General features: G+C 38.4%; 66 protein-coding genes, 2 tRNA genes, 1 pseudogene and 1 other annotated feature (1 of these 70 cut by a window edge). Of the genes and pseudogenes, 50 read left to right on the top strand and 19 right to left on the bottom strand.

Annotation, left to right across the window (positions count from 1 at the left end; translation table 11 throughout):
• Together J2S05_RS18225 and J2S05_RS18220 are read left to right on the top strand one after the other, a co-directional pair.
• On the top strand, positions 1-101 hold the 3' portion of the coding sequence (locus tag J2S05_RS18225; protein ID WP_306985346.1) for a hypothetical protein. It extends 259 nt beyond the left edge of the window; 101 of the gene's 360 nt are visible here — the last part of the coding sequence; its start codon lies off the left edge, out of view; its stop codon occupies positions 99-101.
• 75 nt (positions 102-176) lie between these two features.
• Positions 177-248, top strand: a tRNA-Arg gene (locus J2S05_RS18220).
• Positions 249-351: 103 nt separating this feature from the next.
• Here the strand turns inward: J2S05_RS18220 and J2S05_RS18215 are convergent.
• Positions 352-1,125 carry a Cof-type HAD-IIB family hydrolase gene (locus J2S05_RS18215; protein ID WP_306985344.1) on the bottom strand — a complete coding sequence of 258 codons (774 nt, stop codon included), beginning with the start codon at positions 1,123-1,125 and terminating at the stop codon, positions 352-354.
• A 177-nt stretch (positions 1,126-1,302) separates the two neighbouring features.
• On the opposite strand from J2S05_RS18215, the gene J2S05_RS18210 reads away from it, so the two are divergent.
• Positions 1,303-1,602, top strand: coding sequence for a metal-sensing transcriptional repressor (locus tag J2S05_RS18210; RefSeq protein WP_306985551.1), 300 nt, complete (start codon positions 1,303-1,305; stop codon positions 1,600-1,602).
• A gap of 47 nt (positions 1,603-1,649) precedes the next feature.
• Here J2S05_RS18210 and J2S05_RS18205 read toward each other — a convergent pair whose 3' ends face one another.
• On the bottom strand, positions 1,650-2,345 hold the full coding sequence (locus J2S05_RS18205; protein ID WP_306985342.1) for a hypothetical protein: 696 nt from the start codon (positions 2,343-2,345) through the stop codon (positions 1,650-1,652).
• A gap of 204 nt (positions 2,346-2,549) precedes the next feature.
• Complete coding sequence (moaC, locus tag J2S05_RS18200) at positions 2,550-3,032, bottom strand: cyclic pyranopterin monophosphate synthase MoaC (protein ID WP_306985341.1); 483 nt, start codon at positions 3,030-3,032, stop codon at positions 2,550-2,552.
• A gap of 90 nt (positions 3,033-3,122) precedes the next feature.
• Between moaC and J2S05_RS18195 the strand changes: the two genes are divergently transcribed.
• The 14 genes from J2S05_RS18195 to J2S05_RS18130 all read left to right on the top strand — a co-directional run bounded on the left by J2S05_RS18195 (position 3,123) and on the right by J2S05_RS18130 (position 16,767).
• Positions 3,123-4,391, top strand: a complete 1,269-nt coding sequence (locus J2S05_RS18195; protein WP_306985340.1) for a molybdopterin molybdotransferase MoeA — start codon at positions 3,123-3,125, stop codon at positions 4,389-4,391.
• The gene (mobB, locus tag J2S05_RS18190) at positions 4,382-4,900 is read left to right on the top strand and encodes a molybdopterin-guanine dinucleotide biosynthesis protein B (RefSeq protein ID WP_306985549.1); all 519 of its coding nucleotides are present in this window, start codon (positions 4,382-4,384) and stop codon (positions 4,898-4,900) included. Before J2S05_RS18195 ends, mobB begins: the two co-directional genes overlap by 10 nt.
• Positions 4,893-5,348, top strand: a complete 456-nt coding sequence (locus J2S05_RS18185) for a molybdenum cofactor biosynthesis protein MoaE (protein WP_306985339.1) — start codon at positions 4,893-4,895, stop codon at positions 5,346-5,348. The genes mobB and J2S05_RS18185 overlap by 8 nt, the downstream gene beginning before the upstream one ends.
• A complete protein-coding gene (locus J2S05_RS18180; RefSeq protein WP_306985336.1) occupies positions 5,349-5,579 on the top strand; it encodes a MoaD/ThiS family protein in 231 nt (76 codons plus the stop codon). It begins immediately after the preceding gene.
• 6 nt (positions 5,580-5,585) lie between these two features.
• Positions 5,586-6,188 carry a molybdenum cofactor guanylyltransferase gene (locus J2S05_RS18175; RefSeq protein ID WP_306985334.1) on the top strand — a complete coding sequence of 201 codons (603 nt, stop codon included), beginning with the start codon at positions 5,586-5,588 and terminating at the stop codon, positions 6,186-6,188.
• 26 nt (positions 6,189-6,214) lie between these two features.
• Positions 6,215-7,228, top strand: a complete 1,014-nt coding sequence (moaA, locus tag J2S05_RS18170) for a GTP 3',8-cyclase MoaA (RefSeq protein ID WP_306985332.1) — start codon at positions 6,215-6,217, stop codon at positions 7,226-7,228.
• Between the two features lie 17 nt (positions 7,229-7,245).
• A complete protein-coding gene (locus J2S05_RS18165; protein WP_306985547.1) occupies positions 7,246-7,746 on the top strand; it encodes a MogA/MoaB family molybdenum cofactor biosynthesis protein in 501 nt (166 codons plus the stop codon).
• A 126-nt stretch (positions 7,747-7,872) separates the two neighbouring features.
• The gene (gene fdhF / locus J2S05_RS18160) at positions 7,873-10,821 is read left to right on the top strand and encodes a formate dehydrogenase subunit alpha (RefSeq protein WP_306985330.1); all 2,949 of its coding nucleotides are present in this window, start codon (positions 7,873-7,875) and stop codon (positions 10,819-10,821) included.
• 1 nt (position 10,822) lies between these two features.
• A complete protein-coding gene (locus tag J2S05_RS18155) occupies positions 10,823-11,500 on the top strand; it encodes a helical membrane plugin domain-containing protein (RefSeq protein WP_306985328.1) in 678 nt (225 codons plus the stop codon).
• A 29-nt stretch (positions 11,501-11,529) separates the two neighbouring features.
• Positions 11,530-12,780: an L-lactate MFS transporter gene (locus J2S05_RS18150; protein WP_306985326.1), complete on the top strand. Its 1,251-nt coding sequence runs from the start codon at positions 11,530-11,532 to the stop codon at positions 12,778-12,780.
• A gap of 26 nt (positions 12,781-12,806) precedes the next feature.
• Positions 12,807-13,598 (top strand): formate dehydrogenase accessory sulfurtransferase FdhD, encoded by a 792-nt coding sequence (gene fdhD / locus J2S05_RS18145; protein WP_306985324.1) that lies wholly within the window; start codon positions 12,807-12,809, stop codon positions 13,596-13,598.
• 400 nt (positions 13,599-13,998) lie between these two features.
• Positions 13,999-14,988, top strand: coding sequence for an LCP family glycopolymer transferase (locus J2S05_RS18140; protein WP_306985322.1), 990 nt, complete (start codon positions 13,999-14,001; stop codon positions 14,986-14,988).
• Between the two features lie 223 nt (positions 14,989-15,211).
• The gene (locus tag J2S05_RS18135; RefSeq protein ID WP_306985320.1) at positions 15,212-16,357 is read left to right on the top strand and encodes a S8 family peptidase; all 1,146 of its coding nucleotides are present in this window, start codon (positions 15,212-15,214) and stop codon (positions 16,355-16,357) included.
• A 107-nt stretch (positions 16,358-16,464) separates the two neighbouring features.
• Positions 16,465-16,767 carry a YrhK family protein gene (locus J2S05_RS18130; RefSeq protein ID WP_306985318.1) on the top strand — a complete coding sequence of 101 codons (303 nt, stop codon included), beginning with the start codon at positions 16,465-16,467 and terminating at the stop codon, positions 16,765-16,767.
• A 21-nt stretch (positions 16,768-16,788) separates the two neighbouring features.
• Here the strand turns inward: J2S05_RS18130 and J2S05_RS18125 are convergent, their stop codons facing one another.
• Entirely contained in the window at positions 16,789-16,977 is a 189-nt protein-coding gene (locus J2S05_RS18125; RefSeq protein WP_306985316.1) for a hypothetical protein, read from the bottom strand.
• Between the two features lie 228 nt (positions 16,978-17,205).
• On the opposite strand from J2S05_RS18125, the gene J2S05_RS18120 reads away from it, so the two are divergent.
• Positions 17,206-17,278: transfer RNA gene (locus J2S05_RS18120), tRNA-Val, on the top strand.
• A gap of 105 nt (positions 17,279-17,383) precedes the next feature.
• On the opposite strand, the gene J2S05_RS18115 is transcribed toward J2S05_RS18120, so the two are convergent.
• Complete coding sequence (locus tag J2S05_RS18115) at positions 17,384-18,511, bottom strand: site-specific integrase (protein WP_306985313.1); 1,128 nt, start codon at positions 18,509-18,511, stop codon at positions 17,384-17,386.
• Between the two features lie 485 nt (positions 18,512-18,996).
• Here J2S05_RS18115 and J2S05_RS18110 point away from each other — a divergent pair, with 485 nt between their 5' ends.
• The 19 genes and pseudogenes from J2S05_RS18110 (at position 18,997) to J2S05_RS18020 (ending at position 30,287) form a co-directional block, all read left to right on the top strand.
• Complete coding sequence (locus J2S05_RS18110; RefSeq protein ID WP_306985311.1) at positions 18,997-19,194, top strand: hypothetical protein; 198 nt, start codon at positions 18,997-18,999, stop codon at positions 19,192-19,194.
• Between the two features lie 75 nt (positions 19,195-19,269).
• Positions 19,270-19,635 (top strand): hypothetical protein, encoded by a 366-nt coding sequence (locus J2S05_RS18105; protein WP_306985309.1) that lies wholly within the window; start codon positions 19,270-19,272, stop codon positions 19,633-19,635.
• A 73-nt stretch (positions 19,636-19,708) separates the two neighbouring features.
• On the top strand, positions 19,709-20,068 hold the full coding sequence (locus tag J2S05_RS18100; protein ID WP_306985308.1) for a DUF2513 domain-containing protein: 360 nt from the start codon (positions 19,709-19,711) through the stop codon (positions 20,066-20,068).
• A 208-nt stretch (positions 20,069-20,276) separates the two neighbouring features.
• Entirely contained in the window at positions 20,277-20,918 is a 642-nt protein-coding gene (locus J2S05_RS18095) for a hypothetical protein (RefSeq protein WP_306985306.1), read from the top strand.
• 284 nt (positions 20,919-21,202) lie between these two features.
• Positions 21,203-21,409: a hypothetical protein gene (locus tag J2S05_RS18090; protein WP_306985304.1), complete on the top strand. Its 207-nt coding sequence runs from the start codon at positions 21,203-21,205 to the stop codon at positions 21,407-21,409.
• Positions 21,410-21,443: 34 nt separating this feature from the next.
• Positions 21,444-21,638, top strand: coding sequence for a hypothetical protein (locus J2S05_RS18085; protein WP_306985302.1), 195 nt, complete (start codon positions 21,444-21,446; stop codon positions 21,636-21,638).
• Complete coding sequence (locus tag J2S05_RS18080) at positions 21,638-22,282, top strand: phage holin family protein (protein ID WP_306985300.1); 645 nt, start codon at positions 21,638-21,640, stop codon at positions 22,280-22,282. The genes J2S05_RS18085 and J2S05_RS18080 overlap by 1 nt, the downstream gene beginning before the upstream one ends.
• Positions 22,283-22,762: 480 nt before the next feature.
• Positions 22,763-23,095, top strand: coding sequence for a DUF2513 domain-containing protein (locus J2S05_RS18075; RefSeq protein WP_306985298.1), 333 nt, complete (start codon positions 22,763-22,765; stop codon positions 23,093-23,095).
• A 5-nt stretch (positions 23,096-23,100) separates the two neighbouring features.
• Positions 23,101-23,397 (top strand): hypothetical protein, encoded by a 297-nt coding sequence (locus J2S05_RS18070; protein ID WP_306985296.1) that lies wholly within the window; start codon positions 23,101-23,103, stop codon positions 23,395-23,397.
• The gene (locus J2S05_RS18065; RefSeq protein ID WP_306985294.1) at positions 23,390-24,058 is read left to right on the top strand and encodes a terminase large subunit domain-containing protein; all 669 of its coding nucleotides are present in this window, start codon (positions 23,390-23,392) and stop codon (positions 24,056-24,058) included. The genes J2S05_RS18070 and J2S05_RS18065 overlap by 8 nt, the downstream gene beginning before the upstream one ends.
• Before the next feature lie 519 nt (positions 24,059-24,577).
• Positions 24,578-24,814 carry a hypothetical protein gene (locus tag J2S05_RS18060; protein ID WP_306985293.1) on the top strand — a complete coding sequence of 79 codons (237 nt, stop codon included), beginning with the start codon at positions 24,578-24,580 and terminating at the stop codon, positions 24,812-24,814.
• 24 nt (positions 24,815-24,838) lie between these two features.
• Positions 24,839-25,828, top strand: a complete 990-nt coding sequence (locus tag J2S05_RS18055; RefSeq protein WP_306985292.1) for a phage tail protein — start codon at positions 24,839-24,841, stop codon at positions 25,826-25,828.
• 202 nt (positions 25,829-26,030) lie between these two features.
• Entirely contained in the window at positions 26,031-26,228 is a 198-nt protein-coding gene (locus tag J2S05_RS18050; protein WP_306985290.1) for a hypothetical protein, read from the top strand.
• A 252-nt stretch (positions 26,229-26,480) separates the two neighbouring features.
• Positions 26,481-27,095: pseudogene (locus J2S05_RS18045) on the top strand (DUF4393 domain-containing protein).
• A gap of 601 nt (positions 27,096-27,696) precedes the next feature.
• Complete coding sequence (locus J2S05_RS18040) at positions 27,697-27,915, top strand: hypothetical protein (RefSeq protein ID WP_306985288.1); 219 nt, start codon at positions 27,697-27,699, stop codon at positions 27,913-27,915.
• A 165-nt stretch (positions 27,916-28,080) separates the two neighbouring features.
• Positions 28,081-28,413: a hypothetical protein gene (locus tag J2S05_RS18035; RefSeq protein ID WP_306985286.1), complete on the top strand. Its 333-nt coding sequence runs from the start codon at positions 28,081-28,083 to the stop codon at positions 28,411-28,413.
• Positions 28,414-28,475: 62 nt separating this feature from the next.
• Positions 28,476-28,910 (top strand): phage holin family protein, encoded by a 435-nt coding sequence (locus J2S05_RS18030; protein ID WP_306985284.1) that lies wholly within the window; start codon positions 28,476-28,478, stop codon positions 28,908-28,910.
• Entirely contained in the window at positions 28,907-29,926 is a 1,020-nt protein-coding gene (locus J2S05_RS18025; protein ID WP_306985283.1) for a peptidoglycan recognition protein family protein, read from the top strand. Before J2S05_RS18030 ends, J2S05_RS18025 begins: the two co-directional genes overlap by 4 nt.
• A 124-nt stretch (positions 29,927-30,050) precedes the next feature.
• Entirely contained in the window at positions 30,051-30,287 is a 237-nt protein-coding gene (locus J2S05_RS18020; RefSeq protein ID WP_306985281.1) for a hypothetical protein, read from the top strand.
• A gap of 273 nt (positions 30,288-30,560) precedes the next feature.
• On the opposite strand, the gene J2S05_RS18015 is transcribed toward J2S05_RS18020, so the two are convergent.
• Together J2S05_RS18015 and J2S05_RS18010 are read right to left on the bottom strand one after the other, a co-directional pair.
• Positions 30,561-30,701 carry a hypothetical protein gene (locus tag J2S05_RS18015; RefSeq protein ID WP_306985279.1) on the bottom strand — a complete coding sequence of 47 codons (141 nt, stop codon included), beginning with the start codon at positions 30,699-30,701 and terminating at the stop codon, positions 30,561-30,563.
• A 144-nt stretch (positions 30,702-30,845) separates the two neighbouring features.
• Positions 30,846-31,667 carry a hypothetical protein gene (locus J2S05_RS18010; RefSeq protein WP_306985278.1) on the bottom strand — a complete coding sequence of 274 codons (822 nt, stop codon included), beginning with the start codon at positions 31,665-31,667 and terminating at the stop codon, positions 30,846-30,848.
• 275 nt (positions 31,668-31,942) lie between these two features.
• Between J2S05_RS18010 and J2S05_RS18005 the strand changes: the two genes are divergently transcribed.
• Positions 31,943-32,098: a hypothetical protein gene (locus J2S05_RS18005; RefSeq protein ID WP_306985276.1), complete on the top strand. Its 156-nt coding sequence runs from the start codon at positions 31,943-31,945 to the stop codon at positions 32,096-32,098.
• Between the two features lie 477 nt (positions 32,099-32,575).
• Positions 32,576-32,812, top strand: a complete 237-nt coding sequence (locus tag J2S05_RS18000; RefSeq protein ID WP_306985274.1) for a hypothetical protein — start codon at positions 32,576-32,578, stop codon at positions 32,810-32,812.
• A 57-nt stretch (positions 32,813-32,869) separates the two neighbouring features.
• On the opposite strand, the gene nadE is transcribed toward J2S05_RS18000, so the two are convergent.
• The 5 genes from nadE to J2S05_RS17975 form a co-directional block, all read right to left on the bottom strand.
• Positions 32,870-33,682 (bottom strand): ammonia-dependent NAD(+) synthetase, encoded by an 813-nt coding sequence (nadE, locus tag J2S05_RS17995; protein WP_306985273.1) that lies wholly within the window; start codon positions 33,680-33,682, stop codon positions 32,870-32,872.
• 22 nt (positions 33,683-33,704) lie between these two features.
• A complete protein-coding gene (gene nadD, locus J2S05_RS17990) occupies positions 33,705-34,358 on the bottom strand; it encodes a nicotinate (nicotinamide) nucleotide adenylyltransferase (RefSeq protein ID WP_306985271.1) in 654 nt (217 codons plus the stop codon).
• Between the two features lie 61 nt (positions 34,359-34,419).
• Positions 34,420-35,880 (bottom strand): nicotinate phosphoribosyltransferase, encoded by a 1,461-nt coding sequence (locus tag J2S05_RS17985; RefSeq protein WP_306985269.1) that lies wholly within the window; start codon positions 35,878-35,880, stop codon positions 34,420-34,422.
• 28 nt (positions 35,881-35,908) lie between these two features.
• Positions 35,909-36,457, bottom strand: a complete 549-nt coding sequence (locus J2S05_RS17980; RefSeq protein WP_306985267.1) for a cysteine hydrolase family protein — start codon at positions 36,455-36,457, stop codon at positions 35,909-35,911.
• A gap of 57 nt (positions 36,458-36,514) precedes the next feature.
• Entirely contained in the window at positions 36,515-37,309 is a 795-nt protein-coding gene (locus J2S05_RS17975; protein ID WP_306985265.1) for an NUDIX hydrolase, read from the bottom strand.
• 292 nt (positions 37,310-37,601) lie between these two features.
• On the opposite strand from J2S05_RS17975, the gene J2S05_RS17970 reads away from it, so the two are divergent.
• Positions 37,602-39,752, top strand: coding sequence for a DUF4832 domain-containing protein (locus J2S05_RS17970; protein ID WP_306985263.1), 2,151 nt, complete (start codon positions 37,602-37,604; stop codon positions 39,750-39,752).
• Positions 39,753-39,853: 101 nt separating this feature from the next.
• Here J2S05_RS17970 and J2S05_RS17965 read toward each other — a convergent pair whose 3' ends face one another.
• Complete coding sequence (locus J2S05_RS17965; RefSeq protein ID WP_306985262.1) at positions 39,854-40,918, bottom strand: acyltransferase family protein; 1,065 nt, start codon at positions 40,916-40,918, stop codon at positions 39,854-39,856.
• Between the two features lie 198 nt (positions 40,919-41,116).
• Between J2S05_RS17965 and J2S05_RS17960 the strand changes: the two genes are divergently transcribed.
• The 5 genes from J2S05_RS17960 to J2S05_RS17940 all read left to right on the top strand — a co-directional run bounded on the left by J2S05_RS17960 (position 41,117) and on the right by J2S05_RS17940 (position 43,445).
• Positions 41,117-41,647: a hypothetical protein gene (locus J2S05_RS17960; protein ID WP_306985261.1), complete on the top strand. Its 531-nt coding sequence runs from the start codon at positions 41,117-41,119 to the stop codon at positions 41,645-41,647.
• 13 nt (positions 41,648-41,660) lie between these two features.
• Positions 41,661-42,101, top strand: a complete 441-nt coding sequence (locus J2S05_RS17955) for a YajG family lipoprotein (protein ID WP_306985260.1) — start codon at positions 41,661-41,663, stop codon at positions 42,099-42,101.
• A 263-nt stretch (positions 42,102-42,364) separates the two neighbouring features.
• Entirely contained in the window at positions 42,365-42,559 is a 195-nt protein-coding gene (locus tag J2S05_RS17950) for a helix-turn-helix transcriptional regulator (RefSeq protein ID WP_306985258.1), read from the top strand.
• A 10-nt stretch (positions 42,560-42,569) separates the two neighbouring features.
• The gene (locus tag J2S05_RS17945) at positions 42,570-42,953 is read left to right on the top strand and encodes a permease (RefSeq protein ID WP_306985256.1); all 384 of its coding nucleotides are present in this window, start codon (positions 42,570-42,572) and stop codon (positions 42,951-42,953) included.
• Positions 42,954-42,980: 27 nt separating this feature from the next.
• Positions 42,981-43,445 (top strand): DinB family protein, encoded by a 465-nt coding sequence (locus J2S05_RS17940; RefSeq protein ID WP_306985254.1) that lies wholly within the window; start codon positions 42,981-42,983, stop codon positions 43,443-43,445.
• Positions 43,446-43,473: 28 nt separating this feature from the next.
• Here the strand turns inward: J2S05_RS17940 and J2S05_RS17935 are convergent, their stop codons facing one another.
• The 4 genes from J2S05_RS17935 to argS all read right to left on the bottom strand — a co-directional run bounded on the left by J2S05_RS17935 (position 43,474) and on the right by argS (position 48,336).
• Positions 43,474-44,406, bottom strand: coding sequence for an alpha/beta fold hydrolase (locus J2S05_RS17935; protein ID WP_306985252.1), 933 nt, complete (start codon positions 44,404-44,406; stop codon positions 43,474-43,476).
• Positions 44,407-44,564: 158 nt separating this feature from the next.
• Positions 44,565-45,923: a sensor histidine kinase gene (locus tag J2S05_RS17930; RefSeq protein ID WP_306985250.1), complete on the bottom strand. Its 1,359-nt coding sequence runs from the start codon at positions 45,921-45,923 to the stop codon at positions 44,565-44,567.
• Positions 45,920-46,594, bottom strand: a complete 675-nt coding sequence (locus J2S05_RS17925; RefSeq protein WP_306985247.1) for a response regulator transcription factor — start codon at positions 46,592-46,594, stop codon at positions 45,920-45,922. Before J2S05_RS17925 ends, J2S05_RS17930 begins: the two co-directional genes overlap by 4 nt.
• Before the next feature lie 65 nt (positions 46,595-46,659).
• The gene (argS, locus tag J2S05_RS17920) at positions 46,660-48,336 is read right to left on the bottom strand and encodes an arginine--tRNA ligase (protein ID WP_306985245.1); all 1,677 of its coding nucleotides are present in this window, start codon (positions 48,334-48,336) and stop codon (positions 46,660-46,662) included.
• 46 nt (positions 48,337-48,382) lie between these two features.
• Positions 48,383-48,602 (bottom strand) — a binding site (T-box leader).
• Positions 48,603-48,811: 209 nt separating this feature from the next.
• Here argS and J2S05_RS17915 point away from each other — a divergent pair.
• From J2S05_RS17915 to J2S05_RS17900, 4 genes are all read left to right on the top strand, one after another.
• Complete coding sequence (locus J2S05_RS17915; RefSeq protein WP_306985243.1) at positions 48,812-50,260, top strand: SulP family inorganic anion transporter; 1,449 nt, start codon at positions 48,812-48,814, stop codon at positions 50,258-50,260.
• 84 nt (positions 50,261-50,344) lie between these two features.
• Positions 50,345-51,232, top strand: a complete 888-nt coding sequence (locus J2S05_RS17910) for a serine/threonine-protein kinase (RefSeq protein ID WP_306985241.1) — start codon at positions 50,345-50,347, stop codon at positions 51,230-51,232.
• Positions 51,229-51,648, top strand: a complete 420-nt coding sequence (locus J2S05_RS17905; RefSeq protein ID WP_306985239.1) for an NUDIX hydrolase — start codon at positions 51,229-51,231, stop codon at positions 51,646-51,648. The genes J2S05_RS17910 and J2S05_RS17905 overlap by 4 nt, the downstream gene beginning before the upstream one ends.
• Positions 51,649-51,807: 159 nt before the next feature.
• Positions 51,808-53,064 (top strand): MFS transporter, encoded by a 1,257-nt coding sequence (locus J2S05_RS17900; protein WP_306985237.1) that lies wholly within the window; start codon positions 51,808-51,810, stop codon positions 53,062-53,064.
• A gap of 39 nt (positions 53,065-53,103) precedes the next feature.
• Here the strand turns inward: J2S05_RS17900 and J2S05_RS17895 are convergent, their stop codons facing one another.
• Complete coding sequence (locus J2S05_RS17895; protein WP_251605035.1) at positions 53,104-53,292, bottom strand: hypothetical protein; 189 nt, start codon at positions 53,290-53,292, stop codon at positions 53,104-53,106.
• Positions 53,293-54,067: 775 nt separating this feature from the next.
• On the opposite strand from J2S05_RS17895, the gene J2S05_RS17890 reads away from it, so the two are divergent.
• Positions 54,068-55,681, top strand: a complete 1,614-nt coding sequence (locus J2S05_RS17890) for a DNA-binding protein (RefSeq protein WP_306985235.1) — start codon at positions 54,068-54,070, stop codon at positions 55,679-55,681.
• Between the two features lie 183 nt (positions 55,682-55,864).
• Here the strand turns inward: J2S05_RS17890 and J2S05_RS17885 are convergent, their stop codons facing one another.
• On the bottom strand, positions 55,865-56,329 hold the full coding sequence (locus tag J2S05_RS17885; RefSeq protein WP_306985233.1) for a GNAT family N-acetyltransferase: 465 nt from the start codon (positions 56,327-56,329) through the stop codon (positions 55,865-55,867).
• Between the last annotated feature and the right edge of the window lie 177 nt (positions 56,330-56,506).

The following is a 56,506-nucleotide window of genomic DNA, read 5'->3' as shown; positions in this document are numbered from 1 at the left end:
AGAACTTTGGCGCTCGTTTAGGAACAGCTGGTTATACAGAAGATGACATTAACGAACGATTCAGTGAGATGTTTGCTGAAGGCGAAAAGCTGCATTCTTAAAAGGCTAGGGAGGGGAAATAGATTGACATGAACCTCCCTTTTAAGATATAGTTATTTTTGTCGCTAACGCAACATGCGCCTATGGTGAAAGGGATATCATTCAAGATTCCGATTCTTGCGTTGTAGGTTCGAGTCCTACTAGGCGCGTTTTCATACGAGAAAAATCTGCCCTTATAGTAGGGCAGATTTTTTTATAACGTAAAAAGAAAGACTCTCTGGCATGATTCGCAGAGAGTCTTTTTATTGATCTTTAGAGTAATCCGACCATTTCCAAACCATGCTTAATGCCATCATCGTCTACAGCTTTTGTAACATAATTGGCTGCGTCTTTCACAACTTGTGGGGCATTACCCATTGCAACGCCGTGACCAACTTGGCTCAGCATCTCTAGGTCATTTCGTTCGTCGCCAAATGCATACACTTGATCTATTGTGAAGCCTAGTCTTTTGATTAATTCTTTAATCCCAACGGCTTTTGAACCATTAGTTGGGATAACATCAACGGAAGATGGGTGCCAACGAACAAAACGAATCGCATCAAAGGTCTCTACGTATTCTTTTTCTTCGCCTACTGTACAGAAAAGTAAGGTTTGAAAAAGGTCACGTTCCTTGTGGAAGTGGGGATCGTTTTCAGGAGGACGAACTTTTAAGCTATTTAAGCTTTCTTCAATAGCTGGGTGATCAGAAATATTTGAACGCATCGTTTCATGGTTCATATAGACCAATGGATGATTACGTTTTGCTGCAAATTCAGTTAGTTGTTCAATGGAAGCTGAGTGTAATGGATTCGTAAATATAGCTTCACCTTTGTATACCACATATTGCCCGTTAAAGCTGACATAGGAATCAATGTTCAACTCTTTGCGAAGATCCTCAAAGAAAAAAGGAGGACGTCCTGTTGCAATCGCTACCTCGTGGCCAGCTTGTTGTAATGCTTGGATAGAGCTTTTGGTTGATGCCGGAAGTTCTTTGTTGTGGTCTAATAATGTACCATCAATATCAAAAAAAATCATCGCTTTTTCCATTGTATCACTCTCTTTATCTAATGTTATATGGTATGGCTTCTATGTAACTGTATTATAGCTTAGCAAGGGTGTCAATTCACATCCAGTGGAGTTGAACAAGCTGACGAATGAGAGGGTAGCATGGTATACTACTCATACCTAAAAGGCGTATTGAATGTAGAAGAGGTGAGTGAATCAATGGAAGATCATCATAAAACCGTTCATCATCGGACAGCGATGAGCAAGGATCAATTGACTAATCGCTTAAAGAGAATTGAAGGGCAGGTAAGAGGTATTCAAAAAATGGTGGAAGATGACAGATACTGTGTGGACATCCTCACACAAATCTCAGCCATTAATGCTGCCATGAAAAAAGTAAGTTTGCAGTTACTTGAGGATCACTCCAAACACTGTGTAGCCGATGCGATCAAAGATGGAGATGGAGATCAGGCGATAGAAGAATTGATGAGTGTAGTTGAACGATTTACAAAAGCATAACAAAGCGCAAGCAGGATGATCCGCTTGCGCTTTGTTTGTGTATGAAGTTAAGGGAAATGTAAGCTTTCATCTTCCGTGTGGTACGTAGCTAATTCGGATTGATCTTCATAAACAAACGTAATCGTACCATTTGGAGCGTGTGTTTTTAGATCGAGAGAGTTGATCATTGATTCTGCCATTTGAGTCACATGAAATTCGCGTTCTTCATCTGATGGTAGTTTTAAACCGTCAGTTACTACCGCATAAACATGATCCCAATCTTCGTTTTCTAACTGAATAGAAAGGAGTTGATTGGAAAATTCATGTTGTAAAGAAGAGATTGCTTCCTGAAACTGTTCGCTTTCAACTTCTGAATAAGGAGGATCAGCAATCTCATCTTCCCCAAGCTCCGTTGAAGTAGTGTCAGTGTCTTCACTTGTTTCGTTCCCAGCGTCTTCATTTGTTTCATCAGATGCCGTGTCTCCACCAGCTGAAACGACGGCTTCCTCTGCTTCGCTTGTTTCAATTGTTTCCTCTGTAGAATCAGAATCCTCATGATCTTGAGTAGGTTCATCCGTTTCAGCATCTGCGACGTCTTCCGTCTCCGTCTCTGCCTCATCCTCTACTTCGGTTTGTTCAGGTGCTTCTGTTATGTTTGATTCTTCATTTACATCAGTGTCCGTTTGATCTGTGTCATTGGCGGTTTGACCACATGCAGCTAAGGCCATGATTGAAACAGATAGAAGTATTAGTACTTTCTTCATAGTCACTACCTCCTTAATTATCCTATACTTTTATCATACATCAAAAGTCATAGTAAAAATAGCAGAATTCGACTTGTCTCACTCGAAATCTGTGAGTTGAACTCAAAGTAGAGATGTTTTGAACCAACCAGTTCACTTTTCACTTTTCTTCTTACACTACTTTGTGCGAAACTAATAGGAAGTAATCGAAAAGTTATGAATTATTTACGTTCGGGAAAAGTCACCATTCTTGCCGCCAGATTTGTGGCTAAGATAGGTTTGACCGATGACCATCCCTTTATCTAGTGCTTTGCACATATCGTAGACAGTTAACGCACAAACACTTGCGGCGGATAGCGCCTCCATTTCAACGCCTGTGCTTCCTTTTGTTTTGACAGTCACGTCGATTTGTAGCTGATGGTCTTCTTTCAGTTGAAGCCACTCAAATTGAATATCTACGCCACTAATGGGGATTGGATGACACATAGGTATTAGCGTGGACGTTTGCTTTGCTGCCATAATGCCTGCAACTTGAGCAACAGCAAGCACATCTCCTTTTTTCATTTGGTTGGATGTAATGCCCTGATAAATAGATTTATTTACAGTAATACTGGAGTGAGCTGTGGCTGATCGATGACTTTCTTGTTTATCGGTTATATCGACCATTTTGGCACGACCTTGATTATTAAAATGTGTAAATTCAGACATTGGTATAGGACACCTCTTTTTTTCTACATTTGAACGTATTGTACCATGTCGACAATTGTATAAATAGATAGAATGGATGGAGTGAAACGAGTGGTAGAGAAGCGAACCCCAATATCGGTTAGCGAAGCAGTTAAAAAAGTAATCAAAATACGCCTGGGACAAGAGACTGAACTCGTTCATCTGCATGGTGCGTATCGTAGAACATTAGCTGAAGATCTTATTGCCAAGCATTCAGTTCCACCATTTGATCGTTCGCCCTATGACGGGTTTGCCATTCGTTCAGAGGATTCATCTGAGGCAAGTAGAGATCACCCTAAGACGTTTCGGGTCATTGAGACCATTGGCGCAGGGTCCGTGTGCTCTCAACATGTTCAACCAGGTGAAGCCGTTCGAATTATGACTGGAGCAATGCTTCCAATTGAGTGTGATGCCATTGTGATGCTGGAATTAGCGGACGCTTTTTCTAAAGATGAAATCGACTATATGACGATTAAACGTGCGTTCCCATCTGGTCATAACATCTCATATAAAGGAGAAGATGTAGGGGAAGGGACCGTTTTAATCCAAAAAGGTACGGTCATAAATCCAGGAACAAGTGCGCTTTTAGCAACTTTTGGATACGAGTATGTGAAGGTCGCCAAAAAACCAACAATAGGGGTTTATGCAACGGGCTCAGAGTTATTAGATCTGGGAGATTCGCTTGAACCGGGTAAAATTCGCAACAGTAATACGCACATGCTGTTAGCTCAAATCGAACGTGCTGGAGCCATCCCAAGGTATTTAGGCAGCTTACCAGATGAGTTTGATCGTTGTTACACCAAGATTAAAGAAACAGCAGAGCAGGTGGATATGTTAATCACAACGGGTGGTGTATCCGTAGGGGATTTTGATCTGCTTCCTGAGGTCTATGCTAAACTTGAAGCAGACGTTTTATTTAACAAAATCGCGATGCGACCAGGAAGTGTAACAACCGTTGCTGTCTGGCAAGATACGTTACTGTTTGGTTTATCAGGAAATCCTTCAGCCTGTTATGTAGGATTCGAGGTTTTTGTTCGGCCTGTGATTGGAATGAGTTTATTCCAGGAAAAACCTCACCTTAAAAAAGTAAAGGCTACACTCATTGAATCTTTCCCAAAAGCGAATCCGTTTACGCGTTTTGTTCCTAGTCACGTCACTTATTCAAACGATCGGATACAGGTTTCGCCTAGTGGATTTAATAAATCGAGTGCGGTTAGCTCACTAGCTAAAACAGAGGCATTTATGATGTTGCCAGGTGGAACAAGAGGATACGAATCAGGTGATGTTGTGGATGTCCTTCTACTTGAAACAGCGGAAGGTAGCGAGTGGCCATGGGATTAAACCCTGTCATCCTTCAGGTAGTTGGTTACCAAAATAGCGGGAAAACTACGTTGGTTTGCCGGTTAATTGAGGAAGCCTCTAAACAAAAATTACGAGTTGGAACAATCAAACATCATGGACATGGAGGAGCACCTATTTCCAAACCTATTAAAGATAGTGACAAACATTATGCAGCTGGTGCGGCCATTAGCGCGGTTGAAGGAGACGGCGTTATGCACCTAACAGCCCAGCTAGATGAAACGGATCCTGAGTTTATGCTCAGTTTTCTAACACGACTGCCGTTAGATGTAATTTTGATTGAAGGGTATAAAGCTTGGCATTATCCAAAGGTTGTTTTGTTGAGAGATGAAAAAGATGAGGAGCTTTTAGATCAAGTCAATCAAACCATTGCCGTGATCAGTCAGCAACAACCAACCTATTCAATGGACTTTCCTTTTTTTAATAGACAAGACGAGCAGAGCTACCTTTCCTGGCTACTTGAGTATATAAGGGGGCAAAAACATGAATGAGTCATTCTATTCTGTTACCAAGGACCAGCTAAATATAGAGACGATTACACAGAAAGTCATACGTAGAGAAGCTGGAGCTGTTGTCACATTTACAGGCACTGTAAGGGAATTTACTCAAGGGAGAAAGACTCTTTCCTTACGATATGATGCCTACCAATCGATGGCCGTTAAACAACTACAGCGAATTGGGGAAGAGATTAACGAACGATGGCCAGATGCGTTATCGGCTATTTGGCACCGAACTGGTCATCTACAAATATCCGACATAGCTGTTGTGATAGCCGTGTCAACGCCACATCGAAAAGATGCATACGCGGCAAACGAATATGCAATTGAGCGGATCAAGCAAATCGTGCCAATTTGGAAAAAAGAGCAATGGGAAGATGGTAGTGAATGGATTGGGAATCAGCTTGAGACAGTTTCAGGGGTTCCAGAGGAGGAAAAATAGATGATCACTGTTAAATGTTTTGCTCATCTAGAAGAGCAAATAGGCTCACACACTCTTGAGTTTTCGTATAAAGAGAAAACGGTTGAGGCATTATTAGATGAATTGCAAATAACATACTCTATTAACTTAGACTCGATTATGGTTGCAGTGAATGAAGAATATGCTGACCAAAAGACAATCATACAGGATGGGGATATTTTGGCGCTTATTCCTCCGGTAAGTGGAGGGTAATCCTTTATGTCTGCCAAAGCCAAACGAGTAGGGATTGTTTTAGCTGGAGGAGAGTCATCTAGATTTGACGGTGAGAAGGCTTTTGCTGTCTATCAAAATCGTCGTTTCTATAAAAGAATCGTAGATGCGCTATCTGCTCATGTTGATCAAACGATTCTAGTTAGTCGATCTGATCTTACATCATACTTTTCTACAGAAGAAAATCTGGTCATCATCGAAGACGTGGATGTTTTTGCTGGAAAAGGACCTTTGGCAGGCATATACAGTGCGATGATGAAATTTCCTGCCGAGTGGTACGTCGTAATGGCTGTTGATATGCCCCTTTTGGATTCTAAAGCAATCGAATCACTGATTCAATTCCAAGATAACACCATACAAGCAGTTGTTCCAATTGTGAACGATCGCATTCAACCACTAGCTGCCTTATATCAACATGATTGTTTTCCTTCTGTATATTCGCAGCTTCAAGCCGGTCAGTATCGAATGATGAATTTTCTGAGTAGCGTCACAACGCGTTATGTGGACGCACTCGAGTTGGGGATTCCAATCGAAAAATTTAGTAACATCAATGATGATCCTACCTATCAAGCATTACGTAAGGAGGATTAAGCTAATTGCTGGAAAGGAGTGTAACGATGTCTTCAGTAACAGATACGTTAGGTCGACCGCTTCGTGATATTCGAATTTCTGTAACGGATCAATGTAACTTTAGATGTTCTTATTGCATGCCAGCAGAGATATTTGGCCCTGATTATGCCTTTTTACCTCCGGAAGACTATTTAACCTTTGCTGAAATTGAACGAGTGGTAAAAGCCGCAGCATCTCTTGGTGTGGAGAAGGTTCGTATAACAGGAGGAGAACCCCTGCTACGCAAGGACTTGCCTACATTAGTTAACAAACTTACCCGAATTGAGGGTATAAAGGATGTCGCGCTTACGACCAATGCTGTTTTTCTACCAAAGCATGCACGTGCTCTAAAGGAAGCAGGGCTTAAACGGGTGAATGTAAGCTTAGATGCCATAGATGATGAAGTTTTTAAGAAAATGAACGGACGAAATGTTGGCATCAAACCCGTATTAAAGGGGATTGAAGCGGCAAAAGAAGCTGGCTTAGACGTGAAGATTAATATGGTTGTACAAAAACATGTGAATGATCATCAGGTCATTCCGATGGCTGCGTTTTTTAAAGGGAAAAATGTGACATTACGTTTTATCGAATTTATGGATGTTGGCAGTACAAATGGATGGAAGTTAGATTCTGTTATAACCAAAAAAGAGATTATCTCATTGCTTCAAAGTCATTTTGGTGTCCGTTCACTAGAACCATCCTATTATGGGGAAGTGGCCAGCCGGTATGCATTTACAGATTCATCTGGTGAGATAGGGGTCATTTCTTCTGTATCTCAGTCCTTTTGTTCATCCTGTACTAGAGCAAGAGTTTCTGTTGAAGGCAAACTTTTTACTTGTTTATTCGCAACAAAAGGGCATGATCTTCGTGCGATCATGCGTGGAGATACAAATCAAGAGCACAGTATGGAGGATGAACTAAGAAGAATTTGGAAGAAGCGCAGCGATCGTTATTCCGATGAACGCACAGAGGAATCGTCAGCCAACCGTCCAAAAATTGAAATGTCTTATATCGGTGGTTAATGAAGACAAAAAGGAGAATAAGCATGACAGCTCATACATCTACCCGTTCAGTGGCCTGTAAAATCATCACAGTTAGTGATACAAGAACAAAGGAAACAGATAAAAGTGGGGCTGCGATTTCAACGCTACTTTTACAATCTGGCCATGTGGTTGTTAGTCATGATATTGTGAAAGACGACAAAACTTCTATTCAATCTGCTATTGAAGAAGGACTTACCTCTCCATCGGTTGAAGCCATTTTATTAAATGGCGGAACTGGGGTATCAAAACGTGATGTGACCTATGAGGTCGTTGAGAAACTGCTCGAAAAGCAGTTGCCTGGATTTGGTGAGTTGTTTCGTTATATCAGTTACCAGTATGATATTGGATCAGCAGCCATGCTTTCAAGAGCAATTGCAGGAACAGTTGAAGGGAAAGCGGTGTTTTCGATGCCAGGTTCAACAGGTGCTGTAACGTTAGCTATGGAGAAATTAATTCTTCTGCAGCTTAGTCATATCATTCAAGAATTAAATAAGTAAAATCGGGATGATTCCCGAGAAGAAAATTGTAAGCGTATACAAATAAGTTTAAGTGATTTAGTGTGAGGGTAAAATATAAAAAGACTGAATCTAGAGATTATTCAAAAAGAAAGGAGACGTGAGTTTGTGTCAAAACAAATCAATATTCAGATGAATGATAAAGAGGTTCAAATGACAGAAGGCCAGACCGCCCTACAACTTTTAAAGGAACAGGAGGTTGATATTCCAACAGTTTGCTATCATCCAAGTCTTGGACCAATTGAAACCTGTGATACGTGTATTATCGAAGTGAACGGCGAGTTTGTCCGTTCATGCTCAACAGAATTAAAAGAAGGTGATGTTCTTCAAACAGAGGACAAGCATATTAAAGAGGCCCAAACCATTGCAATGGATCGAATCCTCGTAAATCATGAGCTTTATTGTACCGTTTGTGATTACAACAACGGAGGCTGTGAGATACATAATACAGTAAAAGATATGAAGATTAATCATCAAAGTGTACCTTTTGCGCACAAACCTTATGAGGTGGATCACTCAAATCCATTTTACCGATATGACCCGGATCAGTGTATTTTATGTGGTCGTTGTGTAGAGGCATGTCAAGATGTACAAGTAACTGAAACCCTTTCTATTGATTGGGAGAGAGAAAAACCGCGTGTGATTTGGGATAAAGACACACCAATCAATGAATCCTCCTGTGTATCCTGTGGACATTGTTCAACCGTCTGCCCTTGTAATGCGATGATGGAGACCGGTATGGAGGGAGAGGCTGGATTTTTGACTGCAATTGCCAAAAAGACACTTCGTCCAATGATTGAAACTACAAAAAATGTTGAAACGGGTTATGGTTCAATTCTCGCTATATCAGATATGGAAGCTGCCATGCGGGAAGAGCATATTGAGAAAACAAAAACTGTTTGTACATATTGCGGTGTAGGATGTGCCTTTGATATATGGACAAAAGACCGCAAAATTTTAAAAGTGGAGCCACAAATTGAAGCGCCTGCAAATGGAATTTCAACCTGTATTAAGGGGAAATTCGGCTGGGACTTTGTGAACAGCGAAGAACGCCTGACGAAACCCCTAATCCGAGATGGAAATGAGTTCCGCGAGGCGGAGTGGGAAGAAGCTCTTTCTCTTATTGAAAGTAAATTTAAAGAGACTAGAGAGACGTATGGACCTGACTCCATGGCTTTTATTAGTTCATCAAAATGTACGAACGAGGAATCCTATTTGATGCAAAAACTATCTAGAGCTGTAGTAGGCACAAATAATATCGATAATTGTTCGAGATATTGTCAATCGCCTGCTACCATGGGATTATTTCGTACGGTTGGATACGGTGGAGATTCAGGGTCAATTACGGATATTGAACAGTCTGAACTCGTATTAGCGATTGGAACGAACACGGCAGAATCACACCCTGTTCTTGCTACTCGTGTAAAACGTTCTCATAAACTGAAAGGTCAAACCTTATTTGTTGCTGACTTACGCAAACATGAGATGGCAGAGCGGGCAGACCTGTTTATTCAGCCATCATCGGGTAGTGACCTAGTCTGGTTATCTGCTATTACTAAATATATCGTAGACCAAGGCTGGCAAGATCAGACATTCCTTGATCGTCGAGTGAATGATTTAGAAGAGTACATCGCAAGTCTAGCTCCATACACACTTGATTACGCCGAAGAGGTCACGGGAGTTTCTAAGGATACACTTATCTTTATGGCTGAGCGCATTGCTGAGGTGAATACAGTGTGTGTGTTGTGGGCGATGGGCGTAACCCAGCACCTTGGTGGTAGTGACACAAGTACAGCTATATCCAACCTTCTTTTGATTACGGGTAATTATGGTAAGCCTGGAGCAGGAAGCTATCCGTTACGTGGTCATAATAATGTACAGGGGGCCAGCGACTTTGGTAGCATGCCGGATCGATTCCCTAGTTATGAGAAAGTGACTGATGAAAAAGTCCGTAAAAAGTATGAACAAGGTTGGTCAGTATCTCTGCCAGAGGAACCAGGTTTAAATAACCACGAAATGATCGATGCGGTTCATGAAGGTCATTTAAAGCTGATGTATTTAAAGGGAGAAGATATGGGGCTTGTCGATTCGAATCTAAACTATGTACACGAAGCGTTTGAAAAGCTTGATTTTTTTGTGGTACAAGATATCTTTTTATCAAAAACTGCTCAATATGCTGATGTTGTTTTACCTGCTAGTCCAAGTCTTGAGAAGGAAGGGACCTTTACCAATACAGAACGACGTTTCCAACGTCTATATCAAGCACTTGAACCACTCGGAGATTCTAAGCCAGATTGGCAGATTATTATGGAAGTAGCAAACAGAATGGGTGCAGAGTGGTCGTACAGCCATCCAAGCGAAATTATGGATGAAGCCGCATCACTAGCCCCGTTATTTGCGGGAGTTTCCTACGAGAGGCTTGAAGGGTATAACAGTCTTCAATGGCCAGTTGCAGCTGATGGAACAGATCAACCGGTGTTATTTTTAGATGAGTTTCCGTTCCCGGATGGAAAAGCCAAACTATTCCCTGTTGAATGGACAAAACCATTGGAGTATGGAGAAGAATATGATTTACATGTAAACAACGGACGACTGTTAGAGCATTTCCATGAGGGAAATATGACCTACAAATCGAAAGGGATTACCTCAAAAACACCAACTGTTTTTCTTGAGGTGTCGCCTGAATTAGCTGAAGAACGAGGGCTCAATGACGGAACGTTAGTGAGACTAACGTCACCATATGGAAACGTGAAAGTGGAATGTCTTATTACTGATCGAGTAAAAGGTAAAGAAGTTTACTTGCCACTTAATGATGCTGGTGAAGGAGCCATAAATTATCTGACTAGCAGTTATGCAGATAAGGACACGGATACACCTGCCTACAAAGAAGTCAGCGCCAAGCTTGAGATATTGAGGGAAAAAGGTGAGTCACCTCTTCCACGTATTAACCACCGAAACGGAAATCCGCAACCTCAAATTGGTGTTGCGATTGAGAAAAAATGGCAGAGAGATGATTACACTTTCCCTGGAGATCTGGTGAAAAAGGAGTCGAAATAACATGGCCAAAGCAACGACTACTATTCGTCGAGCGACTTATAGTGAGCAGGAGATAAGAGAAAAAGAAGTTCTCGAACTTCAACAGCTGTTAGTGGAGCATAAGGATGCTGTTCAAGAAACGTTTGAAATCATTCAGCATATGCAGGACCGAAAAATTCTGCCTATGCTAACTGCTCTTTTTAGTGAGGGAGATCAGGTGATGGATATTCTGGCCAAAACAGTCGATAATCCGGAAACAGCTCGCTCGGTAAAGAACCTGTTACTAATGGCAGGTGTGCTAGGCACCTTAAATGTACAGCAACTTGAACCTATTGTTTTAAAGATCAATCAAGGAATTGCAAGGGTTGCAGAATTTGAAAAAGTCGAAAATCAATCAAGTTACCTCACACTTTTACGAGCCTTAAAGGATACCGAATTCCGCAATGCACTTAATCTCTCGGTAGCATTCTTAAAAGGTATGGGAGAAGATCAGGATGACAAGGAACGGACAACAAAACGACCGGAAGAGCAAGTAGATCAAGACCATCAGGTAGATACAAAGTACGAAGCAGAAGAGGAAGAGTCTAAAGCTTACCCACCAAAATTAAATACATGGAAATGGGCAGCGGCAGCCGCGGGTCTATCACTTTTAACTGTTACTATAGCTCTTGGAAAGAAAGCTTTAGCTGAAAATAACTAGAAGGAAGTGTACAGAAGGGAGCAGGTGTAATGGGGAAAACGAAAAACCGCTGGCTGATTGCATTGGCAGCTGTAGGTATTCACATCTCGATTGGTTCCGTCTACTCGTGGAGTGTATTCACAAATCCGTTAAGCGATCAGCATGATTGGAGCTTGAGTGAGGTTCAACTGACGTTTAGTATTGCTATACTTTTTCTAGGGTTATCTGCTGCCTTTATGGGCCATTTTGTTGAGAAATATGGACCACGAAAATCGGGTCTTTTGGCTACCGTATGTTTTGGGATTGGAATTCTTGGTTCAGGCTTTGCAAATGAAATTGGATCTCTTTATTTATTGTATTTCTTTTATGGGATGCTCGGGGGTATCGGGCTTGGTATTGGTTATATCACACCAGTGTCCTCTCTAGTAAAGTGGTTCCCTGATAGGCGAGGGCTCGCAACAGGTCTAGCCATTATGGGGTTTGGTTTTGCTTCCTTAATTGCTAGTCCAGTGTTTGAAGCATTAATCAATTGGGTTGGCATATCTTGGACCTTTTTTATAACAGGTGGTATTTACTTTGTTCTTATGTTAGCTTCCTCTTTATATTTGGCTCCACCACCTAAAGGGTGGGAACCAAAATCTATGAAAGAAGACAAACAAAAGGAAAAGAAAAAACAGAAGAAAGAAGCGCCTCGTGATCTAGCACAACTTACAGCGAATCAAGCTGTAAAAACGGTTCGTTTTTGGGCGTTGTGGGCTATGTTATTTATTAATGTTTCCTGTGGGATTGCCATTATTTCAGTGGCTTCACCTATGGCACAGGATTTGGCTGGACTATCAGCTGCTGCCGCAGCGACTATGGTTGGAATTATGGGATTGTTTAATGGATTTGGTCGCCTTGGCTGGGCGTCCATATCAGATTATATAGGAAGGCCAAATGTTTACACTGCTTTTTTTGCTATTCAGCTTGTGGCATTTGCTCTGTTACCAATCGTCTCAAATGAGTATGGCTTCCAAATTCTCATTTTTATTATTTTATCTTGTTATGGTGGAGGTTTTGCAGCAATTCCTGCGTTTATAGGAGATGTTTTTGGTACAAAACAGCTAGGGGCCATTCATGGTTACATTTTAACAGCTTGGGCAGCTGCGGGGCTTGTTGGACCATTAATCGTTGCGTATCTGCGTGAGACAACAGAAAGTTATTCATTAACGATGTATATTTTTGCCGGTGCTTTTGCTGTCGCATTAGTTATCTCTCTGATGATCCGGGTAAACATAAGGAAAATACGGAAACTAGCATAATTTGAAAGAGAGAAAGGTTGAATTTTATGGAAACAGCAAAAGTTACAACCCGCTCTATACGTAGGTATTCATCAGAAGGTATCTCAGAAGTGGAAGACACAGTAGCAGCAGAATATGCCCTTACTTTAAAGATTAACGGAAATGAAATAGTGACGATGGTTTGCACTCCGGATTATCTTGAAGATTTAGCTATAGGGTATTTGATCTCAGAGGGTATTATTAAAAAGTATTCAGATATAAAAAGCTTGAGAATAGACGAGAAAGGCGGATTCATACATGTTGAATCCATTCGGTTAAATCCTCTTTTTCATCAACTTCAACAAAAACGCTATTTGACCTCCTGCTGCGGTGGCAGCAGGCAGGGTTTTGTATTTGCACACGATGCGTTAATAGCGAAAAAAATGATAAAACAAACGGTTCAGCTTAAGGCAAAGGACTGTTTTTATTATATGAATCAACTCCAAGATGCTGCGTACACCTTTAAACAAACAGGTGGCGTGCATAATGCTGCATTATGTAACGAGCAAGGGATGATACTTAGTAGAATGGACATTGGCCGACATAATGCACTTGATAAGCTTTATGGATACTGTCTTAGACATGACCTATCTTTAGACGGTTCATTTTTGCTTTTTAGTGGACGTATTTCTTCTGAAATACTATTAAAAGCAGCAAAGATTGGTTGTGAACTTGTGCTCTCAAAATCAGCTCCAACAGAAAGGGCGTTAGATCTTGCCGAAGAGTTAGGTATAACAACGGTAGGTTTCATACGAAATCAATCATTTAATGTCTATACGTGCCCAGATCGAATAACGTAAGAAAATAATTTTTATGTGTTGTTTCGCAATATTTCTAACATTATAGGTATCTTGAATTCTTCATTTTTGATAAGATAGCAGTTAAGGCAAAAAAGACTTGCCTGTTTAGTGGGTTTGATTTCTACCCTTCTTGTAATTCTTGAAGTTATGCTTTGGTTTGTTTATGAAAATAAGTATAGTGATATAAATTTTCGAGTTTGATTTTACAGCTTTCTATAAAGGAAGTAGGATAGTTAGCCGATAGTAGAGTGTAAATAGAATGTTGTAGATTTATGTAGATTTATGGTATCATCTTTATGTTTAGTGCGTTCTAAGGTAATATTTATAAATGTATAATTATAACTACCCGATGTATATGTATATAGTACTTGTATGTAAAGCGAAAAAGTGAGGTTTAATTATGGAAAAGAATTCTCGAAAGCAAAGGCGAGGGAAGCGTAAATCAAAACGCGTACTCAAGGTTTTGCTTGCATTAGCATCTATATTCCTTTTAGTTGTCGTCAGTGGAGCAGGTTATCTCTACTTGAAAGCAAAAAGCGCAGAAAACGAATTTCATTCAACATTAGAACGTGGAGAGAAATCAGAGCTTCGTACTGAAGCAGTGGATGTTGGGAAGCATAACTTTTCAGTCCTATTGCTAGGTGACGATGCAAGACCTGGTGAAGATCATGCTCGTACGGATGCAATTCTGGTCGCAACATTTAACCGATCGGAACGTTCTATTATTCTGACAAGTATACCGCGAGATTCATATGTTGAAATCGCAGGACGAGGCACTCAGGATAAAATTAATCATGCGAATGCTTTTGGCGGGATTGATATGACGGTTGCAACCGTAGAAAATTTCTTAGATATCCCAATTGATTATTATGCAACAGTAAAATTCGATGGCTTTAAAGATATTGTTGATGCATTAGATGGCATTGATGTGGACGTAAAGTACACATTTGATTTCACAGAAGGCGGTCAGACTCTTAACTTTACAGAAGGTCCGACTGAGTTGGATGGTGAACATGCCTTAGCATACACACGTGAGCGTAAAAGCGCGAATAGTGGTGGAGATTTTGGGCGTGGACAGCGTCAAGCACAAGTAATGGCTGCGATTATTGACAAAGCTGCTTCTTTCCAAAGCATTGATAATTTCGGAAGAGTTTTTGACAGTTTGGGTAGCACATTAAGAACAGATCTATCCTTTGCGAATCTAGTTGCATTACATGGATATGCAGGATCTATTAGTGAAATTGAGCAATTTCAGCTTGAAGGTGAACCATTTAGAGGGACTGACGGGGTTAGTTATGTCAGAGTAGATGAAACGTCTTTAGCTAACACACAAAACATGCTTCAAGAACATCTAGGATTACAGCAATCATCACCAACTGTTGCTGATTAATCGTAAAGGGGAACCCTGCTCTCGGAGCGGGGTTCTTTTTTTGTTTGAAAAGTAGGAGGATGCCAATCAAGTCTTTAGATAGGATATCTATATACAGTTATTCAATGTAGAAATATCAAAAAAAACTGAATAAGTTGTCTATTTCCCAATAATCAAGGGAAATAAATCGTGCTACTCTTACATTATCCAGTTAAGACTGGTCAAAACTTGAGGAGGCGACCGAATGAAAAGAAGAATCGGAAAACTATTTGTAGGACTTGTTTGTGTAACTGCCATGGTTACTGTAGCTGACTCTGTATCGGCAGCAGAAGAAAAAGTGAAGTACTTGATTGGCTTTGAGGAAGAAGCGGAACTTGAAGCATTTACCGAAGAAGTAGAGCAAGTTGGTATTTTTTCTGTTGAAGAAGACCAGTCGAATGAAGAATCCATTGATGTAGATATTATTCACGATTATGATTATATACCCGTATTATCAGTTGAACTAGATCCAGAGGATGTTGATGCGCTAAACGAAGCAGAGGGCATTTCATACATTGAAGAGGATTTTGAAGTATCGATTCAGCAGTCGGTGCCTTGGGGAATTAATAGAGTACAAGCTCCAACAGCAAATAGCCGTGGATGGACAGGCTCTGGAGTAAGAGTAGCTGTGTTAGATACGGGTATTTCAGCACATAGTGACTTGAATATTGCTGGAGGAAGAAGTTTTGTTCCTGGTGAGCCAACGATTGCTGATGGAAATGGTCACGGAACTCATGTGGCTGGTACAATAGCGGCTCTGAATAACTCTATTGGAGTTGTTGGTGTTGCACCGAACGCGCAAATTTATGGAGTAAAGGTACTTGGAGCAAACGGACGAGGAAGTATCAGTAGTATCGCTCAAGGACTTGAGTGGGCAGGTGCAAATAATATGCACGTGGCAAATCTCAGCTTAGGTAGTGACGCTCCAAGTTTAACTCTTGAACAAGCAGTTAATTATGCAACAAGTCGTGGAGTACTTGTTATTGCTGCTACAGGAAATAATGGGTCAGGCTCTGTTGGATACCCGGCACGTTATGCAAATGCTATGGCTGTAGGGGCGACAGACCAAAATAATAACCGTGCGAACTTTTCACAATATGGAGCAGGCATTGATATTGTGGCACCAGGTGTAGGCGTGCAAAGCACATATCCTGGTAATCGTTATGTTAGCTTGAATGGAACCTCTATGGCGACTCCTCACGTAGCCGGAGCTGCAGCTCTTGTGAAACAAAGATATCCATCGTGGAATCATACACAAATCCGAAATCACCTGAAAAATACATCTACTAATCTAGGAAACTCAAATCTTTACGGTAGTGGGCTAGTGAACGCTAACGCCGCAACTCGATAAATCATAAAAAAGCACAAGCCGTTTGCGGCTTGTGCTTTTTTCTTTGAAATTTAGAGTTTAAAGAGCTAAACAAAGGGAAACTAAATAAATGAAAAAGGGGAGAGAACATGATTTCAAAAAAAGAAGAACAAGAGTACATAGACTTGCAAGCAGGTATCTTTAGATTTTTCTTTCGTAAAAGATACCGTTTGATTACAACGGTAAATGATTTATTAATTGGTTTCTTTTTTGTTGTAGGAAGTTGCTTGAATTTCTCATCACAACTGGAAACGTACGGAAACACTCTTTATTTATGTGGTAGCCTTCTATTGGCGAGTAGACCCGTTTTGAGAATGATGCACGATACGTCATTACGAAATGAAATGAAACATTCAAGAAACTACAATCCAACAAAATCTCAAGAAGACTAAAAAAACAACCAGTTAGAGGCACTAACTGGTTGTTTGCTCTTCATCATTTAAGGGCTGAACAGACCATAAATGATCAGGTAACGTATTTTTGTTTAACTTGCTCGCCATTAATTCGGCATCCATCAACGTTAAAAATTGCTTTATATTAGGACTGTTTGAATCGTTCAGCGCTTCTATTTTCCCATTGACCGTTCGAGTGATCTGGTACATTGAATCGCCTACTCACTACATTTAATTAGACTTTTAGTAAGTCTTATTTCTATTGTCTCACACAACGCACTACCCTGGATAGCTCTTGAATAACAATGAATCTTTAGACTGTTAATGATAGCAAGACTAAAGATTCAGATGATCCAAATGTTTGTAGTCTCTATTTTTGTTGACTTTCTCTCATAAAAAAGGTACATTAATAGATGTCTTCAACCTATACATAATTAGGATCCGTTAGCTCAGCTGGGAGAGCGCTACCTTGACAGGGTGGAGGTCATTGGTTCGAGCCCAATACGGGTCATACCCTAAACCCTTGATACATAAGGGTTTTTCTTTTTGCCTTCAAACCGAAATGAAGGTATATATTAAAATTGGTGCCATTTCGGTGCCCTTTAGTGTGTAAAAGTCATTCGGTGCCATTTGGTGCCGAAAAGAACTTATCCCCGAAAGCATCGGCAGTATCCTTCTGCATATGTGGTGATACATGACTGTATCTGTCTAGCATCTTTACACTGGACCAGCCTAAACGTTCAGCAATCCTCTTGCTGTTCTCTCTCATTTCTAAAAGAAACACAACATGCGTATGTCTTAGATCATGAAACCTTATTTTGGGTACTTCTGCTACAGTAATTAAATTATAAAAAGCCCTCAACATATTTCTTGGATTCACGAAATTTCCCAATTCAGTCGCAAACACCAAATCATTATCTTCATATATATCCCTATTCTTCATCTTTTCATTTAATGTTCGTTGTTTTAGTTTCTGTAATTCATTGGCTGTGTGGCTATCTATCCCGACAGTTCGCATACCTGATTTAGTCTTTGTAGAGGGTTGGAATTTCTTGCCCTGATGATCTAATGTTCCTCGAATTGAAATTGATTTTTCTTCAAAGTTTACATCATTCCAATGAAGGCCCAATATCTCACCTTGTCTCATGCCAGTAGTTATGCCAAGCAGAAAGATATAATAATATCTACTGTTTTTTGATGCATTTAAAAATGTAACTGATTCTTTGTGAGTCCAGTATTTCATCTCTTCAACTACTGCTGTGGGTCTCTCTACAACAGATGCAGGATTCTTAATTAACATATCCCAATCTACAGCTTTTTGAAGTGATCCCTTAATGATCGTATGGACCTTTTGAATGTTCTCCCCGCTTAAACTGTTTGAGTCCTTGAGGTGATTATACAAATTTTGAATATGTCTTGGTGTAATTTTAATTAATGGTAATTCTCCAAGAGATGGAAGGATGTGATTTCTAATTAAAGAGTCATAATTCTCATATGTACCTTGCTTCACTTTATTCTTTTTATCTTTTAACCAATCGTTCATATAATCATTATAAATTGTTGTTGATTCATATATATTTAGACCTTTGTCCAGATCGTTAAGCAGCTTTCTTTCAGCGTCTTTAGCTATTTTCTCCGTTCTAAATCCTCTTCGTTTAATCCTCTTTCTTTTACCGTTTTCTTTAATTTCGACTGTAAAATACCACTTATTTTTTTTGAGACTATCATCTTTAAAAGCGGTCAATTCCATATCCCTCCTTATTACATAATGTGCTTGTATTATATACAATACTGTCGAAAAAGCAAAGGTAGGAGGTCACAGGATGTTTGAGAATAAATAAAAAATGATTTTATAAAGATTTTAAGAGTTTTTGATTTAGTGCTGTTTTTAGGTGATATTATTGTATTATGGAAAATGAATCAACAGGCAGGAAACACCTACCAATTACTTTCTTTTTGTGGTATAATTTAGGTATAAGATACCAAAGGAGTTGGTGATCATGTTGAGAGCATTGTTCGCGATCTTGAGAGCGTTTGGAGATGCTAAAGCTATAGGGAACGGTAAATACCCACAGAGAATTGCAAGGCGGGCCATAAGACGTCCGGTGAATAGAAGCATTAATAAATTGTTTAGATAAAAGGGCTGCTCATTTGAGTGGTTCTTTTTTAGTGGAAGTAAAAGGATTTTAAGGACTCTTAGCGAATTATGTTTGCTAGGGAGGCGATTAAATGAAAAGTAGTTTAATTATAACTTTGAAGAGCGGTAAAGAAATTAGTTATACCTCTGATCCTAAAAGCATTCTTGTTTCTTCTAGCTGGATCAAAGCTTCTCTAAGCAAAGGCGCAGATTCAATTTCATTAAATGAAGATCGGATTTACATCTTAACAAGTGAGATTGCGGCTATAGTTATAGAAAATGAATATTGATGATTTACAACCATTTCTAAAATGCAGGACTTTGTAACTCCTTGGCGAATATTGTTTGTTGAGGGAGGTGATTAGGTGATTAAAGTGAATGTATCCTCTAAACAAATTGAGAAAGCTCACAAAGCATTAATTGAAGAATTAAAAGAAAGACAGGATAAGGCGTTAAAGGTTTTAAGTCAACAGGGCGACTTAAGTAAGTTAAAAGCTGAATTGGATGCGGCCCAATATTTATTAAAGGCTAATAGAGCAGCTATTTTTTCATACAATAAAATCAAAGATCAAATAGTTGACCCGGCAGAAAGAAGATATAACGAAGCTTTAGTTTTAAGAAGAAAAGAAATTGATGAAGCGAAAATAGAAATTAACTGGACAAAAGAAGCTATCAAAACATTAGAACTTAGAAATCAATGGAAAGATCTTTCTATTGAAGAACATGTTTAATGGTTTGAAATATCTCTGAAAGCTATTAAAGATTATTCATAAAATAAAGGTGGTGCTTTATATAGAAAGAGACATGGAATTAGTAAGACTTATATGTTTAGAAGTTGAAGAAAAAGGCGACGCTAGAGGAACCTTTGTAGTACCTAAGTTCGAGAATTACTCGAGGGATCAAGTTATGTATCATATGAAACTATTAATTGAGGCAGGCTTGATTAGTGGAATGAATCAATCGACAAAAATGAACTTAGCTGTGGCTGCAACTTCATTAACGTGGAGTGATCATGAGTTTCTAGACGCCATCAAAAATGATACTGTCTGGACAAAGGTAAAGAAAAAAGTAAAAGAAGAAGGCGGATCAATGCCAATACAAATGGTCAAAGCTTTAGGAATGAAATTTCTAGAGCAACAAGTCTTCGGGACAACAACTCAATAAAAAAATTTGTCGTCTATTAAGGCGACTTTTTTTATTCCCTCCAAACTGCACACCAATAACATACCTATATTACATAGGACACTAGCCAGTTAAGGCATCGTTGGTGTGTGGTTTTGAGTGGAATAATAAATAAAATCTGTTTGAGAAAAAAGCACTAAATAAATGGTATAATTAACTAGATCGAATTTTATATTATGAGGTGTATTAATTGAATTGGAAGAACGTGTCTATATTATTTGGACTTATATTTATTTTTATTATTATTATTTTTAGTGGTGCACCGAGTGCTGAAGAAGTTAATGAATCATTAGTTAATTCCATTGAAGGGTCTGGTTTAGAAGAATATTACCAAGAAGTCGATTACAATATTAAATTACTTGATAAATTATCTGGAGGAAGACGTTACGATATAACTTTGGAGGTAATGTTAACAGAATTTAAGGATTTAAATAACATTGATAAATATATTCTGCTTCAAAGTGCAACAGAAAAAATGAATAGTTATCTTAGGTGTGGTGATGCATCTTGTTATATAAAAAACCTAACATTTTACGATTATAAGAATTCCTATAAGTTTCACTCATATTACTCCGGGTCTTATTTAACAATAAATGATCAGGAAAAAGTACTTGAGTCAGAGGTATTGAAAAACATTGCCACCCCTTCACTAAACACAAGTGATGAATCTATTCATCGATACATGAAACACCAATTCAATATGCTTACAGATTATGGCGCTACTTATAACGCTTCATACCACGATTCTTTAATTGCTAATATGGCTGCTGAAAATTTTGAAATTACTTCTAGAGAAGCGGATGCTGCTTATTATCGGATAGAATTGAAATGAGAAGTAAAATGACCCTTGCTGTCGAATAAGGTGGCAGGGGGTGTGATGATGCAAAAAGGTCAGATATATCAAAACTTTAGTATAAAAGAATATACCGATGTGCCGTCTAAATTAGCACAGATCGTAACTAGCACTGGAAAAGATCTAAAAGGTCAATATGGTAACGATTATCATGTTATGATACACCAAGTAATACATAAAAAGAGGGCTACCTACATGGCAGTCCTCTTTATGCGTGTTAAACAACTCACTTCCACATCCGATACGGTAGGTGAGGTGAGAAAATGTTTGGAGACGTAGATAATAGCATCTTTACAGAGATGGCAATTAGGTTAGGGATATTATTCTTTGGCTCATTAATTGCAGGAATTGTTGTAGGACTAATATTAAAATGGTTGCGTATGCCAATTTGGATTGTTCAGCCAGTTGCATGCCTAACAATTTTATTTGTGATGTATCAAATGTTCATGTTAGGGATCGCTGATATATGATTGCCTTTGCTATAATATGGGTGGAGGGGATTAGATGACAGAAGAGATGGCAAAAGAGATATTAGAACAGTTAAAGAACGGTGATATAAGCGAATATAGAGTCGAGAAAGCGGACTTCTTAGCGTTCCAACCTGCGCTATTTAATATTAAGGAGTTCAAGAATTTTAGAGGTGCAGCTAAACACGGTGGAGCGATTGTGTATACCTATGAGCCGGGGTGGACGGCATAGTGTATAGAGAAAGTTTATTTACTAGGATTTTTGATAAGTATGAAAATTATATAATGGCATTTATGCTTTTTTTTAGTTTAATGATCCTGCTTATTATAATTTGGGCTCTAATGACAACCTTAGGGGTATGGGGCGAAAACTTAATCATTGCATTAGTTGGATTTAGTGGTTCTATTCTTGGAGGGGCCGTGACCTTAATTGGTGTTATGGTTGCAAACAAAAATTCACGTAAGATAGAAGAAGAAAGAAGAGAACTAGAAAAAATAAACAGATTTATGGATTCTTATTATGATATTTATGCGGCTTTAGAGAAAGCAAAAAACTTAGCAATAAATGTAATGTCAGTTACTTCGGATATTAGCACCAATCAAGAACAAGCTTATGCGTTCAAACTAATTGAATACCAAGATGAACTACTAGAAGCTTTCAGAGATACACATAGATACATTCAAGATGCTGGGTTTGCAAAATCATTAATAGAAAATATGAGAGATTATAATAGGCTTTATGTAATGGGATTTTATAATGATAAAAAGGATAATGAGTTTAGAGAAAGACAAGAAAGTATTATTAGGGCTGCTATAACTCACATTGATAAATCACTTTACCAATTAATAGAGAAGAAACGTAAGTATGAAAAGTAGAGAACGGGCTATCCAGAGGGTGGCTCTTTTTATATTTCCTAAGGAGATGATAAGTGTGATGAATATAACTAAATCATTTTAGGTAGCTCTATATTAATTAGTTAAAGAAGGTAGGATCACTCATACTGAATACGTGAAAACTATGACGGAATTTATAACTTTCAAAGAATCTAAGAAAGAAGTTAAAGGATATTCGTCAGGTGGTTATGTTACATATGAACAAGAATTAGAATAACAGGAAATTTTCTTGATTGAATTTCAACCACTAAATTCTCCTTCGTACATCATTTGTTGTACACAATCATCGTACGCCATTTGATGTACGTCTTTGTACGCCATTTGATCTACTAAGAAAGAAAAATATAAAGAAACTAGCAAACAGTGATTTGCTAGTTTTATTTCCTTTCTTTTTAATTTCATAAAACGAGCATTAGCATCTACAAAAAGTAGGTGCTTTTTATTATACAAAGAGGTGAGTAAATGAAACTAGATAAGGAGCTCGTTCGAGAGATACTATTAGAGATTGAATCAGGTGTAATAACAAAAGATGTGGAAGACAAAGAGAAGAGAATACAGCATCTGTTTCTAACAGCACAAGAAGGATACTTAGATACAGGAACTATTAGATCATCAGAACATGAAGTGGATCTCACTTATAAAGGACATGAGCTACTATCATCTATCAGAGACGATCGGATCTGGGATGCTATCAAGTGGCACTTAGAACAAATGAATCTTACTTTAGATTCTGTATCATTTGAAACCATTCAATATATGGCCAAACAAATTGTTCTAAAGTCTATGAAGGAGTGAAGCTGATGTCATTAACGAAAGAACAACTTAAGTTTGTGAAAGGAACGATTACTAGAGAAGCATACGAAGGGGCACTACAACATGAAGCTGTGATGTTGAGACTTTACACAGAGAACCTATCGATCTATCTCGAACAGCTCAATGACAAGGCAGGCACACTCAGTTCTATGATAGACAACCTCAAAGAGCTGCAGCTTAAGTTCGACCAGGCGTATAAGACCGGTGGCAGAATGTCGAACGAGAAATACCAGGAGCTTATCACCAGTTGTAAAGCAGAGCTTCAGCAGGTCAAGCGTGAGTAGGCAACGTCATTACGATCAGTACAAGAGAGACAAGGAGTCATCGAAGTTCTATAAGTCTAAAGCATGGAGATCATGTAGAGGTCTTGTATTAAACATTGGCTTTATAGAGAAATTCTGCAAACCGTCTCAAGGTGATTATGATTCGATTGTTATGCAAGACTGGCAGCACTTCGCTATTGGTTCTATGTATGGTTGGGTTCACATGAAAACAAAGTACCGTCGATTTAAAGAAGGCCTTATTCTAGTCGCAAGAAAGAACGGTAAGTCAGGTATGGGATCTGGGCTCTCAATATACGGAACGAGTAAAGATGGAGAAAAAGGAGCTCGTGTCTATCAACTTGCCAACTCTAAGGCTCAAGCGAAGGTATTATTTAACGAATGTAAAGCGATGGTAGAAAGTTCTCCAGTGTTAAATAAGCATTTTGAGAGAACGCTAAGCGAGATTCGTTATAATGATACACTCTCCAAAATTGAGGCTCCAAAGCGCGGAACGATGGGTTCAATATGCATTTCTACGGGGATACCCATTTCTTTAACTGCACAGGAGACTATAACGGCGTTGACGGCATCAGCCATCACGAAGGATGCACCGGGTCGATTAATAACTGCCAGTTCAACCATAACCATAAGGCTGGTATCGCTCCGACGTACGGATCTATAGTCGACTTGTATAACAATATTTGTATTGGAAATAGAATCAACTATTATTGCATTGGTAGTGGCTTTGAACGTAGAACGGTTAAGCATATGGGGAACGTTAGCTTGCAAGCAGGTTCACTAGATTTGCAAATCATTAACTATGACGTTATCGGATACCTAAACAATACGAAAACATCGGTACATCTAATGGATCATTTGAGGAAATAAAGTAATATGTATTGCTCTCCATATAAGGAGAGCTCTTATTAAATAGAACGGATGATGGGTTTGTCGCACAACTTGCAATCGTTTAAACCAAATGGGACCAACACGGATGATGATTTAGGATATGGAGTGTGTTTTGGTTCTGGTTTATCGCATTTGCAAAGACTTGAAGGCTTATTCATATGATCACCTCGCTTTTTTTATAACTTAAATGAAATGTATCCACTTGAACTATGACTTGTCAAGAGTAGTTAAAAAATATTTGCAATCGGTTCTCTATATGTAGAAACTTGTATTGTTCAGAAAGGAGGGAACCATGCCATTACTCATAGAAGATCTATACGGCAAACATGAACCTCTCACCCTTTTTAAAGAACTCACATACAACGGCAAGGTCAATGGTGAAAAGACATTGACCTTTTCTATTTATCCAGATGATCCTTCGTTTGAATTAATTCGACCAGAGGCGATTGTTCATTTCAGAAATGCAGAGGACATCATTCGCCAAGTGAATGAGAAGGAATTTGGAAACAAGTCATATAAGCAGGCTTAAGCCGTACACCGATTCTTTATAGACATGAATGATTGCTTTCAGTACGAGACGTTTACAGGATCACAGACATTCAATGCAGCACTCAATCGCGTGTTTGGTCCTACACCTTACAACTTTGTTGTGGTCGATAGTTTCATGTCTGAGTCATTCGAAAACTTTGGTCGCGATAATTGTCTTTCTCTTTTTCAGAACGTCTTGCAACGGTATGGAGCAGAGTTTACAGTTCAGTCTAAGACAGTCACTATCAAACGAGAGATAGGTGTCAAAACAGACTTCCAGTTTCGTTGGGGCGTCAATTTAAAAGGAATGGACAAGCAAGAGGATACTAACAACTTCTCAACTTATATTGAAGGCTTTGGCGGTGAGGAACGAGAAGACGGCACGTTTCCTGTGCATGAGAAATACACTTCTCCTAACGCCGAAATTTTCGGGATTCGTCATGCTGACGCAGAGTATGATGAGCGCAGAACGGTGCCATCTAACATGCAGGCTTATCTCAAACGTACCCTCATAGATCAACCACAGTTGAGTGTGACTGTATCATTGGCAGAAGTTACGGCTACTGGGTACACAGAAGGTAGACCGACAGAAGGTGATTGGGGTTTTATAGTCTATGAGCCAATGGGGAACTTTCAAGCAGAAGCAAGAATTGCGGAAATTAACGAGGTCTTGGATGCTAACTTAGATCCAATCGACACTAGCGTCACTTTATCCAGTATCCGTAGGCGTATGACAGATACAGTCACTCGTTTTGCTAACACTTCAAAAAAGGTGGATCGTCTCTTAAATGGACAAGGGAAGCTTCCTTACAATGTGTTAGATGATGCGATCAAGATTGCGACAGAAGCATTGCACAGCGCTATGACTGAGGTCGTTTTTGATAATGAGCTTCACCTAATCGAAAAGACTAACTCTAACCATCGAGTGATTTTAAACTCAGGTGGTGTTTTTTTATTCAGTAGATGGTGGAGCGACACCTGTAACTGCTATGACAGCTGCAGGTATCGTGGCTGATGCTATAACAACTGGTCAGCTTAATGCTAATAATGTGACTGTCTACGGTGGAGATCGTGAGAATTAAATGAATTATCCTCAGAAACAGATGGTGTATTGAGTTTCGGTAAAGCGATCCAAGAAATGTATGAGAAGGTTGAACGAATTGAAGATTTGTAAGATCAAATCAATGGATTAGAAGCCAAACTGGAGGATTTACAAAATGGAACAGCAAAAGCAGGATAAGGATCAAGCATTAGCAGAAAAAGTTCATCAAGAAATGGTTATGACTCTCGGATCGAAGGAAGCGGAATTAATTTCAACAAGGGCTGCTCTTTCTGTGGCTCAACAGGAGATTAATGATTTGAGAGCGCAGTTGCGTGATAAGGATGAGAAGAAAGAGACTGGAAAAAACAAATAAAGGATTCCTCCTTTTTTGTCGAATTAATAGGTATAGGTGAAAAAGGGGGGGGATTTAGTGAGTGATAAGTTAGGTATTGGCAAGTTAAGTGAAAGTAGTGTTGAAGTGATTAAGTTAGTTTATCCAGACTTAGCTCAACCAGGACTGAGAAAAGTTGGCCAAGCTTTAGAAACAGTTCTAGAGTTATCTAATACAATTTTACTACCAGCAAAGTTGGCAAGCACCTCAGCTAATTTCTATTTCAAGAAATGGATGAAAAAATACGGAGAAAATCTTGATGTTATTCCAGATGATGAAATAGGAACTGTAATTCCTGAGATTGGGTTACCCGTAATAGAGGAACTACTTAAAATAACTAATGAAGAAGTAGCTGAAATGTTTATAAATTTGTTAACTAATGCCTCTCATATAGATAAATCTAGAAACTCACATCCGAGTTTTATTCAAGTTATTAGAAACCTCTCTAAGGATGAAGCGAAAATCTTAAACTAATTTAAGATAAAGGAACGAAAACACTTTATTTCTGTTTCTTTAGATCGATATGATGAGAACGGTGAATCATTTACAATAAGTGATAATAACACTGAAATTCCTCTCATTATAGAACTAGATTATAAAGATCTGGAGGGCTTTTATTTAACGCATTTAGATCAATTAGGATTAATAAAAAGTAATAGAAATTTTCATATTAGCACAAGAGAAGAGGATTATGATACTATTATAAATTCACTTAAGGTAAAAAAAGAAAATATTGCAAAGATATTATTACAAAGCCCTGATTTTAAAGGATCTATTATTCATGAATCAAAAGGGATTTATGAATTTACTCCTTTTGGTTTGCATTTTTTAAAGGCAATTCAAAAATAAATTAAGCTCTCCACACGGAGGGCTTTTTCTTATTCCATTGAAAGGGGTGATCGCCTCATTCTACAAAAATCTAAAAAGGGAGGATGGGCACCATTGAGGAAGTTCTAACAGAAATTGTGATGAGGTAGCCATATGAGTTAGTGTGTTGAAAATAATTAATTAAAAGATTTCCTCCTTTATACCGATGTATAAAAATGTAAGATATATAGGAGGGGTTTCGTGAGAATATCTAATGTTTGGCATGTTGAGGTAAAACAATCATCAGATAAGTGGAATAAAATTTTAGGTTACACGCTAGCGAATTGAATAATGATCTCACATTTGACGCTATTCAACATGCTAGTGTTTTAGATGATTTTAAAGGTAAACATCTTCGTATTAAGGCTTTAAGGATCAATGAAAGTGGAGAACCCATTGATTTTTTTGGTCATTTAATAGCTAAATGGACGATCTCATCTAAAGAACTTTTTATTCCTTTACAAACTGATAACTTTATTAGTGAATATATAGAACCACTAGAATAAAAGACAGTTGTCTCAAAAATAAAAGGTTTCCCTCATTTTGTCGAAGTATTAGGTATAGATAAAAGGAGGGTCCAGTTTTGACAGGAATAAACTTATTTAAAAGTTTAATGTATGGGGTATTAGCATTGTTTCTGGTCTTACAAAGGAATGACGTAATGATTCCAATAATAGACTTTGAGAAACTTATAGGGGGAGTTTTAATATTTGTTGCTATCCTAGAGTCAGGTATAAGCTTGACTCTATTCTATCTACAAGTGAGTGAAGATAGAAAAAAGACAAGAACTAACGATCTTTAAGAATATTTAGTATAGCTCTCCACTTGGAGGGTTTTTTATTATGCTAAGGAGGGTTGAATTAATTCAAGAAAAAAAGCTAAAATTTATTTTCCACTTTCATAAACATTTATTTAATACTAGATAGGAGGTTTTAAATCTCAAATAACGATATTAAAGGAGAATAACTTGGAAACATTTAAATTAGTTTTTTTAATCGTCATTGTACTAATCATTTTGGTAGTTGCGACAGTAATGAAGGTGTTAGGAACTTTGAATAAATTTATTAAGGGTTTTTTAGGCATTCTAATTGGGCTTTTACTTGCTTTCCAGCTAACCGGAGCTGAGGAAATAGTGAATTTCTTAACTAGTATTTGGTTGATTAGCAGCACTGCGGAATATAACTATAATATTGGTGATATTTATATTTCAAAGAAAGTAATTATTGTCACAATGATAATTGCGTTTTATGAAGGGATTATCTCTTTGCTCTCAATTGGCATAAAACAACTTAATGACTAGCCAAGTCTTACCAAAGCAGCCCATAGGGGTTGCTTTTTATATTAAAAGAAAAGGGTGTCGCAATGGAGCAAATATCAGTGTTTTTTAACTTAGAAAGTCTAGAGGTCGCCAAGCTGTATCTCTTCGGAGAAGTAAGCTATCTTAATTTATTAGTCCTCCTTATGTTGGTGGACATCGTCACAGGCATTTTGAAAGCCATCAAGAATAAGGACTTGCGTAGTCGATCCGCGTTGTTTGGTTATGCTCGTAAGATTGCAATTTTCGCTATTATCATCGTGGCAAATGTTGTAGACATTGTAGACACAATACTTGATTTAAACGGCATGGTTGCTACAGCGACTGTGCTTTTTTATATGGCCAATCAAATCCTATCAATCACTGAGAATGCAGCACACATTGGGTTGAAAGTAACACCAATGATTCAAGAAAAGTTACGCGGGTTTGATAAGTATGGTCCAGAAGAAGAACCAAAATCAGAGGAGAGTGAAGAGAAATGAAGATTAAACAAGATTTAATTCCAACTAGTAACCGCAACCGTCCAGGAACTAAGATCACACCTACTTATATTACAGAGCATGAAACAGCAAATAAAAATAGAGGTGCGAATGCTGAGATGCATTCAATGTATGTTAAAGGACAAGATGCTCAAAATCGTTCAGTTTCTTGGTACTACACGGTGGATGATAAAGAAATCATTCAGCATCTACCAGACAATGAACTGGGCTGGCATGCTGGTGGATCAGGGAACCGTCAATCGATTGGTATTGAACTTTGTGTCAATAGTGATGGAGACTACAACAAGGCCAAGCAAAATGTTGCACGGTTAACGAGACAGTTAATGTCTAAGCACAAGATTCCTTCTAGTCGTGTTGTTACGCATCAATTCTGGACAGGTAAAAATTGCCCCGCTGGTTTACTTAAGGAATGGAATGCGTTTAAAGCATTAATTGATGGAGTTAAAAATGCTCCACTTCAGCCGAAACCTAAACCGATTACTGGTGGCGGAGAAGAATCCATTGTGGGTAGTGGTACAGTTCATGTAAAAACTTCCGATATGTGGGTCTATGACAAGAAAGACTGGAACGCTCGTTATCAAACAGTGAAAGCTGGTGAAGTGTTTACTGTAGTTGGTGAGCACACGGTGAGTGGATCAAAGATGCTTGAATTGCTAAATGGTTTATTTATCACGGCTAACAGCAATCATGTCACTTATGCAGCTGACACCAATAGTGGTTCAGTTACAAAAGGCTCTGGAACAACTGTAGCTAAGTTGAGCTTGCCTAACGTTGTGTTGAGAGCTATTCGTCCATTCCCTTCAGGTGCCAATGTACGAGCTGTACAAAACGCATTGGCAAGTGTGTACTTCTATCCTGAAAAGGGAGCGCCTAACAATGGAGTTTATGGTCCTAACACAGCTGATGCAGTGCGTAGATTCCAAAGCACTAATGGACTAGATGCTGATGGCGTCTATGGTCCAGCTACGAGAGCTAGATTATTGCAAGTTGTAAAGTAATCTTTCTTAAGAACAACACCTTTCTTCCCGCGATCATGCTTAGTCTATGGTTTCTAAAGGTAACAGTATAAAAGGAGTGTGTTCCAAATCATTTCTTTTATGCTAAGGGGAGGGGGGATTAACTATGGGCAAAATGATTAGTGGATCAATTTTAATCCATGGAGCTATTATTCTATTTGTGAGTCGGTACATATTTGCAGGGGTAATGGCTGATGGTGCATCAACTGGTTTAGTTATGAATCGGCTAGATACGGAAGGCTTTCCGTCAAGCTTGCTAAATTTATCAATTTTAACGTTAATAATAGGTGTCGTATTATTAATATGGGGGTTATTTTCTAGAAATGAAAAAGAATATGCTTAGTAGGCTAACATAAGAGTGTGGTAGAAATGGATATTAGTCCAGTTAAAGAATTTATATCACAACCTAACTATGTTGAAATGTTCTTTAACGCTTTCTTTATAGTGTGTATCCTATACGCACTAATTAAATTATTTATAAATTTAAAGAATGAAGAAGAAAAGCCCTTCCGCTTGGAGGGGCTTAATTATATTTGTAATTATCTCTAGTGCTTTCGTTAGAACCCGCGCAAATTCTAAGTAAGTCATTATAATATTCATAGTTTTTGTCATACTTCTATACCAGTTCGTAGAATTCTTCAACTTGATCTTGTGTTTCTAAGTCAATTGAATTTATTAGTAAGTTCTGAGCTTTAGAGTGGTCCTCATTTCCGAAGTACAAAAGGAGAAAGTTATCTAATATCTCTTTGATATCCATTAAGTACATCTCCCTCTTTCATAAACCATAATACCTATTTTGAAAGTACTTATTTGGTTATTATTTCAGATTGATAGGTCTGTTGGTTTATTTGATAGTCACGATTGAATGAGATCTCTTCTATTAGGGACTTTTTGGTACTTTTCATATATCCCAATATAACGGAACATTGTAACCCATTTTTTGAGGTTCAGAAATATGAGAAGTTAATTCGAAAGAGCAACAATAACATTTCATTTCTGAAATGTAAGTAATATGATACTCACCCTCCTCAAAATCTTGCTCCTTACTTCCTACTAAAGATTCTAAATCACAAACTGGACAAATATAAATTTTATAGCTATGATCGCCTTTTATCTCTTTTACTTTTAATAAAGCTTGTTTATCATAATTATAGAATTTATTCCAAGGTGAATTTAAGGGGTTTTGATATGAAGCTCGAGCCATTTCCTTTAAAAAAGCTACTTTTCTAGGTGAATAGTTTCGATTATTCTTCGTTTCTTTTGCAATTTCTTTAAATATATTTAGATTTAAAGATGATTGATTGAATTTGCTTAATCTAATGTTATTATTGAGTCTTTTATCTTCTGAAAAAATGGAGATGAGTAGAGGGAGAATTTTTCTTCCCATTAACATATCCAATGATTCGTACCTTAGAAAATCCTTGCCATTATGAACCAAATTATTTCTTAAGTTATTGAGTTTCTCAATATCATCTATTGAACTGCTAAATCTAGCATTAGAATTAATTTTGATTTTTTTTCGTATTTGAGGCATGTTATCGTTTTTGAAGTTAATCCCCAGTTCCTCAAGTGTAAACTTCATGTAAAGTTCGAAAAAGTGATGTAAATGAAAAATAGTATTTATATAGTTTTTAATATATTGGCTGTTATAATCTAAAGGCATAGTGTCTATATCAGGTTCAGTAAACTTAAATTTCTCAAAAAAACCAATATCATTTTTCACGGATTGGTACGTCGAAAAGTATGAATTTAACCCATCTTCTAAAGAAGAAAAAGCCGTTTGAAACTTATGATTTGAAAGTCCTATGTTTAATTGGTGTTTTAAATCTTCTAAATTTGTTATCAGAGTTATCCCTCCTATGGAAACGTTAGATTCTAAATCATTCTACATAAAGCAAATAATTTATGAAAGCTTAAACTTTCCGTTTTCGGAAATTTTTCTTTTAATATTACATATATTAAAAATGTAGTGCTAACTACAAGAGGAGGTGTAGGATTATGAACAAAGATCTAATGATTGCAACTAGAATTTTTAGTGTAATTCTTAATAATGTATTATTAAGAAAGGGTGATTTGTTACGTATCTTTGTGAAACGGATACCTAATCAAAAGTTAATAGGTGCCGCTTTTGAACTGAAATGGGTGGTCAAATAAATATAAAAATTATATTATAAGCAACTAATTTTAATTTTGTATTTTAAAGGATAATAATGCATAATGTCGAATCTCGTATTTAGGAGGTGCTACATGCATACAAATCCCAAACCTATAAAACATCAATCACACATTCATCCAACGCCACGACCTCAAAGAATACGACTACGCTCTAAACGCAAAAGAAGTGCTTCAGCATCATTCAGAGCATTACAAACCTGCTGCTCTCCGATTACTTAAACACTCTCTGCTCATACGATGTGGCAATTAATTACTTCTTATCAATTTATTTAAAAAGAGCTTGTTAAATGCGTTCATTTCTTTCTTGGTATTTTGCGTTATTATGATTCCTTTGTTATCTTTAGAAAAATTAAAATTTCAAAAACCGAAAAGTTATTGACCTTTTTTCACGTTACTAAGCTTATCTAATGATTAAAATTACACTACCTAACTTCAAATAATGGGGAGGTTCAAGTTATGAAACATACAATTATATTTCACTTTAACGATCCAAACCCTCTCGCTGACACGATTGAGCATGTTGTAGAAGCAAGTAGTACTGAGGAAGCAATAGTCAATATAATAAAACGTAAAGAAAATTTTTATGTTTTTGAAAGCGATGATGAAATTTATTCTATAAATCTAGAGAGTATCAAATATATTAATGCTTATGAAACAGAAGATGATGCTGTGACAGATAGAATTATATTTTAATAATAGAAAAGAGAGCCATTGAAACGCTGGCTCTCTTTTTTGTATATGCTTCGGTTATTAAATTTCATCAAAAGGAGTCACAGGTAACTGACGCTTATGTTCCGTAGACACATAACGCTTCTCAATAAGCTCCATGATTTCCTCGGAAAGCTGCTTTCCTTCTAAGTAATCATCCAACTGATCGTAGGTGATCCCAAGTTCGTGTTCATCGGACTGTTGTGGGTTTCCATCTAATAAGTCTGCTGTAGGGCTTTTTAAGTAAAGCTTCTCAGGGGCACCTAAGGCTTTGAGTAGTTCTTTTCCTTGCCTTTTATTTAATCCACTCAGTGGTAAAAGGTCTGCTCCGCCATCTCCGTATTTTGTGAAGAATCCGGTTAATGCTTCTGCCGCGTGATCGGTTCCTAAAACGAGCAGGCCGCCCATTCCGCCAATGGCATATTGTGCAATCATTCTTGCTCTTGCTTTGACATTCCCTTTATGAAAGTCGGATAGGGGAGAGCCAGTAGCTTGTAGATACTCTTTTTCGATGGCTACCACCGGTTCAAAGACATTAAATACGGTGCTGTTGTCAGGGTTGATGAATTGTAATGCGAGTTGTGCGTCCTCTTCATCTTTCTGACTTGCATAAGGAAGTCTTACGGCTGTAAAACTCACATCAACGCCTTCTGATCGCAACTCTTCAACAGCGAGTTGAGCTAGCTTTCCAGCTAGAGTAGAGTCTTGGCCACCACTAATTCCAAGAACATATCCTTTTGCCTTCGTTGATTTCAAATAGTCTTTTAGAAAGGTCATTCTACTTTTAATCTCTTGATTTGGGATTATTGTTGGTTTAACGCTTAATTCTTTTATGATTTGTTGTTGAATGGTCATGTTACATCGCCTCCGGATTTTTTTAATTGGTTGTCTGTTTATAGATCTCGTTGGTGACAATATAATCATAGACATCATCTCGCATGAGGTATTGAGGGTATCTGCCCATACTGATCTCATCTCGGATATAGCTAGAACTGATTTCCATAGAAATCCCTTTATCAACTAAATGAAATCTAGTGCCATCATGGTATTTTCGCAAAATAGGACTTTTTGATATTTCTTTTAACATGTCAATATTGTCTCTAGACATCACAACAAACTTATTATTCTTTATCAATTCCTCTCTAAATTTCCACCTTTGATGAGGCTGCACACGTTGGTTATCAATCTCAGCTAGAATGTCAGCACCCATAATGAAATAATGTTCGTCATCCGGGTATTTTTCCTTGAAGTATTCCATCGTGTGATACGTGTATTGTTTGCCAATTCCTGCTTTTGCGTTCATTTCAAAATCATCAGCTTTAAAAATTGGATTGTCTTTTATCGCTAATTGGATCATAGTCCATCTGTCTTCGTCGCTTGCTTTCATCTTTTTCCCATCTCCGCGACTATTCACACACGGGACAAAAATAACGTATTCGAAGTTACATAGATCAGCTAATGTTTTTGCTAAGAACAAGTGAGAGTCTGTGATCGGGTCAAAAGATGAACCGAATATTCCTACTTTACCCATTGATTAAACCTCCAGTAAGATCAAGATGATAGGGGGAGGGTGAGCCTCCCATTGTTTGTATCTATTGAATTCGATCAGATACTTTCTGTTTCACTTCAGCAATTCTCGCCATTTTGTTATCCCAACATAGTTGACTAAGGTCTACAGGATATTCTTCTGGCATGACCAATCGTTTATATTCATCCCATAGAAGCTGTAGGTTAGACGTAACAAATGATCTAATCTCTTCTAGGCTTGGTTGAGTGTAGACGCATTCTCCTTTATCGAAAATGATGTGATGTAGCTCAACAGCTTCATAATTTGTAACAATTTTCTTTACAAAGGTATGGACGGGGTGGAACATCGTTAATTGTGTTTCTTCATTCGGCTCTTCAGTATCTAAGGCGATATAATCTCCTTCTGATTTACCGTTTCTGTTGTTGATGATGCGGAAGACTCTTTTAAGTCCTGGTGTAGATACTTTCTCTGGGTTTGCGCTTATTTTAATCGTATCAACCATTTCTCCATCTTCTTCAATTGAAACGAGCTTATAGACTGCGCCTAAAGCAGGCTGGTCATATGCTGTAATAAGTTTCGTTCCTATACCCCAAATATCAATTTTTGCTCCTTGTGATTTTAAATTCATAATCGTTTCTTCATCAAGGTCATTTGAAGCAGAAATGGCAGCATCGATATAACCTGCTTCGTCTAACATTTTTCTTGCTTCCTTAGATAGGTAAGCTAAATCTCCGCTATCTAATCGAATGCCTTTAAAATGGATCGTTTGTTTCTCTTCGTTTGCCACTTTGATGGCATTAGGAACACCAGATTTCAGTGTGTCGTACGTGTCGACCAAGAAGGTGCAATCTTTGTGGGTTGACGCATATTTCTTAAACGCTGTGTACTCGTCTCTATAAGCTTGAACAAGTGAGTGTGCATGAGTACCGGCTACAGGAATTCCAAATTTCTTTCCAGCGCGAACATTGGAGGTTGCATCAAATCCAGCCAAATAAGCGGCTCTTGTTCCCCATATGGCTGCGTCCATTTCTTGAGCACGGCGGGTTCCAAATTCCATAGCCCGATCATCACCGATAAGTTGTTTGATTCTTGAAGCTTTTGTAGCAATTAACGTTTGATAATTGATGATATTTAATAAGGGTGTTTCGATTAATTGGGCTTCGATTAATGGAGCTTCGATGCGCAAGATCGGTTCATTCCCGAATACCAATTCTCCTTCTTTCATGCTTTTGACGGTCCCAGTGAATGTAAGGCCACTTAGGAAATCAAGATAGTCTTCTTCATACCCCAACTCTCGAAGGTAGCTAATATCACTTTCAGTAAATCCAAAGTTGTTTAAGAATTCGATAACTCTTTCAAGTCCAGCGTACACTGCGTATCCATTTCCGAAAGGTAGTTTTCTAAAGAAAAGCTCGAACACTGATTTCTTATTTTCTAATCCATCGTTCCAATATGTTTGGGCCATATTAATCTGATACAAATCCGTGTGCAGCATGAAACTATCGTCTGAGTAAGTGGTAGTCATTGTGTATTCCTCCAAATGTAATGTTTTTTTAAACGAGTGTTGCTCCAAGAGAATTCGTGAAATGTCCGAGTGCCCATTTATGTCCTTCTGCATTAAAACTAGCTACTGCATGCTGATGAATGACGATCTTGAACCCTTTATTGTAGGCGTCGATTGCGGTGTGTAAGATACATATATCCGTACATACCCCAACCAAATGCACCTCATTGATCTGTCTTTCTCTTAATTTCATTTCGAGATCTGTACCAGCAAAAGCGCTATATCTTGTTTTATCTAACCAGTAGGTGAGGGAGGAGTCTTTGTGTTCTTGGTACAATTCATGTAATTCTCCAAAAATGGTTCTACCCTTAGTACCTTCTAGATTGTGCGGTGGAAATAGATTGAACTCTGGATGCATTTGATCGTTTTCCTTATGGAGATCAACCGCAAAAACAACATAAGATTGATCTCTAAGAAAGTCCTTAGTGACTTTTACTATTTCCTTTTCAATCTCTTGACCAGGTTCTCCGCATGTTAGTTTCCCGTTTGTATCAACAAAATCAACTGTGTAATCAATATTTATTAGTGCCTTATTCATAATGGCCTCCATTTCTTCTGTTAACAGAATGTTAATAGTAAAGGGTAAAAAAAGAAATTAATATCTAGCAGTGTAGATTGGTTTCACGATTTCCATGTCAATAAACGTATAAAGCTGTGTGGGTGTTTTTGACGTTCTTTGTGTTGTCATTCCTGGAACAGCAGCAATAAAAGGTAAAGTTTTTATCTTTCTAATAAACGATTGATTACTTGAAATGGCTGGATCCTTGGTGACGGTCAATAATACGGCTTGAAGTTCTGAGAACGTGAAATTCTTAGGTAAAAATTCTTTAGCAATGGTTGTTTGTAATAGATCTGTCTGTATTTTTTTTATAGCTTCTTCAATAATCTCGGTGTGATCAAAAGCCAATTGTGAGCTAGCTGCTAATTGTAATACATCCTCAATGGAGAATAATCGTACTTCAGCTGCATCATCGTTTGCTTTTCTATTGAGCAATTGGTTCTCAGGAACGATCGCATAATGTGCATTTGTGATAATCCATCCTCGTGGATCGCGCCCAGGCTGATCATAAACACTAAAATGCTTAATATGAATATCCTTTATACTTGTTTCTTCGAGGAGTTCACGCTTGGCTGCCTCATAGGCGGACTCGTTCTCTTGGACAAACCCTCCAGGTAAGGCCCATTTTCCAGCTTCGATGTTGACATTGCCTTCTGCATTGAGATCCGACCTTTTTATCAACAGAAGCTTCAGGTGCATCTTAGGTGGTTTGTATGCTTCTGTATGTGTAGGTACAATCGTAAAGACGGCGATATCAGACGTGTATCCATCTGGCGTTCTAAATTTTTTGACGTCGTATTGCTCAAGAGCTTTGTAATTACTTGAAGACATTTGTTCCCTCCTCAACGGTACATAAGATAAAAATGATTTTCAATTAACGTTTTGTTAATTGTTATAAGTATAATACATCTGTAAAAGAAAATGCAACTGTTTTGATATATTTTTTTGAAAATGTTAAAAGCAATAACGCTTTAGTTTGTTGAGATCATAAAATAGGTGCACTTATTAAAGTTTGACGATAACCGATAAAATAGAAAGGGTTGGGGTTTGGGTGGGAATATCATAAAGAGAGGGATGGAAAGGGAAGATCGACTATCAATATCTAACGGAGGATGAGGTTCATATGAAAGAAAACACAAAAGTAATACACTATTTTTTGGTTGCTGTTCTACTTATAACGTTATTAGTAACAGTCACTAATGTAAAAGTAGATGCAGCCATTTCAGAATCAACTACAATCATTGATGACTTTGAAAGCTATGCCTCAGATGATGAATTAAAAAGTACGTATAGACTCTGGTCATCTGATGGAAATGCTGTAGACTGGTCCTTAAGCCAAGAGCGTGCTTATGATGGTACAAATTCAATGTTAATTGTTCCTAAGGAGCCCTTTGACTCATGGATAGCTGTATCTCAACATTTTGCTGTGAGTGATTGGACAGATTCTACCGGTATTTCATTTTGGATACATAATGATGCAGATGAACCATTAGCATTTAACTTTGATATTAAATCTGAATCAAACGCGTATGGTCAAGAAGGAACGTTTATAGCGTCTTTAAAAGAAGATGGCAGCTCTTCGTGGGAAGAGAATTCTTTTGACAGCATGCTAATTGTTCCAGAAGATTTTGCTGGCCTTATTCGAATTGCTTGGGATCAATTTACAGGGAAGTCGTGGCAATGTCCACAAGGATGTGACAATGATTTAGACCTAGGTTTAGTTGAAGGGTACGAATTTGGTTATAATCCACAAGGGAATTCGACCAATAAAGTGTATATAGATTCTATCAGTCTATGGGGAACCTCGGAAGGCGGTTTAGGAGATTCTTTGGCTCCTGAGTGGGCAACTCCTGCGAACACGTTTAATCTTACTTATTCACCCGCACCGATTGATAATCCGTTAAAAGGATTTTTACCCTTTAGCGACTCAGCAGCATGGCGGATAGATGATAACCAACTGCCATATAGTATGGAATTCTTCTATATCCCTCTAAATGATATCATGACGAATTTCAATGAGTTTGATTGGAGCAAGTTAGAATCTAGAGTAGATGAGATAACATCGAGAGGAAATCAGGCTATTTTCAGGGTATATCTCGATTATCCACATAAGCCAACTGGAATCCCTCAGTTTCTACTTGATCTCGGATTGGAAACAAGAGACTATGATTACGAAAGCAATGGGGGACCAAATGGAACGAGTGTGGCCCCCAATTATAATGACGAGAATTTACAGCTCGCATTATTGCAGTTTATTGAAGCCCTTGGAGATAAGTACGATGGAGATTCGAGAATTGGTTTCATACAAGCTGGTTTAATAGGGTTTTGGGGTGAATGGCATACGTACCCTCAGGATGGATGGACTCCAATTGGAAGTTGGTATGGTGAATTGGCTGAACACGAGGATGGAATTGCAACCGATTGGATGCCGAGTTTAGCCAACCAAAGAGCCATTATGCAAGGCTTTGATGATTCATTTAATGAAACAAAAATACTTGCGCGCTATCCAACGGAATTTAATCGTGATTTAAATATTGGTTATCACGACGATTCTTTTGCGTTTCAGACCTTACCTCCTAGTTTAGGTGGAAAGGACTGGCACTTTGCAGGGCGTCTGCAAGCTAATCAAGTGATGGATAAATGGAAATCAGAACCAATTGGTGGAGAAATGCGCCCGGAAATTCAAATCGAGATGTGGAATAACGATCCGCCTCAATATTTAGGGGAACCTATTGAGGGTGTACAGGGAGAGGATTATTATAAAAGTCTAGAATTAACTCATGCATCTTGGCTGAAAATTCAAGAAGTTTTCCAAACACCACTTGAAGCAGATGCTATAGAACGAGCGCGTGAGGGCTCACGTAGCTTGGGGTATGAGTACTTTGTACCAACTGCCTATGTGAATTCAGACAGTGGTCATTTACAAGCAGCAATCCACATTCAAAATACTGGTGTGGCTCCTTTCTATTATGATTGGGAAGTGGATATTGCAGCAAGAGATGAGAACGGAGAAATAAAGGAATGGACTACCGATTGGGATCTCTCATACATCATACCAAATGATGAAGAGACAGGAGATACGAATGAGGTTTTGTTGGAGTGGTCGAGTAACACTTCAAATGTAAGTGAAGGTAGGTATGATATGTTAGTTAAAGTTGTTAATCCTTTATCGGAAATTCATTCTGATGCTAAAGGGTTTCATTTTGCTAATGAAGAGCAAGAAGACAACGGCTGGCTCGAAATCGGTCACATTGAGGTCAAAGGAACACGTTAAGATTCACAGTTAGTGTTGTGTCGCTGACTACGTTAAATGATGGATTAGAAAAAGCATATACCGTGATCCGGTATATGCTTTTATTATAATTTTTTCTACATTTACCCATAGTTCTGCTTGCGTAACTCTGATTTTCCTGAAGGCTTCTTTTGTGAAAAAATAAATGTTTCTTTAATCCATATCGCACCGTTATAAATAGGATGAAAGATAAGAATGGGGATAACGATACACGCTACAATAGTTCCTACATAATAAAGTGGATTTGCATAATAATCAGACCAGCCTAGCACTTCAACCGTTTTGAGAATGAGTAGTTCCACAAAGATATGAAGCGTATAGATGGCTAAAGAGTAGGTAGATAACTTGGTTAACAAACTACTTTTACCTAATGTATGGTACTGCACACAAAAGGCACCAAGTGAAAAGGTGAAAAGAGGCAGTAGTATCCATCCAAGACCAACCTGATAGTAGTAATTGCATACGTACGCAGCTCCAAATAAAATAGTGTACAACCAAGGAGTTTTATAAGTTATAAACTCCTTACTATGGCTTAAAGCAAATCCGAGCGTAACAAACAATAAACCAAACGCAAAGCTTTTGTATTCAAAGATGTTCAGATTTGATAAAAGGCCCGCATTCTCTGCTGCGTATAAAGCAACGGCAATCGTAACCAGTGCTAAGGTGTTTGCTTTGTATCGAAGCAGGATGTATAGGAACAAAGCAGAATAGATAAGAATCACTAAAAAGTATAGCTGGAAGGATCCAATCGAGCCATTTAATAAATTTAACGTACGCCATTGATTTAGTTGAGTCTCAATGGCTACACGAACCGACTCATTTAGAAGGCTGGCACTAATAGCCTCTAAAATAACTCGAGTAATCATATAAAAGATTGAAAAAATAAGATAATAACTGAAAATCTTCTTTGCATACGTGAGTAGGTAGCCTGGGCCAATCTCCTTGCTTTTGCGGTATAAAATAAATCCAGCTGCCATAAAAAAGAATGGGCTACCAATATCTAATACGTAACGATAGCTATAATAATTGCTCCAAGTAGCGATCCCATTGCTAGGAATTTGTGAGGTGATATGCACAACGACAACAGCAACGGCACAGATCAATCGGAAGACATCAATCGAATGATAGTAGGTTTTTGTTTGGTTCATTGTTGTTCTCATCCTCTAGTTGTCTTTATTCTGAAGAATTATAAACGATCTTCATCTATAATAATCATGAAGGGCTTATGTGCTCATTACAAGGCTATTCGTGTGAAGAATTTGTAAAGGAAATGGATGGTACGATCTTGTAATGTTGACCATTTGATGAGTGGATGTAAAGGTTTTAGATATAAAGGAGAGTATCGGTTGAACACATATCGTATAACAAAATATAATCCCAACAATCGATTTGAAAATGGGGTGTACAAGGACCAAGAGGAATGGATTTCTTATAGTGATATTGGTAAAGGTCAAGGTGAGAATGGCTTACTAACAGTAGATGAGTATCTTAGGATAGAAGATTTTTATATTGATGCGATCCTGAGATTCATGAAGCTTCATCATCTTACAGAGATACGTGTTTTAAAATTGGAGAGGTATGATGAATCGGCTGAAGATTTCGATTTGTACACAACTAATCATATGAAAGAGCTTTTCCACTCCGTACAGGTTGGGCGTTTAATTACAACAGAAGAAATTAGACCAGTTGTGAAATTAATTTTGCGAAATCTATTATGGGCAAAACTTGGTTTGATTGATCAACTAGTTGTGACATTTGGTCATGATTATTATATGTATCTACATACAAACGAAGCAATCTCATCGATTAAACGAAGAATAGAGAATAATGGCTTATTTGTTGAATTAATGCCTTCAGATTTAGAATTGTATTTATGATGGGGGTGCATGGATGAAGCGCAAAATCGCAATGTTGGTGGTGTTGAGTTTTCTATTAGCATCCTGCTCAGATGAAATGAACACAGATGATATCAAACCTCCTGAACTTTCGATTAGTATAGGCGAGGAGACCATTGACCCCGTTTTAGGTGCATACAGTTGGGGTGAAACAAATGTATTTGGCCAAGGTGTTAGTGTCAGTGCCAGCTCAGATTTGCCGGTTACTATTGCAGACTATCAAGAGCCAATCACTGTTGCCTCAGATTCAGAGGTATCCATTGAATTCGAAAAACAACCAACTCATTATTCAGTTAGGACCTGGGATTCAGAAGGTCAACTGGACAGTTATGATGAATTAGATCTCTCTATTCATTCCGGTTTAAACATATATGAAATATTAGCATCCTGGCCAGAAGGTACGGGGAGTTATTCCTTTTATCTGGATGTAGAGTAGCTTTTGCGACATGCGAGATGAGCATTCTGACATGCGAGGGTACCAATCTACATGCGAGAAGTGCTTTTCTACATGGAAGATTTCTAATTCGACATGTAAGAGGATATAGAGACATGCGAGAAACTCATCTCTATATGGGAGAATGGTAAAACGACATGCGAGAGATAACGGTACCTTAAAAACGGGGTTGAGATCGTTTAAAGTAAAGCATCCTTTACGTAAAGGGTGCTTTACTTTATACTGTGTGTCAGGAGGCAATGCGTATGGAAAATTCAATAAAAGAGCTGCGTAAACAGCATCATTTGTCTCAAGAATCATTGGCTCAAAAGCTGGGTGTCTCAAGGCAAACGATCATATCGATCGAGAAGGGGAAGTACCATCCTTCTTTGCCACTTGCGATTCAAATAGCAAGGTGCTTTGGCACACATGTAGAGGATGTTTTTCATTTAGAAGAGTAGGGGGTAAAATATGAGTCATAAAGCATATAGAGTATTTTTTAGTGTGGCATCTGTTTTTTTACTTTTATTTGGGATTAGCTTATTAATTTTGAGTATTAACGTAGGTGGTCAAGTACAAGGTCATGAGTTTATGTGGATCGCAATAGGTATTGTTAGTGCTGTTCAAGGTTATCTTGTTCCTGAGTTTGAAGTGAATGATGAACGTATGAAGCTGATCAAACAAAAAGCAATGTTTTGTAGTTATTTTTTTATTATTAGCTATTCCATTATCTTTATGATCTTGCTAATAACAGACACAATTTTTCTTACAGCTATCCAGCTTCTTGGTATCTTTACATCACTTATTATAAGCACGGTCTTTTTATTATTAGTTTTTTTCTCAAAGCGGTACTAAATTTATCGTGAAAAGGGTGAACCTACTATGAAAAAATTCTTTACCTACAATTGGCAGGTCCGTGATGAATGGTTCCAGTGGTGTCAGCAGCTTACACATAGTCAGCTAGTGAAAGAAATGGACGGTGGGGCGGGAAGCATTCTCTATACGCTTTTCCATATCGTAGAGGTTGAAAATAGTTGGATTCGTGGAATACAAGGCAAAGAAGATAGTATGTATTCATTTGAAGATTATGCAACACTTGAACAGGTAGTCTCATTATCTAATCGATTAAGAGAAGATCATAAACGATTTATAGATATTGAATTACCGGACTTAAAAGAAAAAATAATTAAGGTAACTTGGGACACAATAGCGTATACGTGTGACGATATCATTCATCACATAATCATTCATGAGATTCATCATATTGGACAGTTCTCCATTTGGGCAAGGCAGCTAGACTTCAGCCCAGTCCCTGCCCACTTTGTTGGAAGAGATCTGTCATTTTAATACTCGTTATCGGCTTTTTGTCCTTTATTTATTTCAGAAAGTCTCGTACCATCTCAACCATTTTTTCCGATTGTGTGTGATGTAGGTAATGATCCCCTTCAAGCAAAATCACTTCTCCGTGTTCAGAGTCTTTTACTTGCTCTTCATGCATTGGAATCCATCCGTCTACGTCTGTGTTATCTGCTTCTAAAAAGAAAAGCAAAGGAAGGTCTGACGGGAAGTCTAAAGCCTTTGCGGCATTAAAATTCGATTCGAAATGCTGCATCTCGTTGATGTTACTTGGATTATATAAGTTTTTATGAGTAAGTATTCTCATTTGTTCCTTTGTTTCATCATTATATGGAAGGGATTCATATGGGTCATCTCCTAGCTTCATAAATAGTCTGACGATCCCTGATTTATTTAGGAAGTTAAACGTTTTGATTGGAAATTCAGTATCCATGCCAGCTTGGGTTGGAACACTCGTATCGATTCCGACAAATGCTGTCACTTCATCTTGATATTTATTTACATAATCTAATCCATAGATGCCTGCAATCGAATGACCCATTAGAATATATTGATCAATACCAAGATTTTGTAATACTTCATGAGTTTCATTTACAATATTCTCAGTCGTGCGATCTTTCTCAGTATAATCACTTAATCCATAACCAAATGGTTCAACGACTACGACTTTGTAATACGGCGATAGCTCTTCTATTAATGGCTTGAAATCTAGAGCGGGTGCGGCTGTTCCATAGCCTGGTAGAAGTACGACAGTTTCTTCGCCTTCTCCTTCAATCGTCACATTAATATGTTCCCCATTTACTGGCACCAACTGACCATATGATTCTATTTTTCCTTGCTCAGATTTGCTACTGATTAGATTAACAATAAAAACAATAGCTAGAAAAAGTCCAATGACTATAACGATGGCCACTATTATTTTGAGTAGTATGTTGAGTATTTTTCTTATCAATTCTATCTTCTCCATTCAAAATGTGTTTTGTTGTGTAACGGTCCGTTAATAAAAGTGTATACAACGAATATGTACTCTTTATGACGCGAATATGAACGGAGTATGAACAAGCAAAAAAAGCTACAGACTGATAGGCATGAGTCTGTAGCAGAAGGATATTACTGTGTATCAGGCAAGGTGACAGTGAAGGTTGTACCTTGTCCAGGCTCGCTTTTTACGTGAATATCACCTTGATGTAGAGAAACAATTTGTTTAACGATCGCAAGACCTAAGCCGCTTCCACCATACGTACGACTATGAGACCGGTCCGTTTTGAAAAAACGCTCAAATATACGTTTTTGATCCGTGTGAGAGATACCAATACCTGTATCGGATATCTGAACTGTCACGAACGTAGTGTCTTGCTTGATGCTAACATGAATCACACTGTCATCCTCGGAAAATTTAATGCTATTACCGAGTATGTTTGTCCATACTTGGTTCAATAAATCATGATCAGCGGTAATGGGTGTGGCAGGTAAGTCCAACTCAAATTGGATATGGCGTGCGACCCATTGAGGTTGGATCGCAACGATCACACGTCTGATTTGTTCATCCAGATTGAGTGTGACCAGACGCATGTGCTGAGATTGCGACTCAAGCAAACTAAGCTTTAGCAGACTATCACTCATCTTGGACATTCGCTCTGCTTCAGCAATGATAATTTCAAGATAACGACTTTTTTCTTCATTAGTCAGGTCTACTTGTTTAAGTGCTACGGCATATCCTGAAATGGACGTGAGAGGAGATTGAACCTCGTGTGACACGTTTGAAACAAAGTCTTTTCGCATCTGTTCAAGCTGTTGCAAGTCCCGCGTCATTTCTTCAAAGCTACGAGCTAAGGTACCTAGTTCACCTTTTTGTTTAATATTCAAGTCAACATCAAAATCACCAGCTGCAATTCGTTTCGTTGCTTTTGTTAGCTTTTTAATGGGTCTAACCAAAAAGAATGTGGCAACAAGAATTAAAATGCTTCCTGCAATTAATGAATAGCTTAAAAAATAATAGATCCACTTAATTAAAAAAGAGGAGGAAGAGGGGGAGACCGGGTCGACAAACATCGCTTTTGTGCCTATTTCCGTTTCTAGCGGAATGCCTAAGCGAATCGGGCTTACACCGTTTGTTGGAACTTGTACCGTTTGACCATCTAGAACCTGCTCGACTTGTTCCATCGTGACAGTGGAGATGTCATCTTCTTCAAATGTTCCATAAGATTGAAACTGACCATCTTCTTCGTAAATGCGAACATGATAGGAGTTAAGTTGGTGCATATCCTGGATGAGTGAGTTCGCTTCTTCTAATGGAATGGTATCGTAGATGTTAACAATGTCCTGGCCAAAATCGTACAGGGTGATTTGTAAGTTCTCATTTAACTTATCTTCAAATACCCAAGTAGCCACAAAAAAAGCAATAATCGTTCCACCAATAACTGAACCTAAAAATGTCAGAACAACACGAGTATAAAGAGACCAGATCATTCGTTCACCTCAAGTCGATACCCAAGCCCTCGAACGGTTTCAATCTGGAAGTGGGGAGTAGAGGCAAATCGTTCACGCAGACGTTTAATATGCACGTCAATTGTGCGATCATCACCTGCATAGTCAATCCCCCAAATTTGATCAATTAATTGCTCGCGTGTATAGACTTGTCCAGGTGTTCCAGCGAGCTTATAGAGTAGCTCAAATTCCTTAAGCGGTAATGTGAGAAACTCAGTGCCGCGTGTTACCTTATAGGTTTGCCGATCAAGGATCACATCACCAAGTTGAATCGTTTGCGTGACGCCAATTCGATAACGCTTTAATAAGGCTCTAACACGAGCCATTAACTCTAGCGGATCGAATGGTTTCGTTAAATAATCATCCGTTCCAAGTTCAAACCCCTTCACTTTTTCCCAGGTTTCACCTCTGGCAGTCAGCATAAGCAAAGGAAGGTCAGGACTTGCTTTTCGTAGCTCCTTGCATAATGCCCAACCGTCCATAACCGGCATCATAATATCAAGCACAACAAGATCCACATTGGAAGAAGCGTAGACGGCCATTGCTTGTTTGCCATCTGTTGCCTCAACCGTTGTGAAGCCCTCATTTCGTAGAAATAAACAGACGAGTTCGCGAATGTTCGCATCATCGTCAGCAACCAGTATAGTAGGCATCTGTTCCCTCTTTCTTCATGTTCCATCTTCTAACCAGTATACAGTAACACATAACGTCTCATTTATTACATTTTGGTCGGCGCCGCTATTCCTAGAAGTCGTAGACATTCTTTTAACACAAGAGAGACTGCATAAGAAAAAGCTAGCTTTGTTTGTTTCTGATTGTCTTCTACAAGAATCTTTGTGTGAGCGTAGTACTTATTAAATGACCGTGCTAGCAACAAACTGTATTTGGCAATTTGAGAAGGGTCTGCTTGGTCAAATGATTTTTCAGCTAAGGAAGGAAATTGATCCAATAGCTTAATGATAGGCCATGCCTGTTCACCTAAAGAATGGAATGTACTTTCTTTTGGTTGATACTGACCCTTTTCTAAGATCGTTGAAATACGAGCAAACGTGTATTGAACATAAGGTCCAGTATCCCCTTCGAAACTCATCATCTGATCTATTGAGAACTCTAGATCATGGGTCCGTAGGTTTTTAAGGTCATTAAAGATGATCGCACCCACTCCAACCTGCTTAGCAACCAACTCTTTATCTAAAAGAGATGCGTTTTTATCATTCATATTACGTTTTGCTGTTTCGATAGCTTCCGCTAATACATCAGCCAAGAGTACAATCTTGCCCTTACGCGTCGACATTTTTGATCCATCTTTTAGCATCATACCAAATGCCACATGCTCTAGACGGTTTGCCCATTCGTATCCCATCTTGTTAAGAACATGAAACACTTGTTGAAAATGTAGGGATTGTTCATGACCAACCACATAAAAGGTTTTTTTCGGTTGGTAGGTCTGGTGGCGATATAGGGCTGCCGTCACATCACGGGTTGCGTATAATGTGGCCCCATCCTTTTTAGTGATGAGACAAGGCGGCATGTCTTCCAGTTCAACAACATAGGCACCTTGAGAAAGTGTAAGTAAATGTTTATCCTGCAATTCACTAACGACCTGCGCCATTTTATCATTATAAAAAGCTTCACCTGTGTAAGCGTCAAAGGTAATGCCAAGTAGCTGGTAGATGGTTTCGAATTCCTTTAAGGACTCTTCTCTAAACCATTTCCATAAAGCGAGGCATTCTTCGTCTCCGTTTTCTAACGCCTTAAAGGCAGCGCGGGCTTGATTATTTAAAGCATCATCCTTCTTAGCTTCTTCATGAAAGTGCACATATAGTTTTAATAATTCTTTAATGGGTTCTTTCTCAATAAGCGACTTCTCGCCCCATAACTGATACGCCACAATGAGCTTCCCAAACTGAGTGCCCCAGTCACCTATATGATTGATTCGAACGACATCGTATCCATTTTTCTCTGATAGATGGGAAAGGGAGTGACCAATAACGGTTGAACGTAAGTGCCCCATGGAAAATGGTTTAGCAATGTTTGGAGAGGAATAATCAATCAATACTTTTTCACCTGTCGATGGTTTAGAGCCATACTGACTTTTCTCAGTCAGAACCTGGTTGAGAATGTGGTTCGCAGATAGATCTTGGTTAACAAAAATGTTTACATAAGCCCCTGCCACTTCAATTGAGTGGATCCATACACTTTTAAGAGTCTCTTTGATTTCATTTGCTATGATGGCGGGGGATTTCTTTCCTAGTTTCGCGAGTGTGAAGCAAGGAAAAGCAACATCACCAAGATGAGAGTGCTTTGGTGTTTCAAGAAGAGAGTACACTTCCTCTTCTGATAAAACATAGTCTAACGTTTTGGCAATAGCTTTTGCGATTTGTGTGTGAATCATCCTTGGTTCCTCCTTTTTGAATATAAAAAAAGCCCCCGTCTCTATGATTAGAGACGAGAGCATAACTTCCCGTGGTACCACTCTAGTTGCCACCAAAAAGGTGACCACTTTCCATTAGTAACGAGGTGACTCCCCGCATTTCCCTACTAACCGTTCAGGAAATATCTCCAAAGTGCGCTTCATTCAAATCTGTTGCATTAGGCTTACACCGTCCCTAACTCGCTAGCCAACGTGATTTGAACTACTCTCTTTGTCATTGAATGTGTCTGATTGAATTTAGATTATCTTACATTCATATCCAGTTGATGTCAATGGTCAAATCATCTGAGTAAAAAATAACTTGCGAATATGATTGGATTCACTATAATAAACGAAGAGAAAACCACGTGATCAGTAAGACTCTCTTCAGTCATTTATTGAATTGGCTTTCGTGAGACTCGAGGGTCGTAAAATGAATGGAGAAAGAGGTAAAGATATGATAGAAAGTTTTAAAGAACAATGGCTTAGTAATGTGAGGGGAGACATTCTCTCCGGCATTGTGGTGGCCTTAGCCTTAATCCCAGAAGCCATTGCCTTCTCGATTATTGCTGGTGTCGATCCGATGGTCGGTTTATATGCTTCTTTTTGTATTGCTGTGGTCATTGCCTTTGTAGGTGGCAGACCAGGTATGATCTCAGCTGCTACAGGAGCGATGGCCTTAGTCATGGTTACTCTAGTTGCGAATTATGGTCTTGAGTACCTCTTAGCTGCAACCATCCTGACCGGAGTGATTCAGATCATTTTTGGAGTCTGTAAGTTTGCGAAGCTGATGCAATTTGTGCCACGTACAGTGATGACTGGTTTTGTTAATTCACTGGCTATTTTAATTTTTATGGCGCAAATTGAACATTTTATAGGTGAAACATGGGTGATGTATTTGCTTGTCGGAGTGACACTCGCCATCATTTATTTGTTTCCAATGATAACAAAAGCAGTACCATCAACACTCGTAGCAATTATTGTTGTTACCATCATCGTGCTCTTCTTAAATATTGGTGTACGCAATGTTGGAGATATGGGTACGTTAACACAAACCTTACCTAGTTTTGTGCTACCCAATGTGCCTTTTAATTTAGAAACATTGTGGATTATTTTACCTTATTCATTCGCTTTAGCTATTGTTGGATTGTTAGAATCATTACTCACAGCAAGTATTGTCGATGACATGACAGATACAGCGAGTAACAAAAATAAAGAAAGCCGTGGACAGGGAATCGCCAATATCGTGTCTGGATTTTTTGGAGGCATGGCCGGTTGCGCGATGATCGGTCAGTCTGTTATTAATGTGAAATCAGGCGGGAGAGGCCGTTTATCAACATTAGTCGCAGGTGTGTTCTTAATGTTTTTAATTGTTGTTTTAGGTAGCCTAGTCGTGCGGATTCCGATGGCTGCTTTAGCTGGTGTGATGATTATGGTATCCGTCAGTACATTTGATTGGAACTCAGTCAGAACGATTCATCGATTGCCACGAACCGATGCCATAGTCCTTGTTGTGACAATTGCCGTTGTACTTGTGACGCACAATTTAGCTTATGGAGTCTTGTCTGGTGTGGTCTTAAGTATGATCTTTTTTGCTGCTAAGATTTCTAAAATTCATGTGTCGTCAAGTTACATGGAGAATCAGAAGAAGCGTATATATAAAGTAGAAGGCCCTTTGTTTTTTGCTTCAGTAACAAGGTTTTTGTCACAATTTGATACCACTGAAAAGTTAAACACAGTTGACATTGATTTTACCCACTCACAAATTTGGGATGATTCAGCTGTTGGAGCCCTTGATCGATTAGAATCGCTATTCACAACAAATGGGATAGAGGTTCAATATATAGGACTAAATCAAAAGAGTATGTCATTGCTTAAATCACTAGGAAAAATTCCAAACGCCTAAACGAATCATAATCAATAAAACCAACACATTTTGTGTTGGTTTTTTGGTAGTATTAACCACATAGCGTTTATTTAAGGAGGTCCTATGAATCCATCTAATACTTACCATGTAAATATAAAGATTAATGAAGTGACATTTGCTTTAAAAGAGACCCATAACTTTGAATGGTTAACAGAGTACGGATCAGTGTTTAAGGTATTTGATCAACAGGATTCTGGAAATTTAAGCTTTGGTGTGAAGCAAGGTGATAAAAAGCTGTTTGTAAAATATGCTGGGGCTAAACCGATTCATTATGAAGGGGAACCGAGTTACGCGGTCGCTCGATTAAAACAAGCGGCACCCATTTATCAAGATCTAAAGCACAAATCTCTCATTACGTTACTTGATCATTTTCAGGTAGGGGAAGGATATGCGCTAGCTTTTGAGTGGGTTGATGGCGAGTGTTTGCACCCACATTGGTCCTTTCCACCCCCAGAAAAGTACACGAATCCAAACTCACCCTATTATCAATTTAAACAACTCCCATTAGAAAAGCAGCTAGAATCATTAAACGCGGTCTTTTCCTTTCACGAATTTGTGGAGAAACAGAATTATGTAGCGATTGATTTTTATGATGGAAGTATTTTATACAATTTTGCTGAAAACAAAACGATAATCTGTGATATTGATTATTATCAGAAGAAACCATTCACTAATCACATGGGACAAATGTGGGGATCGAAGCGGTTTATGTCACCAGAAGAATATGAGCTAGGGGCTAGTATTGATTCTAAAACCAATGTGTTTAATCTGGGTGCGATGGCCTTTAGTCTATTGGGAGGAGAACTTGATCGTTCATTTGAAAAATGGCAAGCAAATCCTGCTCTTTATGAAGTAGCGTTGAAGGCAGTGGAGCAAGAGCGAGACATGAGATTTGCCACTGTCGAAAAGTTTTATGAAGAATGGAAGCAGGCTGAAGGGAGAGACGGATGAAACAAATACAAGTGGTATATTCATTTATTTTTGATGATCAGTCTGGCAAGGTCTTACTTGTAAAAAACAAAAATCACAATACATGGTCTCTGCCTGGTGGCCGTGTGGAAAATGTCGAAACTCTTAGCGAGGCTGCGATCAGAGAGGTGAGGGAGGAAACCGGGTTATCCGTTGAAATCACTCAGGTGCTCAGTTTAGATGAGCTATTTGTAGATGGTCATCACGCCATTCTTACTACCTTCCAAGCCGCCATCAAATCAGGTGAACTGCTCATTCAAGATACTGAGACCATTGAAGAGGCAGAGTGGGTTGATTTACAAACGGCAAATGAAAAAATTCCTCTTTATAACGGAATGGAACGTTTTCTTAAAGATGCTGTACCCTATACCTTCCACGGAGAGTTAGACATTAGATAAAAAATAATCCGCGTGTCTAGCGTGGCTTATTTTTTATCTGTCAGATTCTGACTATGGAAAGGATTTATTTAGATTTAATAAGTATAGTAATGATACCTAATCTAGAGATTACTGCCCTTGCCAAGGGGGCTGATCAGATATAGAGGGAATGTACATGAAATGGTAGAGAAATGGCATATAAATGAAAAATTCTTGAAGTTATGGGCTCATAATCTATTGAAGATACTTAATGAGAGGTTTCGTGAACTTGTTGTGCCTTTAATTGTTCTAGGATTAAGTGGTTCACCGATTGTCACTGCATTAGTTCTCTTGTCACAGCAATTAGGTACCGTCTTATTTGCTATTCCGATAGGTACGTGGATTGAGAAAAAGAATCCAATCTTCGTTTCTTCAAGCTGCAGTATGCTATATGCTGTGCTCATATTTAGCCTAGCATATATTGTGAGTGTAGATAGCGTAAGCCCTGTATTGATTGCATGTATATTATTCTTAATTGGATTGGTCGGTTTAATTCAACAGACAGCATTTCAAGTGATGATTCCTAGGGTAGTTGGTCGGAACAACCTATTAAGTGCGCATAATCTGCTGGAAGGTGCTGACGCTTTTGTCACACTTATTGGCCCAAGTATTGGTGGTTTCTTACTCGCCTATTATGGGGCCAGTTTTACTCTTGTTGTATGCGGGTGTTTAATGGCGATTTCCACACTGTTCATTTCAGTTGTTAGGTATAAGCATTCGAAATCAACAGCTACTAGTGAAACGAAGCATATAAAAGAAAAGGTGTTTGAGTTTACAGAGCGAGCCAAAGAGGGCGTTCAATATCTTTTTGCAAACTCTTCCCAAAAAGGTTCAACGATTGCTGCTGTATGTTTGAGTTTCGCCACTGTATTTATGATCTTAAGTATCATTTTTCACTCTAGAACGACTTTACACCTATCTGAACAATATATTGGCATTTTACTATCATTTGCGGGACTAGGTAATGTGATTGGTGTACTTATTATGAATCGATTTAAGAAGGTTAATTGGCTATTTTTCTTAAGTACCTTACTCATTTTATCTTCAGTTGGTGTTTTGTGTTTGCTGTCTAGCCACTTTATCGTGATGTGCATTGGAATGATGATTTTTGATGGCGCGCTTTCAATGGGTTTTGTTGTTCAACTTTCTGTTCAGCAGGGAATTACGCCTGATTCATTGCTTGCAAGAGTAAGAAGTGCCATGTACGTCATCGCCGGTATTGCTTCCATATGTGCAACATTGTTAGCAGGAGTATTTACTGAATGGAATTCTTATGTAGCCTTAATCTTTGGTGGGTTGATGCTATTACTACCAGCTTTATATATTCTTAGATACAAAGATAGTAGTGTGAAAATGGATCAAATTAAACCGATTTATATGGATGGAAGAAAGAGCTAGGCACAAAAAGAAATAAGCCCCGCAACTGCTTTGCTTGGCTTATTTCTTTTTAGGTTTCATTTTAGGAAGAGTCATGGCTTGAATGACAAGAGCTATCACGAACAATAGACTAATCATTAAGAAAGTTAGATCGTCTGAAAAAAATGAAAAAGAACTCGTGCTTACGTTGTTGAGTGTAATAAAAAACATCATGACAATAATAAGAAATAGAAGCCGATTAGCTTTCATTTATCCACATCCTATATTTTGTTAATGTAAGTATATGACTAATGATCTGAACATTCAATAGCATATATTTTGAAGGAATGAGAGAAGGGGTTCTATGAAAAAGAAGATAGAAAAGCGACTTTGCTACTTATATTCTGGAGAGAATGCATCCATTATTTGTTTTTTGATCGTTTTTTACTTTTTTAATCTCACTTACCCGCAATTTCAATTAAGCATATTATCTTCTTTTATCGTTTCTTTTTTTCTCCTACTATTTATATTAGGACAGGGAAGTGTGTATTGGTTTATTAAGTGGAGACGGTTAAAACAAATGGGAACAGCTGACATACCAAATAAGCTCCTTCTGTACCTTAAGATCACGAAGAAAGTGAACCTTTTTATTCTAATGTTCATCCCTGTGTTGTTTGTTATTGATTATCAAGTCAGGTCTTTAGATGTCTCATTGATAGGTTTGTTGATTTCCATATTTGTTTATCTATTCGCTGTATTAGAATACATAAACTACTTCCATGTTCAGCTCTCATATGATAATAAATCAGATCTATTATGGCTGCTAAGAACTAAAAAACTGAAACGAGCTTGTTTATCGAAAGAATTTGAGCGTATAAATTTGAAGTGAATAGGTGCATACCAAATTCAAGAGTAAAGTATATTACATTTTCATTTAAATTATTTATCAATTCTGTAAAAACGATGTTTCCCAATAGACCTCAACAGCTGCCTGCTATACTCAAGGCGAAAGCTTTTATACAGACCAACACAATAGGAGGGTTATATGAAAAAGCTGAGGAACCAAAAAAGTGGAGTTCAGTCTGTTATTTTGTTTGCCGGGGTGCTAATTAGTATTCCTGCTCTTGCAGAAAGTGTGGATGATCCACCTCCTGTCATCGAGCCGGATGAACCAAATGGAAAAACAGTTTTATTTGATAACAGTCATGGACAGACGGCTGGACAATCCGATTGGGTAATTGATGGAGCCTTTTCTGATTTTGCTGATGCCTTAGCCGAGGTTGGCTATCTTGTTCATGAACATCGCGGGGCTGATCCGTTAACTGAAGAAGATTTAGAAGACTATGATGTATTTGTCATTCCAGAGGCTCAAATTCCATTTCAAACAACGGAGCAGGATGCCATCGCTTCTTTTGCAGAGGAAGGCGGGGGAGTCTTTTTCATTGCCGATCATTATAACGCCGATCGGAACTTTAATCGCTTTGACTCCAACGAAATTATGAATGGCTGGCGTCGTGGTGCTTACGAGGATTTAACTAAAGGAATGAGTGATGCTGAGAAAGAAGCACTTGAAGGAGTAGAGAGCTCAGATTGGCTAGCGGAGGAATTTGGGGTGCGTTTCCGCTATAACTCGATCGATAACACAGAAGCAAATGTCATTGTAGATCCTGAGGAGTCATTTGGTATTACAGAGTCTGTTGAATCTTTATCCTTACATGCAGGATCTACACTTGCTATTATGGATCCAGATCGAGCGAAGGGCATTGCTTTTTTACCGGATGGATTAACTCCAGAAGAGAATAAATGGGGTAATGCAGTGGATCAAGGTGTTTATCATGGTGGGGGAACAGACGAAGGACCGTATGTAGCGATCGGGAAAAAAGAGCTTGGAAAGTCAGCCTTTATTGGAGATTCCTCCCCTGTAGAAGATGCCACGCCTAAATACCGGAATGAGGAGCATGGCGGACAAAAAAGAACCTATGATGGGTTTATTGATAAAGACAATGGGCAGTTGCTGGTCCAAGTAATTGATTGGTTAGCTGAGCCTGAAGACTACACAGATTTCACAAGTACTTCGATTACATTGGACGAGCCTTCTCCTTTACTTGATATGGAAATCCCAGAGCAAACAACCGAGCCAGAGCAAGAGCCTTGGAGACAGCCGCAAGGGGATTATCGTTGGTACGATCGGTCAACATTTGCTAGTGGATCATTTGGTTCGGGAGAAGAGGCACCGGCAGACGTGGTATTCGAAGTCAGTACTCCTGATGTCCTTCCGCTTGGTGGTGAATCGTTTGAAGTGACAGTTAAAGTAGATCACCTAGAACCAGGTCAGAGTATAAGTAACTTGGATATGCAAGTATATCTATCTGGAGGACAAGCTATTTCCCAAGTGCAAGCGGAGAATGGAAGCTGGCCAAACGGGTATGGTTATCAAAGCATTGGATCTGTAACAGCCGATGATCAGGGTACAGCTGAGAAAGTGGTGACACTTAGGTTAAACCCAAGCATTGCTGCAACATCGGCAAGTATCCGATTACGCAATGATCGTCAAAATGTGGTGACTCAAACCGTCGCATTGGGACAGAGTTTAACCGAGGAGCCACCTGCAGCTTTTCAAACCTGGCAAACCGAAATCAGTAAGTATGTAATGAATTAGAGATGGGGAGTGCGCAGGAGATCTGCGCACATTATTTTTGAAAGACCTCTCTATCAGCACAGAACACACTAAGCCGCGTCAGTTGCGCGGCTTAGTGTGTTCGTTTGTTTTTTCTTAATGTAGAAAAGCTTAGGGCTTGAAACGCGAGTACGAGCAAAAAGAGCACACTTATGATGTTAAACGTCAATATGAAGGGTGAAATTCCATAGGTTCCGTACAATGAACGTAACCATTATTACTATAAAAATTAATAGAATCTTCACTTGGCCAGACAATCACAAATTCATAATGGTTTTCTTTAATCCACTTATTAATCGATTTTAGTAATTCACTTCCAATCCCCTTGCTTCTATACTCTGGAATTGTGTATACATTGGTCATAAATGCAAATGGATATGTCGTTCTACCTGGGCGTGGTACCTTTTGAATTAATTCTATGTATATATGTGAAATGATTTTTCCATTATCCTCCGCGACCCAAATAAACCATTGATCGCTTTTAAGAGCGTCCTCTAAAAAAGTTTGGCATTCTTTTTCAAAATCATTGAATGATTCGTTTGTTTTACTAGTATCATATTCAGTTGTAAAATCCCATCTCATTCTTATTAATTGTTTGATGTCATTAAATTCAGCAAATCTACTTTTCATTTGATTTCCCTCCAATTCATTAGATCAAAGTACTGCTTTTAACTGTATATTCTATAAAGTTGTTGAAAAACCCTTTTATAAGAGAGCAGATACATCGGGAAGAGAGCAACATACAACGGAAGAGGAGCAGATACATCAGGAAGAGAGCAAAATACATCGGAAGAAGAGCAGATACAT

Source organism: Alkalicoccobacillus murimartini, from assembly GCF_030813245.1.
Taxonomy (GTDB): domain Bacteria; phylum Bacillota; class Bacilli; order Bacillales; family Bacillaceae_D; genus Alkalicoccobacillus; species Alkalicoccobacillus murimartini.
Note: the sequence above shows the minus strand (reverse complement) of the source record. Positions and strands in the feature narration are given on the sequence as shown.

Excerpts from the sequence above, each read along its gene's own strand:
- J2S05_RS17970 (WP_306985263.1), top strand. The coding sequence starts at position 37,602 with ATGAAAGAAAACACAAAAGTAATACACTATTTTTTGGTTGCTGTTCTA.
- J2S05_RS17905 (WP_306985239.1), top strand. The coding sequence starts at position 51,229 with ATGAAACAAATACAAGTGGTATATTCATTTATTTTTGATGATCAGTCT.
- J2S05_RS17965 (WP_306985262.1), bottom strand. The coding sequence starts at position 40,918 with ATGAACCAAACAAAAACCTACTATCATTCGATTGATGTCTTCCGATTG.
- nadE (WP_306985273.1), bottom strand. The coding sequence starts at position 33,682 with ATGACCATTCAACAACAAATCATAAAAGAATTAAGCGTTAAACCAACA.
- fdhD (WP_306985324.1), top strand. The coding sequence starts at position 12,807 with ATGGAAACAGCAAAAGTTACAACCCGCTCTATACGTAGGTATTCATCA.
- J2S05_RS18210 (WP_306985551.1), top strand. The coding sequence starts at position 1,303 with ATGGAAGATCATCATAAAACCGTTCATCATCGGACAGCGATGAGCAAG.
- J2S05_RS18185 (WP_306985339.1), top strand. The coding sequence starts at position 4,893 with ATGAATGAGTCATTCTATTCTGTTACCAAGGACCAGCTAAATATAGAG.
- J2S05_RS17900 (WP_306985237.1), top strand. The coding sequence starts at position 51,808 with ATGGTAGAGAAATGGCATATAAATGAAAAATTCTTGAAGTTATGGGCT.
- J2S05_RS18085 (WP_306985302.1), top strand. The coding sequence starts at position 21,444 with ATGACAGAAGAGATGGCAAAAGAGATATTAGAACAGTTAAAGAACGGT.
- J2S05_RS18055 (WP_306985292.1), top strand. The coding sequence starts at position 24,839 with ATGAATGATTGCTTTCAGTACGAGACGTTTACAGGATCACAGACATTC.
- J2S05_RS17925 (WP_306985247.1), bottom strand. The coding sequence starts at position 46,594 with ATGCCTACTATACTGGTTGCTGACGATGATGCGAACATTCGCGAACTC.
- J2S05_RS18030 (WP_306985284.1), top strand. The coding sequence starts at position 28,476 with ATGGAGCAAATATCAGTGTTTTTTAACTTAGAAAGTCTAGAGGTCGCC.
- argS (WP_306985245.1), bottom strand. The coding sequence starts at position 48,336 with ATGATTCACACACAAATCGCAAAAGCTATTGCCAAAACGTTAGACTAT.
- J2S05_RS17980 (WP_306985267.1), bottom strand. The coding sequence starts at position 36,457 with ATGAATAAGGCACTAATAAATATTGATTACACAGTTGATTTTGTTGAT.
- J2S05_RS18135 (WP_306985320.1), top strand. The coding sequence starts at position 15,212 with ATGAAAAGAAGAATCGGAAAACTATTTGTAGGACTTGTTTGTGTAACT.
- J2S05_RS17890 (WP_306985235.1), top strand. The coding sequence starts at position 54,068 with ATGAAAAAGCTGAGGAACCAAAAAAGTGGAGTTCAGTCTGTTATTTTG.
- J2S05_RS17955 (WP_306985260.1), top strand. The coding sequence starts at position 41,661 with ATGAAGCGCAAAATCGCAATGTTGGTGGTGTTGAGTTTTCTATTAGCA.
- J2S05_RS18125 (WP_306985316.1), bottom strand. The coding sequence starts at position 16,977 with ATGTACCAGATCACTCGAACGGTCAATGGGAAAATAGAAGCGCTGAAC.
- J2S05_RS18155 (WP_306985328.1), top strand. The coding sequence starts at position 10,823 with ATGGCCAAAGCAACGACTACTATTCGTCGAGCGACTTATAGTGAGCAG.
- J2S05_RS18060 (WP_306985293.1), top strand. The coding sequence starts at position 24,578 with ATGCCATTACTCATAGAAGATCTATACGGCAAACATGAACCTCTCACC.
- J2S05_RS18020 (WP_306985281.1), top strand. The coding sequence starts at position 30,051 with ATGGGCAAAATGATTAGTGGATCAATTTTAATCCATGGAGCTATTATT.
- J2S05_RS17985 (WP_306985269.1), bottom strand. The coding sequence starts at position 35,880 with ATGACTACCACTTACTCAGACGATAGTTTCATGCTGCACACGGATTTG.
- moaA (WP_306985332.1), top strand. The coding sequence starts at position 6,215 with ATGTCTTCAGTAACAGATACGTTAGGTCGACCGCTTCGTGATATTCGA.
- J2S05_RS18110 (WP_306985311.1), top strand. The coding sequence starts at position 18,997 with ATGAAAAGTAGTTTAATTATAACTTTGAAGAGCGGTAAAGAAATTAGT.
- J2S05_RS18175 (WP_306985334.1), top strand. The coding sequence starts at position 5,586 with ATGTCTGCCAAAGCCAAACGAGTAGGGATTGTTTTAGCTGGAGGAGAG.
- J2S05_RS18075 (WP_306985298.1), top strand. The coding sequence starts at position 22,763 with ATGAAACTAGATAAGGAGCTCGTTCGAGAGATACTATTAGAGATTGAA.
- J2S05_RS18000 (WP_306985274.1), top strand. The coding sequence starts at position 32,576 with ATGAAACATACAATTATATTTCACTTTAACGATCCAAACCCTCTCGCT.
- J2S05_RS17930 (WP_306985250.1), bottom strand. The coding sequence starts at position 45,923 with ATGATCTGGTCTCTTTATACTCGTGTTGTTCTGACATTTTTAGGTTCA.
- J2S05_RS18070 (WP_306985296.1), top strand. The coding sequence starts at position 23,101 with ATGTCATTAACGAAAGAACAACTTAAGTTTGTGAAAGGAACGATTACT.
- J2S05_RS18005 (WP_306985276.1), top strand. The coding sequence starts at position 31,943 with ATGAACAAAGATCTAATGATTGCAACTAGAATTTTTAGTGTAATTCTT.
- J2S05_RS18090 (WP_306985304.1), top strand. The coding sequence starts at position 21,203 with ATGTTTGGAGACGTAGATAATAGCATCTTTACAGAGATGGCAATTAGG.
- J2S05_RS17915 (WP_306985243.1), top strand. The coding sequence starts at position 48,812 with ATGATAGAAAGTTTTAAAGAACAATGGCTTAGTAATGTGAGGGGAGAC.
- J2S05_RS18205 (WP_306985342.1), bottom strand. The coding sequence starts at position 2,345 with ATGAAGAAAGTACTAATACTTCTATCTGTTTCAATCATGGCCTTAGCT.
- J2S05_RS18140 (WP_306985322.1), top strand. The coding sequence starts at position 13,999 with ATGGAAAAGAATTCTCGAAAGCAAAGGCGAGGGAAGCGTAAATCAAAA.
- J2S05_RS17950 (WP_306985258.1), top strand. The coding sequence starts at position 42,365 with ATGGAAAATTCAATAAAAGAGCTGCGTAAACAGCATCATTTGTCTCAA.
- J2S05_RS18100 (WP_306985308.1), top strand. The coding sequence starts at position 19,709 with ATGGAATTAGTAAGACTTATATGTTTAGAAGTTGAAGAAAAAGGCGAC.
- J2S05_RS18150 (WP_306985326.1), top strand. The coding sequence starts at position 11,530 with ATGGGGAAAACGAAAAACCGCTGGCTGATTGCATTGGCAGCTGTAGGT.
- moaC (WP_306985341.1), bottom strand. The coding sequence starts at position 3,032 with ATGTCTGAATTTACACATTTTAATAATCAAGGTCGTGCCAAAATGGTC.
- J2S05_RS17975 (WP_306985265.1), bottom strand. The coding sequence starts at position 37,309 with ATGTCTTCAAGTAATTACAAAGCTCTTGAGCAATACGACGTCAAAAAA.
- J2S05_RS17895 (WP_251605035.1), bottom strand. The coding sequence starts at position 53,292 with ATGAAAGCTAATCGGCTTCTATTTCTTATTATTGTCATGATGTTTTTT.
- J2S05_RS18180 (WP_306985336.1), top strand. The coding sequence starts at position 5,349 with ATGATCACTGTTAAATGTTTTGCTCATCTAGAAGAGCAAATAGGCTCA.
- J2S05_RS17945 (WP_306985256.1), top strand. The coding sequence starts at position 42,570 with ATGAGTCATAAAGCATATAGAGTATTTTTTAGTGTGGCATCTGTTTTT.
- J2S05_RS17885 (WP_306985233.1), bottom strand. The coding sequence starts at position 56,329 with ATGAAAAGTAGATTTGCTGAATTTAATGACATCAAACAATTAATAAGA.
- J2S05_RS18130 (WP_306985318.1), top strand. The coding sequence starts at position 16,465 with ATGATTTCAAAAAAAGAAGAACAAGAGTACATAGACTTGCAAGCAGGT.
- nadD (WP_306985271.1), bottom strand. The coding sequence starts at position 34,358 with ATGGGTAAAGTAGGAATATTCGGTTCATCTTTTGACCCGATCACAGAC.
- mobB (WP_306985549.1), top strand. The coding sequence starts at position 4,382 with ATGGGATTAAACCCTGTCATCCTTCAGGTAGTTGGTTACCAAAATAGC.
- J2S05_RS17910 (WP_306985241.1), top strand. The coding sequence starts at position 50,345 with ATGAATCCATCTAATACTTACCATGTAAATATAAAGATTAATGAAGTG.
- J2S05_RS18215 (WP_306985344.1), bottom strand. The coding sequence starts at position 1,125 with ATGGAAAAAGCGATGATTTTTTTTGATATTGATGGTACATTATTAGAC.
- J2S05_RS18025 (WP_306985283.1), top strand. The coding sequence starts at position 28,907 with ATGAAGATTAAACAAGATTTAATTCCAACTAGTAACCGCAACCGTCCA.
- J2S05_RS18050 (WP_306985290.1), top strand. The coding sequence starts at position 26,031 with ATGGAACAGCAAAAGCAGGATAAGGATCAAGCATTAGCAGAAAAAGTT.
- J2S05_RS17940 (WP_306985254.1), top strand. The coding sequence starts at position 42,981 with ATGAAAAAATTCTTTACCTACAATTGGCAGGTCCGTGATGAATGGTTC.
- J2S05_RS18015 (WP_306985279.1), bottom strand. The coding sequence starts at position 30,701 with ATGGATATCAAAGAGATATTAGATAACTTTCTCCTTTTGTACTTCGGA.